Origin of the sequence: Binatus sp. (SeqCode), from assembly GCF_049584895.1 — a bacterium.
Lineage (GTDB): Bacteria > Desulfobacterota > Binatia > Binatales > Binataceae > Binatus.
Genome location: NZ_JBAUYR010000040.1, coordinates 1 through 56127, shown reverse-complemented (window position 1 = coordinate 56127; position 56127 = coordinate 1). Strand labels below are relative to the sequence as shown.

The 56127-nt window shown below is 59.7% G+C and carries 61 protein-coding genes, 1 tRNA gene and 2 pseudogenes (1 of these 64 only partly in view); 28 read left to right on the top strand and 36 right to left on the bottom strand.

What is annotated here, in order from left to right; translation table 11 throughout:
• The 12 genes from WB650_RS07965 to WB650_RS07910 all read right to left on the bottom strand — a co-directional run.
• Nucleotides 1-1593, bottom strand: the 5' portion of a protein-coding gene (locus WB650_RS07965) for a DUF4153 domain-containing protein (protein ID WP_423960074.1). The gene continues 213 nt to the left of window position 1, outside the view; the window shows 1593 of its 1806 coding nt (coding positions 1-1593); it begins with the start codon at nt 1591-1593; its stop codon lies beyond the left edge, outside the window.
• 19 nt (nt 1594-1612) lie between these two features.
• Nucleotides 1613-2392, bottom strand: a complete 780-nt coding sequence (locus tag WB650_RS07960) for an SDR family NAD(P)-dependent oxidoreductase (RefSeq protein ID WP_422307138.1) — start codon at nt 2390-2392, stop codon at nt 1613-1615.
• A 17-nt stretch (nt 2393-2409) separates the two neighbouring features.
• Nucleotides 2410-3396 (bottom strand): Rieske 2Fe-2S domain-containing protein, encoded by a 987-nt coding sequence (locus tag WB650_RS07955; protein ID WP_422307140.1) that lies wholly within the window; start codon nt 3394-3396, stop codon nt 2410-2412.
• 14 nt (nt 3397-3410) lie between these two features.
• Entirely contained in the window at nt 3411-4274 is an 864-nt protein-coding gene (locus WB650_RS07950) for a hypothetical protein (protein ID WP_423960071.1), read from the bottom strand.
• A gap of 40 nt (nt 4275-4314) precedes the next feature.
• On the bottom strand, nt 4315-4902 hold the full coding sequence (locus WB650_RS07945) for a TPM domain-containing protein (RefSeq protein WP_422301000.1): 588 nt from the start codon (nt 4900-4902) through the stop codon (nt 4315-4317).
• A gap of 9 nt (nt 4903-4911) precedes the next feature.
• A complete protein-coding gene (locus tag WB650_RS07940) occupies nt 4912-5679 on the bottom strand; it encodes a TPM domain-containing protein (protein ID WP_422301001.1) in 768 nt (255 codons plus the stop codon).
• Between the two features lie 175 nt (nt 5680-5854).
• Nucleotides 5855-6493 carry a TPM domain-containing protein gene (locus tag WB650_RS07935; RefSeq protein ID WP_422301002.1) on the bottom strand — a complete coding sequence of 213 codons (639 nt, stop codon included), beginning with the start codon at nt 6491-6493 and terminating at the stop codon, nt 5855-5857.
• The gene (locus WB650_RS07930) at nt 6493-7047 is read right to left on the bottom strand and encodes a LemA family protein (protein ID WP_422301014.1); all 555 of its coding nucleotides are present in this window, start codon (nt 7045-7047) and stop codon (nt 6493-6495) included. The genes WB650_RS07935 and WB650_RS07930 overlap by 1 nt, the downstream gene beginning before the upstream one ends.
• Nucleotides 7048-7114: 67 nt before the next feature.
• Nucleotides 7115-7642: a cyclic nucleotide-binding/CBS domain-containing protein gene (locus WB650_RS07925; protein ID WP_422301003.1), complete on the bottom strand. Its 528-nt coding sequence runs from the start codon at nt 7640-7642 to the stop codon at nt 7115-7117.
• A 103-nt stretch (nt 7643-7745) separates the two neighbouring features.
• Nucleotides 7746-8351, bottom strand: a complete 606-nt coding sequence (locus WB650_RS07920) for a 2-hydroxychromene-2-carboxylate isomerase (RefSeq protein WP_422301004.1) — start codon at nt 8349-8351, stop codon at nt 7746-7748.
• Nucleotides 8352-8355: 4 nt separating this feature from the next.
• Nucleotides 8356-9099, bottom strand: coding sequence for an SDR family NAD(P)-dependent oxidoreductase (locus WB650_RS07915; protein ID WP_422301005.1), 744 nt, complete (start codon nt 9097-9099; stop codon nt 8356-8358).
• Nucleotides 9100-9117: 18 nt separating this feature from the next.
• Entirely contained in the window at nt 9118-9720 is a 603-nt protein-coding gene (locus WB650_RS07910; RefSeq protein WP_422301006.1) for a TetR/AcrR family transcriptional regulator, read from the bottom strand.
• A 98-nt stretch (nt 9721-9818) separates the two neighbouring features.
• Between WB650_RS07910 and WB650_RS07905 the strand changes: the two genes are divergently transcribed.
• The 5 genes from WB650_RS07905 to WB650_RS07885 are packed head-to-tail and all read left to right on the top strand — an operon-like array spanning nt 9819 to nt 14000.
• Nucleotides 9819-10544 (top strand): SDR family NAD(P)-dependent oxidoreductase, encoded by a 726-nt coding sequence (locus tag WB650_RS07905; RefSeq protein WP_422301007.1) that lies wholly within the window; start codon nt 9819-9821, stop codon nt 10542-10544.
• Between the two features lie 24 nt (nt 10545-10568).
• Entirely contained in the window at nt 10569-11210 is a 642-nt protein-coding gene (locus WB650_RS07900; protein ID WP_422301008.1) for a glutathione S-transferase family protein, read from the top strand.
• A gap of 36 nt (nt 11211-11246) precedes the next feature.
• Complete coding sequence (locus WB650_RS07895; protein WP_422301009.1) at nt 11247-12458, top strand: CaiB/BaiF CoA transferase family protein; 1212 nt, start codon at nt 11247-11249, stop codon at nt 12456-12458.
• Nucleotides 12451-13158 carry an SDR family NAD(P)-dependent oxidoreductase gene (locus WB650_RS07890; RefSeq protein WP_422301010.1) on the top strand — a complete coding sequence of 236 codons (708 nt, stop codon included), beginning with the start codon at nt 12451-12453 and terminating at the stop codon, nt 13156-13158. The genes WB650_RS07895 and WB650_RS07890 overlap by 8 nt, the downstream gene beginning before the upstream one ends.
• A gap of 29 nt (nt 13159-13187) precedes the next feature.
• Nucleotides 13188-14000, top strand: a complete 813-nt coding sequence (locus WB650_RS07885) for a glutathione S-transferase family protein (RefSeq protein ID WP_422301011.1) — start codon at nt 13188-13190, stop codon at nt 13998-14000.
• Here the strand turns inward: WB650_RS07885 and WB650_RS07880 are convergent.
• The 5 genes and pseudogenes from WB650_RS07880 to WB650_RS07860 all read right to left on the bottom strand — a co-directional run bounded on the left by WB650_RS07880 (nt 13915) and on the right by WB650_RS07860 (nt 17542).
• Nucleotides 13915-14220 (bottom strand): annotated as a pseudogene (locus tag WB650_RS07880) (sulfotransferase). The gene WB650_RS07885 and the pseudogene WB650_RS07880 sit on opposite strands and share 86 nt — an antisense overlap.
• A 54-nt stretch (nt 14221-14274) precedes the next feature.
• A tRNA-Ala gene (locus tag WB650_RS07875) sits at nt 14275-14351 on the bottom strand.
• 128 nt (nt 14352-14479) lie between these two features.
• Nucleotides 14480-16177, bottom strand: a complete 1698-nt coding sequence (recN, locus tag WB650_RS07870) for a DNA repair protein RecN (protein ID WP_422301012.1) — start codon at nt 16175-16177, stop codon at nt 14480-14482.
• 15 nt (nt 16178-16192) lie between these two features.
• Complete coding sequence (locus WB650_RS07865) at nt 16193-17059, bottom strand: NAD(+)/NADH kinase (protein ID WP_423960067.1); 867 nt, start codon at nt 17057-17059, stop codon at nt 16193-16195.
• Nucleotides 17060-17113: 54 nt separating this feature from the next.
• Nucleotides 17114-17542, bottom strand: coding sequence for a hypothetical protein (locus WB650_RS07860; RefSeq protein ID WP_422300772.1), 429 nt, complete (start codon nt 17540-17542; stop codon nt 17114-17116).
• 125 nt (nt 17543-17667) lie between these two features.
• Here WB650_RS07860 and WB650_RS07855 point away from each other — a divergent pair, with 125 nt between their 5' ends.
• Nucleotides 17668-18543, top strand: a complete 876-nt coding sequence (locus WB650_RS07855; protein ID WP_423960065.1) for a deoxyribonuclease IV — start codon at nt 17668-17670, stop codon at nt 18541-18543.
• Between the two features lie 11 nt (nt 18544-18554).
• Complete coding sequence (gene trpS / locus WB650_RS07850; RefSeq protein ID WP_423960064.1) at nt 18555-19553, top strand: tryptophan--tRNA ligase; 999 nt, start codon at nt 18555-18557, stop codon at nt 19551-19553.
• A 240-nt stretch (nt 19554-19793) separates the two neighbouring features.
• On the opposite strand, the gene proS is transcribed toward trpS, so the two are convergent.
• Complete coding sequence (gene proS, locus WB650_RS07845) at nt 19794-21266, bottom strand: proline--tRNA ligase (RefSeq protein ID WP_422307543.1); 1473 nt, start codon at nt 21264-21266, stop codon at nt 19794-19796.
• A 102-nt stretch (nt 21267-21368) separates the two neighbouring features.
• Between proS and WB650_RS07840 the strand changes: the two genes are divergently transcribed.
• The 8 genes from WB650_RS07840 to WB650_RS07805 all read left to right on the top strand — a co-directional run bounded on the left by WB650_RS07840 (nt 21369) and on the right by WB650_RS07805 (nt 28123).
• Nucleotides 21369-22088 carry an SIMPL domain-containing protein gene (locus WB650_RS07840; protein ID WP_422307545.1) on the top strand — a complete coding sequence of 240 codons (720 nt, stop codon included), beginning with the start codon at nt 21369-21371 and terminating at the stop codon, nt 22086-22088.
• 17 nt (nt 22089-22105) lie between these two features.
• A complete protein-coding gene (locus WB650_RS07835) occupies nt 22106-22633 on the top strand; it encodes a redoxin domain-containing protein (RefSeq protein WP_422307547.1) in 528 nt (175 codons plus the stop codon).
• Between the two features lie 8 nt (nt 22634-22641).
• A complete protein-coding gene (locus WB650_RS07830) occupies nt 22642-23367 on the top strand; it encodes a VIT1/CCC1 transporter family protein (protein WP_422307549.1) in 726 nt (241 codons plus the stop codon).
• 10 nt (nt 23368-23377) lie between these two features.
• On the top strand, nt 23378-23629 hold the full coding sequence (locus WB650_RS07825; protein ID WP_423960060.1) for a hypothetical protein: 252 nt from the start codon (nt 23378-23380) through the stop codon (nt 23627-23629).
• 3 nt (nt 23630-23632) lie between these two features.
• Nucleotides 23633-24562: an ABC transporter permease gene (locus WB650_RS07820; RefSeq protein WP_422307553.1), complete on the top strand. Its 930-nt coding sequence runs from the start codon at nt 23633-23635 to the stop codon at nt 24560-24562.
• Nucleotides 24559-25371, top strand: a complete 813-nt coding sequence (locus WB650_RS07815; protein WP_422307555.1) for an ABC transporter permease — start codon at nt 24559-24561, stop codon at nt 25369-25371. Before WB650_RS07820 ends, WB650_RS07815 begins: the two co-directional genes overlap by 4 nt.
• Nucleotides 25368-26963 carry an ABC transporter substrate-binding protein gene (locus WB650_RS07810; RefSeq protein WP_422307556.1) on the top strand — a complete coding sequence of 532 codons (1596 nt, stop codon included), beginning with the start codon at nt 25368-25370 and terminating at the stop codon, nt 26961-26963. The genes WB650_RS07815 and WB650_RS07810 overlap by 4 nt, the downstream gene beginning before the upstream one ends.
• Before the next feature lie 62 nt (nt 26964-27025).
• Complete coding sequence (locus WB650_RS07805; protein ID WP_422307558.1) at nt 27026-28123, top strand: hypothetical protein; 1098 nt, start codon at nt 27026-27028, stop codon at nt 28121-28123.
• 129 nt (nt 28124-28252) lie between these two features.
• On the opposite strand, the pseudogene WB650_RS07800 reads toward WB650_RS07805, so the two are convergent.
• From WB650_RS07800 to WB650_RS07740, 13 genes and pseudogenes are all read right to left on the bottom strand, one after another.
• Nucleotides 28253-28399, bottom strand: a pseudogene (locus WB650_RS07800) (Rdx family protein); the annotation flags it as partial.
• Between the two features lie 80 nt (nt 28400-28479).
• Nucleotides 28480-29043, bottom strand: coding sequence for a pyruvoyl-dependent arginine decarboxylase (locus WB650_RS07795; protein ID WP_422307560.1), 564 nt, complete (start codon nt 29041-29043; stop codon nt 28480-28482).
• 71 nt (nt 29044-29114) lie between these two features.
• On the bottom strand, nt 29115-30788 hold the full coding sequence (locus WB650_RS07790) for an acyl-CoA mutase large subunit family protein (protein ID WP_422307562.1): 1674 nt from the start codon (nt 30786-30788) through the stop codon (nt 29115-29117).
• A gap of 4 nt (nt 30789-30792) precedes the next feature.
• On the bottom strand, nt 30793-31296 hold the full coding sequence (locus WB650_RS07785; RefSeq protein WP_422307564.1) for a biotin/lipoyl-containing protein: 504 nt from the start codon (nt 31294-31296) through the stop codon (nt 30793-30795).
• 14 nt (nt 31297-31310) lie between these two features.
• The gene (gene accC / locus WB650_RS07780) at nt 31311-32825 is read right to left on the bottom strand and encodes an acetyl-CoA carboxylase biotin carboxylase subunit (RefSeq protein ID WP_422307566.1); all 1515 of its coding nucleotides are present in this window, start codon (nt 32823-32825) and stop codon (nt 31311-31313) included.
• Between the two features lie 92 nt (nt 32826-32917).
• On the bottom strand, nt 32918-34468 hold the full coding sequence (locus tag WB650_RS07775) for an acyl-CoA carboxylase subunit beta (RefSeq protein WP_422307568.1): 1551 nt from the start codon (nt 34466-34468) through the stop codon (nt 32918-32920).
• 105 nt (nt 34469-34573) lie between these two features.
• The gene (locus tag WB650_RS07770; protein ID WP_422307570.1) at nt 34574-35056 is read right to left on the bottom strand and encodes a DUF192 domain-containing protein; all 483 of its coding nucleotides are present in this window, start codon (nt 35054-35056) and stop codon (nt 34574-34576) included.
• Between the two features lie 40 nt (nt 35057-35096).
• Nucleotides 35097-36425, bottom strand: coding sequence for an MFS transporter (locus WB650_RS07765; protein ID WP_422307572.1), 1329 nt, complete (start codon nt 36423-36425; stop codon nt 35097-35099).
• Between the two features lie 6 nt (nt 36426-36431).
• Entirely contained in the window at nt 36432-37628 is a 1197-nt protein-coding gene (locus WB650_RS07760) for a cytochrome P450 (protein WP_422307574.1), read from the bottom strand.
• A gap of 14 nt (nt 37629-37642) precedes the next feature.
• The gene (locus WB650_RS07755; RefSeq protein ID WP_423960056.1) at nt 37643-38848 is read right to left on the bottom strand and encodes a cytochrome P450; all 1206 of its coding nucleotides are present in this window, start codon (nt 38846-38848) and stop codon (nt 37643-37645) included.
• A gap of 174 nt (nt 38849-39022) precedes the next feature.
• The gene (locus tag WB650_RS07750; RefSeq protein WP_422307578.1) at nt 39023-40243 is read right to left on the bottom strand and encodes a cytochrome P450; all 1221 of its coding nucleotides are present in this window, start codon (nt 40241-40243) and stop codon (nt 39023-39025) included.
• Nucleotides 40236-40877, bottom strand: a complete 642-nt coding sequence (locus tag WB650_RS07745; RefSeq protein ID WP_423960054.1) for a TetR/AcrR family transcriptional regulator — start codon at nt 40875-40877, stop codon at nt 40236-40238. Before WB650_RS07745 ends, WB650_RS07750 begins: the two co-directional genes overlap by 8 nt.
• Nucleotides 40878-40999: 122 nt before the next feature.
• A complete protein-coding gene (locus WB650_RS07740; protein ID WP_422307582.1) occupies nt 41000-41800 on the bottom strand; it encodes an enoyl-CoA hydratase in 801 nt (266 codons plus the stop codon).
• Between the two features lie 25 nt (nt 41801-41825).
• On the opposite strand from WB650_RS07740, the gene WB650_RS07735 reads away from it, so the two are divergent.
• Nucleotides 41826-42263, top strand: coding sequence for a GNAT family N-acetyltransferase (locus tag WB650_RS07735; protein ID WP_422307584.1), 438 nt, complete (start codon nt 41826-41828; stop codon nt 42261-42263).
• A gap of 226 nt (nt 42264-42489) precedes the next feature.
• Here WB650_RS07735 and WB650_RS07730 read toward each other — a convergent pair whose 3' ends face one another.
• The gene (locus WB650_RS07730; protein WP_422301023.1) at nt 42490-43350 is read right to left on the bottom strand and encodes an LLM class F420-dependent oxidoreductase; all 861 of its coding nucleotides are present in this window, start codon (nt 43348-43350) and stop codon (nt 42490-42492) included.
• A 236-nt stretch (nt 43351-43586) separates the two neighbouring features.
• On the opposite strand from WB650_RS07730, the gene WB650_RS07725 reads away from it, so the two are divergent.
• The 4 genes from WB650_RS07725 to WB650_RS07710 all read left to right on the top strand — a co-directional run bounded on the left by WB650_RS07725 (nt 43587) and on the right by WB650_RS07710 (nt 46390).
• Complete coding sequence (locus WB650_RS07725) at nt 43587-44462, top strand: TIGR03620 family F420-dependent LLM class oxidoreductase (RefSeq protein WP_422301024.1); 876 nt, start codon at nt 43587-43589, stop codon at nt 44460-44462.
• Between the two features lie 10 nt (nt 44463-44472).
• Nucleotides 44473-44865 carry a hypothetical protein gene (locus WB650_RS07720; RefSeq protein ID WP_422301025.1) on the top strand — a complete coding sequence of 131 codons (393 nt, stop codon included), beginning with the start codon at nt 44473-44475 and terminating at the stop codon, nt 44863-44865.
• Complete coding sequence (locus WB650_RS07715; protein WP_423960051.1) at nt 44865-45884, top strand: alpha/beta fold hydrolase; 1020 nt, start codon at nt 44865-44867, stop codon at nt 45882-45884. Before WB650_RS07720 ends, WB650_RS07715 begins: the two co-directional genes overlap by 1 nt.
• Before the next feature lie 98 nt (nt 45885-45982).
• A complete protein-coding gene (locus WB650_RS07710; RefSeq protein ID WP_423960049.1) occupies nt 45983-46390 on the top strand; it encodes an ester cyclase in 408 nt (135 codons plus the stop codon).
• 64 nt (nt 46391-46454) lie between these two features.
• On the opposite strand, the gene WB650_RS07705 is transcribed toward WB650_RS07710, so the two are convergent.
• Nucleotides 46455-48089 (bottom strand): carboxylesterase/lipase family protein, encoded by a 1635-nt coding sequence (locus tag WB650_RS07705; RefSeq protein WP_423960048.1) that lies wholly within the window; start codon nt 48087-48089, stop codon nt 46455-46457.
• A 1242-nt stretch (nt 48090-49331) separates the two neighbouring features.
• Between WB650_RS07705 and WB650_RS07700 the strand changes: the two genes are divergently transcribed.
• The gene (locus WB650_RS07700) at nt 49332-49616 is read left to right on the top strand and encodes a hypothetical protein (RefSeq protein WP_422302057.1); all 285 of its coding nucleotides are present in this window, start codon (nt 49332-49334) and stop codon (nt 49614-49616) included.
• 239 nt (nt 49617-49855) lie between these two features.
• Entirely contained in the window at nt 49856-50095 is a 240-nt protein-coding gene (locus WB650_RS07695; protein ID WP_423960046.1) for a hypothetical protein, read from the top strand.
• Here the strand turns inward: WB650_RS07695 and WB650_RS07690 are convergent, their stop codons facing one another.
• Nucleotides 50096-50395, bottom strand: a complete 300-nt coding sequence (locus WB650_RS07690) for a GIY-YIG nuclease family protein (RefSeq protein WP_423960044.1) — start codon at nt 50393-50395, stop codon at nt 50096-50098.
• A 449-nt stretch (nt 50396-50844) separates the two neighbouring features.
• Between WB650_RS07690 and WB650_RS07685 the strand changes: the two genes are divergently transcribed.
• Genes WB650_RS07685 through WB650_RS07675 form a run of 3 tightly spaced genes read left to right on the top strand, consistent with a single transcriptional unit; the run spans nt 50845 to nt 51890 of the window.
• Nucleotides 50845-51438: a Panacea domain-containing protein gene (locus WB650_RS07685; protein ID WP_423960042.1), complete on the top strand. Its 594-nt coding sequence runs from the start codon at nt 50845-50847 to the stop codon at nt 51436-51438.
• 6 nt (nt 51439-51444) lie between these two features.
• A complete protein-coding gene (locus tag WB650_RS07680) occupies nt 51445-51738 on the top strand; it encodes a hypothetical protein (protein WP_423960040.1) in 294 nt (97 codons plus the stop codon).
• Nucleotides 51735-51890 (top strand): hypothetical protein, encoded by a 156-nt coding sequence (locus WB650_RS07675; RefSeq protein ID WP_423960039.1) that lies wholly within the window; start codon nt 51735-51737, stop codon nt 51888-51890. The genes WB650_RS07680 and WB650_RS07675 overlap by 4 nt, the downstream gene beginning before the upstream one ends.
• A 34-nt stretch (nt 51891-51924) precedes the next feature.
• Here WB650_RS07675 and WB650_RS07670 read toward each other — a convergent pair whose 3' ends face one another.
• Entirely contained in the window at nt 51925-52863 is a 939-nt protein-coding gene (locus WB650_RS07670; protein WP_423960037.1) for an IS1595 family transposase, read from the bottom strand.
• A gap of 151 nt (nt 52864-53014) precedes the next feature.
• Here WB650_RS07670 and WB650_RS07665 point away from each other — a divergent pair, with 151 nt between their 5' ends.
• Entirely contained in the window at nt 53015-53662 is a 648-nt protein-coding gene (locus WB650_RS07665) for a glutathione S-transferase family protein (RefSeq protein ID WP_422302059.1), read from the top strand.
• Nucleotides 53663-53724: 62 nt separating this feature from the next.
• Here the strand turns inward: WB650_RS07665 and WB650_RS07660 are convergent, their stop codons facing one another.
• A complete protein-coding gene (locus WB650_RS07660; RefSeq protein ID WP_422302061.1) occupies nt 53725-53958 on the bottom strand; it encodes a CBU_0592 family membrane protein in 234 nt (77 codons plus the stop codon).
• A 50-nt stretch (nt 53959-54008) separates the two neighbouring features.
• On the opposite strand from WB650_RS07660, the gene WB650_RS07655 reads away from it, so the two are divergent.
• Nucleotides 54009-54770, top strand: coding sequence for an alpha/beta fold hydrolase (locus tag WB650_RS07655; RefSeq protein WP_422302063.1), 762 nt, complete (start codon nt 54009-54011; stop codon nt 54768-54770).
• 130 nt (nt 54771-54900) lie between these two features.
• A partial coding sequence (locus tag WB650_RS07650; RefSeq protein ID WP_423960035.1) for a glycogen/starch/alpha-glucan phosphorylase occupies nt 54901-56127 on the top strand: 1227 nt, incomplete at its 3' end.

Genomic DNA, 56127 nt, shown 5'->3' with positions numbered 1-56127 from the left:
TACGGTCAGCACTGGATCACTGAACATTACCCCTATTTCTCCTACCTGCGCACCGCCATACCCCGGAGGCGAGTCTGGAACGCCGACATTGACCTGTCCCGATCTGTTCACCCATATGGGACCAACCAGAAGGTCATAGCCTACATCCAGATTCAATGCGATTGAGGCATGAGACTCGACGCCTGTAACCGGTAGGGAAGCGACGGCCTGATCTTCGGACAGCTGCCATGCTCCATTCATTCCCAGGACGCTCCGCAGTCGCTCATCTTTAGGATTAGCCAGAAAAGGATCGTCGTTCGCGCCCGCGAAGACGAACTCGATCCGATTGAGTGCGTCAAGACTCTCAAGTGTACCCAGGATCGAGCGCAGTTGATCGTTGGACGCCACCAGCCGCGCGAATTTCTCGACTCGCGGTGGCTCGAGCTTCAGACGTCCATCGACAAGGACTCCCCGGCTCTCCAGGAGACGGTGGAACTCACCAAGTTGGCTTCGGATTGAAACTGACGCGGCGCCCCATGGCCCGAACGAAGATGCCAGCAGCGCGACCGCCACGCTGGCCGGTATCGCGCGCAAGTCCATATTGCCCCCCGCCACGCCCATGTAGATGGCCATTGCCAACAGCCAGATGGCGAACAGGCACAGGAAGTATCGTTCAGGTGTCACTCCGTACTCGGCGATTCGTTGCCACACCGCCAGCGTCAGCAACAGCATGGGGATGACCATCAGCCAGAACCATGAGCGCATGAACCATCGCACCGGCCGAAATCCAACTTCGCGCCACGGATAGGCGATCATGTAGGTAACAGTGCCGATGATGCCAAAGGCCAGTACTAAGTGTCCCACTTCACCCTTGGGCATATTGGCGGTGACAGCTATCTTGGCCGCATAGATATGGATCATCACGGCGTAGACAAGGACTAAGGGCGCAAGCGCGAAGTTAAGTACATAGGAGACCGCCTTTTCCATCAGGTCAGGCTTGGCGCCAGCTACGAATGCTTCGTCCGCATCTGTAGGTATCATAGCCAGCGCGAACAACGGTCCTAACAGAGACGCGCCAGTCGTCCATATATGCTCGTAAGTAGTATCGGCGATGGGAATATCGAACAAATATCTAAAGCTCTCGAGCAATAGCGATAGGCCACCGCAAACAATGACCAGCGCCACCACTCCCATCACCGCGGCGATACCGAGCTGGAGACCGAACTGCCAGAACGCTTCAAGCGTCGCGCCGCGGCGCAGGTGCGCGGCGACAATAGTCGCCAATATCAGGCCGCCTACAACTACAACGTCCTGCGTGTAGACTTCGCCGTGAGAAAACTGGAGGGATGCGGCCACGGCCGCAGCCGCGAGGCCGGCGATCACACCGGCGATAGCGCTGAGGCGGTGGGTGTCCGACCAAAGCGCCGCGATCAATGCCGCCAAGGCCGCGGCTACCGACGCAAAGATTACTTCGCCCTCGAACCGATCGGACATCGCAATGAAGCCCGCGATTTGAAGATTGAGCAGGACGGTCAGAGCGACGCACATGGCCACCGGAACCGGAAACCGTCCGATCGAACGAAGCTGCTTAGGAACCCGAGACAGGAATTTCAAGCGCCCTGTTCGTCTCGCTTCAACGTGCGGCGAGGCCGCCGTCGACGATCAGTTCGGTGCCGGTGATGTAGGACGCGTCGTCGGACAACAGAAAGACGATTGCGTTGGCGATTTCCCATGGCGTGCCTTGCCGGCGCATCGGGATTCGAGGCGCGACGGTGCTCTCGCGATCGCCGACCAGCCGTCGGACCATCGAGGAATCGATCAGGCCCGGAAGGATCGTATTGACGCGGATGTTGTCGCGCGCGTGGGAGACGGCGGCCGAGCGCGACAGGCCGAGGAGCGCGGCCTTGGTCGCCTCGTAGGAAATCTGCGAGTTCGAGCGCATCGCGGCCAGCGACGAGACGTTGACGATCGCGCCGCCGCCGGCTTTCGCGATCTCGGGCACCGCGTAGCGCATCATCAGGAAGTGGCTGCGGAGGTTGACCGCGAACATCTTGTCGAAGTGTTCGGTGGAGGTCTTCAGCAGGTTGCCGCCGATTGCGATACCGACATTGTTCACGAGCAGATGAAGCGACGAGAACGCGCGGATGGTCGCTTCGACGGCGCCACGGCATTGATCCTCGACGCTAACGTCGGCGGCGACGGCATCGGCGCGACCGCCTTCGTCGCGAATCGCGGCGGCAGTCTGCTGTGCGAGCTCGAGCGAACGGTCGGCGACCATCACCGACGCGCCCTCGCGCGCGCACATGATTGCGGTGGCGCGGCCGTTGCCGATTGAAAGTTTATCGCCGGCTTTCGCCGGTCCGTCCGCGCCGCCTCCGACGATTAACGCTACCTTCCCCGTCAGACGAGCCATGATTTTGCCTCCGGTTGTCATTCCGCGGCCGTCCGCGCGGTTGGAAAGCGCCGCACGTATTGCAGGAAACGCGCGAGGGCGCGGTCGGCGTCGATTAGAAGACCGTCGTGAAAGCGGATGGTCTTCATGATCGGCTCGTCTTCCTGGATGAGGCGGCGGAAGAACGCCTCGCCGATCTGAAGCCGCTGCTCGCGTTCGGCGTCGTTGCCCTCGGAGCGCGGCGTCGCGGTGACCGACCATCCGTGAGTGCGGCCGTCGGGCGTCGGCGTCCCGGTCGCCATGGAGAGAATCGCCATGCCATTGAGGCGTCCCGCCAGCGCGATCGTGTTGGTACCGGTCACGCGGATGCGCTGATCGAAGATGCCGAGGTTGGGATCCTCGAAGCGCACGTCGTACTGGATGCGGTAGTCGCCAACGTCGATCGCATCTGGGTCGCATTCGATTTTGAGTCCGTGCAAAACCCGCAGATGCTGAAAGTCCATCGAGTTGGTGAAGGGCACCCATGGCTCGACTGGGAGATCGAAGGCCTCGGCCGTGCGGATGTCGAGATCCGGCTCGGCGTAATCGACAAATTCGGGTACGTCGAACAGCGGATCAGTTCCGTTAAACGCCCAGATCAATCCCCACTTTTCAGCGGTCGGATATTTGAACATCTTCGCGGCCTTGGGAATTTTCTCGGACGCTGGAATTTTGGTGCATCCGCCGTCGGGGCCGTACTGCCAGTGATGGAACGCGCATTGGATATCGTTGCCGATGACCTTGCCCATGCTGAGGTCGGCGCCGAGATGACGGCAGTACGCGTTCATCACGACCGCCTCGCCGTTCTCGCCGCGATACGCGATTGCGCGTCCGTCGAGGAAGTCGCGGCCGATCAACTCGCCTGAGCCGACTTCGTCGGAGCGTGCAATCGCATACCACGACTGATGGAATCCTGCTGGCTTCTTAGCGCGAGTCTTCGATGCGCGGCCGCCGTGCGCACGCGGGATTGCAGTCGTCGATGCCATCGTGTGGCCCTCCCCTAATCAGGCGGCGGATTTGTGTCGAATTTTGGAAGCTGGACGAAGAACAGCAGGCAATCGTCCACGACTTCGAGTTCGCGGCCGGTGTCGGCGGGATCGACGCGGAACGCGGAGTGAGTGTCGAGCACCTCGCCTGAGGTGACGTCGCGAATCGCGCCGCTCTCGACGAACAGCAACTCGGGTGCGCGATGCCGATCGACCTTGTGCCGCGAGCCGCGCGTCGCACGAATCTCGCCGATGTTCAGAGCGCGCTCGCCAAAGGTCGCCATGTGTTTCAGCTCGAAGCCGGGATCGCGCGTCGCAAGCCATCCGAAGCCGTTGGGATATATGATGACCGGCTCTTCGTAGCGCGGCGGTGGATACTCGACGGAGTGCCCGTTGACGTGCTCCCAAATCGCCTCGTAGCCATCCTTGCGAACGACGCGGCCGTCGGTGGTCGAGCGCGTGAAGACGCCGCCGTCGAATTTCCCGAGGTCGGATAATTTTTCGTAGCCGCGGTTCAACTGCTGATAACTCATGAACCCGTAGCCGGCCGACCCGCCCATCTGGAGCAGCAGCACGATTGATTTGCTGGTGTCGGACTGCGGGCCGTAGAAAGTTCCCTCGGGGAAATAGCCGACGGTGCCGGCCTTGAGATCCTTTCTGGGCGCATAGTTCATCGCGCCTTCGAGGCAGAGACGGACCTGATCGAAGTTGTGTCGATGGCGCGGCGTGAAATAGTCACCCGCGGTTCGCACGATACTCAGTTCGAAATTGTCGGGAGTGCCGGACGTGCCTTGCAGCAGGCGTTTGAAGTCGATTCCGCCCGAGCGATGCCCCGAAACCTCGCCCCACTCGACGTCGGCAGCGTGTACCGTTTGCATAGCAGTCGGGTTAGCGCGGGCGCGTGCGCCGCGTCAAGGATTACGACGAGCTTGCGGCGGGGTGGTGAGTCTTGAGGATAGCGCCGCAGGCGGCGATAGCGTCGAGGACGCCGTCGGCGACGCGTCCGGATTTCACGGTGGTGAGAAATCGGTCAACGATTTTGTTCCATGTTCCGTCAGGCGCGAGGGCGTGAGTCTCGTGGTCGGCGACAATCTCGACATAGCGCTCGCCGAGTGAGACGAACAGCAGGATTCGGTGGTGCTGCTCGTGGTTTGCGAGCACATGAGCGTTGAACTCGCGATGCGCGAGTTGCCATGCGCGTTCGTGCTCGACGCGCTTGGGCACGATCGAGAGGCGGGCCGGGAGCCATTCGAAGACCAGCGTCAGCACAATCAGGGTCCACAGTTCGATCGCGATCACGGTGCGGCTCGCGAGGTCGGGCCGAATCAAGCTGACGACCCCGCCCAGCAGAATCGCGGCGATCGCAGCCGATGCAACAGGATAGAGTGCATAGCGATCGCTGACGCGCGTCACGACGACGCAAAGGTCGGCAGAGGTGTCGCGCTTGACCGCGGCCATCGCGGCATCGATGCGCTGTTGCTCTTCGGGTGTGAATGGACTTTTCATTTTTTTGGGTCACCAACTGCCGGAAGCGCCGCCGCCCCCGAAGGAGCCACCGCCTCCTGAGAAGCCGCCGCCGCCGGAGGAAGAGCCTCCTCTAGAAGAAAAGTCTCCGCTGGACCCGCCACCTGAATTCCAGTCATGGCGGACGCCCCGGTGAATACGTCCCGTTAGGCCTGCCCACAAAAAAAATAACGCCCAAAATAAAAAATAGCATAGAACGAAAATAGGGCTTTTATCTTTGTCCCCAACGGAAACCGTGGATGTCGCCGGTTCGCGCATCTCAGGAGGGTTACCGCCGAGCGCCTTAAGTATCGACGTGGCACCGGCCAGAACGCCGGCGCTGTAATCTCCGCGCTTGAAGCTTGGCAGTATGTAGTTTTGGATTATCGCGCTGCAGGTGGCGTCGGTGAGCGTACCTTCGAGGCCGTAACCGACCTCGATGCGAACCTTGTGCTCCTTGGGTGCGACGATTAGCAGCGCGCCGGTGTTCTTACCTTTTTGCCCGATGCCCCAATAGCGACCGAGCTGATAGCCGTAGTCCTCGATGGTGTAACCCTGCAGCGAAGCGAGCGTGACGACCACGACTTGCTCGCCGGTTGCGCTCTCGTGCGCGGCAAGCATGTCGGTGAGGTCGTTCTTAGTCGCATCGCTCAGGACGCCCGCGTCATCGACGACGCGGCCGGTGAGAGGCGGAAATTTCGGTTCCGCGGCGAGGGCGGGGGACGCGAGAATCGCCAGAAGGAGAATGAGGCTCAGCTGTTGCGCTCGTGTCGGATTCACCAGCTTCCTGAAGCGCCGCCGCCGCCGAACGATCCGCCTCCTCCCGAGAAACCGCCGCCGCCACCACCACCTCCTCCTCCACCGAACCCGCCCCCTGAATCCCAGTGATCGCTGCTGCCCCACTGAAAGTTATTATTTGATCCAGCCACTGCGCTCATAAGAAGTACAGTGCCGATCAAAGGGATGAGGAAAAACAACAACAGAGCCGCCGATGCCTTGCGGTCTGGAGGGTGGAAAAGACTTGCAAAACCTGCAGGCGCGGTCGCCGGTTCGCCAACCATGTAGGTGCGCCTTCGTCAGGAGGGTTACCGCCAAGCGCGCGCACCATCTCCGTGGCGCCGGCCAGGATCCCGAAGTTGAAATCTCCGCGCTTGAAACTCGGCAGGATGTAGTTGTCGATTATCGCGCGGCTTTTCGCGTCGGTCAGTTGTCCTTCGAGGCCGTAGCCGACCTCGATGCGAACTTTGTGCTCGTTGGGCGCCACGATAAGCAGCGCGCCGTTATTCTTTCCTTTCTGTCCTATGCCCCAGTAGCGGCCTAGCTCGTAGCCGTATTCCTCGATGGGATATCTCTGCAATGAAGCGAGCGTCACGACGACGACTTGATCGCCGGTTGCGCGCTCGCGCTCGGCCAGCATGTCCGTGAGTTGTCTTTTGGTCGAAGCCCTCAGGATGCCCGCGTCATCGACGACTCGTCCTGTGAGCGCTGGAAATTGCGGCCCGGAGGCGAGCGCAGGTGACGCGAGGATCAGCAGCAGAAGGAGCAACGCACGCGCTGCCTTCGTGGCACTGTCCGCCCATGCGCGAACGCGCATTAGAATTTGACCTGGGGTACCTGTTGGGCTTGCTCGGTTATCGTGAAAGTCTCGCGCACCTTCATATCAGGGTACAGGATCGATGCTATCCAGCGCTGTGGGATCGTCCTAAGCGCAGTGTTGTATTCCTGCACGGCGAGAATGTAGTCGCGTCGTGCGACGGTGATCCGATTCTCGGTGCCCTCCAGCTGCGATTGAAGCGCGAGGAAATTCTGATTCGACTTAAGGTCGGGATAGGCCTCTGCCACCGCTAGCAGGCGTCCGAGCGCGCCAGTAACGGCGGCCTGGTTCTGTTCGAACTGGTGAAAGGCCTGCGGGTTCGACAGGATGTCCGCGGGAAGCTGCATCTGGGTCGCATGCGCGCGTGCCTCGGTCACCTGGGTCAGCACCTGCTGCTCCTGGTGCGCATAGCCCTTGACGGTTTCGACCAGGTTCGGAATCAGGTCGGCGCGGCGCTGATACTGATTCAGCACTTCGCTCCAGGCGGCTTTGACCTGCTCGTCGAGGGTAGGGATCTTGTTGACGCCGCATCCGGATAGCCCATCGAGCACCAGCCCAAGAGTTAGGAGGAGAGCTAGCGCGCGAAAGTGCTTTAACGGCTGCAAGGTGGAGGACGATTGGTCAGGCGCCTTCGCGGCTCTTGAAGCGGTGCTGATGCGGTTCGGGCGGCATAGTCAGTAACTCGCGAGAATAAATCTCACCGAGGTACTCGATCAGGTTGCGCATCGAGACTACTGCGGTCGGATAGCCCTCATCATCAACCAGCGGAATGTGACGGAAGCCCTCGAGCACCATCTTGCTGAGCGCGAACGCGACATTGGCGTCGGCCGGGAGCGTGAAGGGATCGGGAGTCATCGATGTGGACACCGAGGTGTGAATGAGATCGAGCGGCTGGCCCGCGACCTTCATCAGGATGTCGCGCTCGGTGAAGATGCCCTCGAGGCGGTCGTTCTCCATCACCAGGACGCACGCGCGCCGCTCCTGCTGCATCAGGTGAATCGCGTCGGCGAGGGGGCTCGAGGCGGACACCATCAGCGGCGGCTGCGAGACCACCTCGCTCAGCGCAGTGTTGGCCAGCGCAGACTCGAGAACCTGTGGTCCGGGATGTTCGTCGTCGAATAACTCGCGGTCATCGTCGTCGCCAGGCATTGTCAGCCTCCGATGCCAATTCGGCAAAGACTCAGCCTAGGCGGTTCCACAGCTTAGGGCAAAGGGAACGCGCGGCGCACTTCCCTGATATTTTCGGAGCCGGCTAGCCAGACGCGACGATCATTTCCTCGACGTCTCGAAGGCGATCCTTGCCGAAAAAGATCTCGTTGCCGACGTAAAAGGTCGGTGAGCCGAAGCTGCCGCGCTCAACCGATCGATTCGTGTTCTCGATCAGCTGGTCCTTGACCGGCTTGGTTTCGATCAGTTCGAGGATTTTCGAGGTTGGTAGCCCAGCTTCGTCGAGAGCGCCGCGAAACACGTTGGGGTCGTCCATCTTTTTGGGGTCAGCCCACATGTTCCGGTACATCTCGTCCACATAGCGCTCGAATACACCAAGCATCCGTACGGCGATCGCTCCTCGCATCACCATAAGAGTGTTTACGGGAAAGAAAGGATTGCTCTGAAAACGCGTAATCCCGTGACGCTTGATGAAGCGCGTCATCTCGAGGCGCTCGTACTCGGGCTTATTCTTGATGCCGGCCAGGCTTTGCGCCGGCGAGCGATTGTTGGTCATCTTGAAAACGCCGCCGAGCAACACCGGCACATACTCGAACTTCGCTCCCGTGCGCTTTTCAACTTCGGGAATCACGAGATGGCTCAGGTAGGCGTTGGGACTGCCGAAGTCGAAATGAAATTCTACTTTGACCATAGCGTCACCATTTTTCCCCGAACGGACGAATTTCAAGCTCAAAGGTCCACGCATCGCGCGGCTGCTGGTAGAGCTGCCAATAAGTCTCAGCCACGGCGGCCGGCCTCATGAGGCGCGCGGGATCAAGGTTCTTCATCGCCTCGTCGCCCTCGCGCTCCCTGATTCGGTCGCGGACCCATGCGGTATCGACGCCGGCGTCGATGATGAGATGCGAGACGTGGATATTCTTCGGACCGAGCTCACGCGCGATGCTCTGAGCAACTGCGCGCAAGCCGAATTTCGCAGCCGCAAACGCCGCGTATCCAACCCCGCCGCGCAAGCTGGCGGTAGCGCCCGTAAAAAAAAGCGATCCGCGCCCGCGCGGGATCATCAAGCGCGCCGCCTCTCTGCCCGCGATGAATCCCGAGTAGCAGGCCATCTCCCAGACCTTGCGGAATACGCGGTCGGTGGTCTCGAGTAATGGAAAGTTGACGTTCGCGCCAATATTGAAGATGCAGACCTCGAGCGGCGCGTGCTTGTCGGCGTCATTCAGAAAAGCGGTGAGGTCGTCTTCCTTGCGAGCGTCGAGCGATCGCGCCGAGATTCTGCCGCCGTTTGCTTCGACCTCGGCGACCAACGGCGCGAGCTTGTCGCCCTGGCGTCGGCCCGCGAAAACGGTGAAGCCTTCCGCGGCGAATTTTTTTGCGATTGCGCCGCCGATGTAGTCGCCGGCTCCGATCACTGCCGCAGTCGCATTTCTGTGTTCCAACGGAATACCTCCTCGCGTCTAGGAACGGCGGCCGGCTCGGCGTGGCTTGGCACGCTTGATCACTCGCTTCGCCGTGCTTTTCAATATCAAATCTGAAAGTTGCTCGTCGTTGACTGCACGCGCGAGAATCAGCGCGCCGGCCATGGAAGCGAACGTGGCGATCGCGTCCTCGTAACGGCTGTCGTTGCCGTCGTCAGGCATCAGCCGCGACAGAAATTCGAGGTCGGCCTTTATCTCTTTGGTGAAAGCTTGACGAACGCGACGCGGTTGCCTGGCTATGTCGGTGCCGAGGGCCGCGACCACGCAGCCAGTACCGGGCGCGTCGCGATGTGCGCGCGACAGGTAGCCATCCACGATTGCGGGAAGCGCTCGCATCCCGGGGTTGCGTTCGAGCGCGCGTTGCCAGACACGTTTGCCGCGCGCCAGCGCGAACCGGATCGCCTCTGCCGCGATAACTTTCTTGGATCCGAACTGGCTGTAGAGTCCGCCGTGAGTCAGGCCCGCGTCTTCGGTAATCGCGTCAACCCCGGTCGCGCCGATGCCGTGCTCGCGGAACAGACGCGCGGCGGATGACAGGATTCGTTCGCGATTCTGCGCAGCCTTTTCTTTAGAAACCCGCATCCACCTCTCCGACGTTTACGATTGCTGCTTGACACATATGATTACGAGCGTCATTAATATGCCAAACATGGCGGTCGTCATCAATAGGCAGGGTGAGCATGACTGACACGGCTAAATCGGACAAGGTGTGCGTCGTGGTCGGCGTCGGCGAAGGTCTCGGCGCGGCGCTGGCGGTGCGCTTCGCGGCCGGCTACAAAGTTGCGCTGATCGCCAGGAGTCCCGAGGTCATTGGAAAAACCGCCGGCGAGATCAAATCGGCTGGCGGCATCGCGCTTCCAATCCAGAGCGACGCGACGATCGAGGCCGAAATTGCGGACGCGTACAATCGGATCAATCGCGAACTCGGTCCGGTCGAAATTCTCATTTACAACGGCGGTCGGCGCCCGATGGGCCGTCTGATGGATACTACTCCCAAGGTGTTCGAGGAAACCTGGCGGCTGCATACCTTCGGCGCATTTCTGTGGGCGCGGCAAGTAGTGCCTGAAATGCTCTCGCGCGGCGGTGGCGCGATTCTGATCACAGGCGCGACTGCGGGCGTCAGGCCGTGGCCGACCTCGGCAGGTTTCGCGCCCGCCAAGTTTGCGGTGCGCGGACTCGCCGAAGTGATGTCGCGCGACCTTCATCCGCAGGGCATCCACGTCGCATACGTGAACGTGGACGGCGGCATCGATATGCCTTTGCTCAGGAAGTTTCGCCCGGAGACAAAGGACGAAGATCTGCTCAAACCGTCGGCGATCGCAGATGCATTCTGGTACCTGGCGCATCAGGATCGGAGCGCGTGGAGTCACGAGCTCGATATCAGGCCCTTCAAGGAAAAATTCTAGGCAAGAGGAGCCGCGACCACTGCTATGACCCATGATCTAACTCTTTGGGGCGTAGGAACCAGCCGCACCATGCGGCCTCATTGGATGCTGCTCGAACTAGGTCTGGAGTATGAGTTCCACGCGATAGGTTCGCGCACGGGTGAGACCAGGACGAATGAATTCCTGCGGATCAATCCGCGGCATAAGATTCCCGTCCTTCGTCATGGATCTTTTGTACTGACCGAGAGTGCAGCGATTATTCAGTACCTTAGCGAGACCTTTACGAGACCCGAAACGATAGATGTCCCGCGCGATGCCGAGAGCCGGGCTGCCCTCAACGAGTGGTGCTATTTTATCGCGACGGAACTCGACGCGGGCTCGCTCTATGTTATGCGACGTCACGTAGGACTCGAGCACATCTATGGAGCGGCGCCACAGGCGGTTGAAGCTGCCAGGAACTACTTTACAGAGAATGCGGAAGCGATGGCACCGAGGATCGCAAAGTCGGGAAAATATCTTATGGGCGATCAATTCAGTGTCGCCGACATCCTTCTGATGACCTGCCTGGATTGGGCGGTGACGGACCGAATACCTTTATCCGATACTTTGCATGAATATCGTTCCCGTGTTGCTATACGGCCGGCGTATCAGAAGGCTCTCGAAAGAAATTTTCCGCCGAGAGGGTAGATGAAATGGGACCGATAGGACACCAGGAGTAAAGCGATGGCCGGTGCGCTTGACGGAATCCGAATACTTGATCTGACGACGATGGTTGCCGGCCCGGTCGCGACCATGATGCTGGCTGACCAGGGCGCGGACGTTATCAAGGTTGAGTCGCCGCGCGGTGATCTTATGCGTCACTTCAGCCGTGGCCGCAATGGGATGAATGCACCCTTTCTAAGCTGCAACCGTAACAAGCGCTCGTTGGCGCTCGATCTCAAGTCGGACGATGGTCTCCAGGTACTCAAGCGGTTGATAGCTACCGCGCAGGTGTTCGTTCATAACTTCCGTCCAGGAATCGCTGAGCGTATGGGTATCGGTGAAGAGGCAGTCAGAGCTGTTCGACGCGACATAGTGTACGTATCGATCACTGGCTATGGGATTAAGGGGCCCTACGCTAATCAGCGTGCTTATGATCCGGTGATCCAGGCTATGTCCGGCCTTGCGGATATTCAGCGTGACAGGGACACCGGGCGCCCGAGGATGGTGCGCACTATCATCGCGGACTACACCACTGCTTTGACAGCAGCGCAGGCCATAACCGCGGCTCTCTTCACGCGCGAGCGATCCGGTGAAGGTCAGCATGTGCGGCTATCCATGCTCGATGCAATGATCTCCTATCTGTGGCCGGAGGCGATGCCCAGCTTGACCTTTGTAGGTGCCGAGACCGACCCCTCTGACGGCGAAGTGGGTCCTGATCTCGTATTCGCGACGCAGGACCGTTACATAACAGCGGCCGCGCTATCGGACGACGAGTGGGCCGGCATTTGCCGAGCGCTCAAACGAGAGGACCTTATCGACGATTCCCGCTTCAAAACCGCGCGCGATCGATCGATAAACGCGGTCGAGCGGCGCACCATAACCTCAACCGAGTTGGAGAAATGGCGCGCTGACGAAATCCTGCCGCGACTGCTCGCCAACGATGTTCCATGCGCGCCGGTCCGCAGCCGTTTCGAATTGCTGCAAGACGAACAAGTCCGCGAGAACGATATCCTCCAGGAGTTTGAGAACAAGGAATTCGGGAAAGTGCGAATGCCGCGGATGGCGGCGCAGTTCGATCGCACTCCTGCTACAGTCCGTACCCTCGCACCCTTGCTGGGCGCTGACAACGCGACCATCCTCGCGGAGCTTGGCTACGACGCAAACGATATCGCGCGCTTTGAAGGCAGTAGAGTCCTGCACAATCAATCGAAGAAGGAATCTGCCGGTGGATAAAAAGAATCCAGTTGCAGTCGTGACCGGAGTAGGTCCTGGAACTGGCGCAGCGATCGCGCGCCGCTTCGCGCGCGGCGGATACTCGGTTGCGATGCTTGCGCGAAATCGCGATCGCCTCGCCTCCCTCGAGCGCGAGATTCCGAACTCGTATGCGTATCAGTGTGATGTTACAGACGAAACGCAACTCGACAAAACCCTTGACGCGATCCGCGCCAAGCTCGGGACGCCGAAGGTGTTGGTCCACAATGCGGTTGGCGGCGCGTTCGGGAACTTCCTGGAAATCGACCCGAAAGTGCTTAATCAGAACTTCCAGGTGAACACGATGGCGCTGCTGTATCTCGCGAGGCGCCTGGCACCCGCGATGGTCGCGGCTGGAGAAGGCGCTATCATCGCCAGCGGCAATACCTCTGCTCTTCGCGGCAAGGCCAGTTTTGCAGGGTTCGCGCCGACCAAGGCCGCGCAACGGATTCTCGCGGAGTCGATAGCTCGCGAGCTTGGACCCAAGGGTGTGCACGTTGCCTACGTCCTGATCGACGCGGTTATCGACCTGGAGTGGACGCGTAAGCGCTTTCCCGACGCTTCCGATGAGTTCTTTATCAAACCCGCTGCCATAGCCGACGAAGTTTGGCACGTCACGCATCAGGATCGCAGCGCATGGTCCTTCAATGTCGAGATAAGGCCGTTTCGCGAGACCTGGTAAGCGATAGGTCTTACCGAATAGGACTACTCATGAGTGATCTGCGAATATTTTCTTACCTGCCTAACCCACGCATTTGGAAAGCCACTATTGCGGCGCGTCTTTGCGGCGTCGACGTCGAGGTAAGAGGAAGCTCGCCTAAGGAATTACAATCATGGCTTTGGGACTTTGACGCGCACCCGCTATCGGGCAGCGATTTGACGACATCTGCTGATACTCAGACTGGCAAAGTCGGTTTCACTGGAACTCTGCATAAGACTGCCGCCTTCATGGAGGCGCATCCATTTGGCACAGTCCCAGCCGCTTTTAGCCCCGACGGAAAGACCGGCATTTTCGAATCTAACAGTATCATGCGAGCTGTGGCCCGCCTCGGCGAAAAGCGGTTCCCGCTCTATGGCCGCGATGCCTATGAAGCCTCGCGCATCGACAGTTTCCTCGATGCGAGTCTGGTGTTCGCGCGCGACTCGCAGATCTATCTACTTTCCTTAATCAGCGGGACAGTTACGACTGAGATTCACTCGAGAATGCGCGATGGATTCAAGGTCTACCTGGGTGGAATCAATCAGTCTTTGTTACCCAACCGCGATTTCCTGGTAGGCAACAGTATTACCATTGCGGACATCTGCTTCGTAGCCGAACTAGCACTGTTCTCTAATGAAAAGGCCCGACCAGGCGAACTAATAAAGAAGGGTTTGGAACCTATTCTGCATGATGGCATCGATGCAGAATGTCCGCTGGCCTTTGCTCATTTTGCAAGGCTTACGAAGCACGCGGCGTTCGCTGCTGACTTAGAGCCATATCTGAAGAAAATTGAGTCTTCGCGAGCAGCCCATACTGACCGCTAGCAATCCAGCTTTTGCGCATCGATTCGTTCATCATCCGAATCATTGATTGAGTCGTAGCAGTGTCGTTGAGCCTCGGAAACGGTTCATCAGGGATAGGCACGTCGAGGAAGCGACACAGCGGCGCCTATCCTTCACGCACCTCGAACTCGAGCAGACGCGCCGGATCGACAGAATCGCGGACGTCTTGATTGTGCCGCTTGAACACTTCGTTCAATGCCATGAGTACGACTCCCCTCCGGAAGCGTTCGAGTCACACTACCATGTCGAAATTAATTGGTGGAGCTGACGCGGATCGAACGCGCGACCTCCTGAATGCCATTCAGGCGCTCTCCCAAACTGAGCTACAGCCCCACCGTTGGCGAGATTTTTCAGCTAATCGGATACAGGACTTGGAGTCAACCGACCGGTTCAATCAAACCCGTAAAGTGCGGCGACTATTTCCCGTTTAGCGCCGTTCGAGAATCGGCGTCAAGCGCGCGTCAGTCGCGGGAGCGATCGAGCAGTTCGCGCGCGGCGCGGCGGAATTTCTCCGACACTTCGCCGCCGAGCATGCGCGCGATCTCCTCGGTCCGATCGCCGGGTTCCAGAACCGCGACCCGGCTGCGAGTCGAGCCGCGCCGCTCTTCCTTCTCGACGGTGAGATGACGGTCAGCGAACGCCGCGATTTGCGCGAGATGCGTGACGCATAGAATCTGATGAAAACGCGAGAGCTGCTTCAGTTTGCGGCCAACCACCTGGGCGACCGCGCCACCGATTCCAGCGTCCACCTCGTCGAAGATCATCGTCGCGACGCCGCGGCGTTGCGCCTCGAGGCGTTTGAGCGCCAGCATCACGCGCGAGAGTTCGCCGCCCGAGGCGATTCTGAGCAGCGGCATCGCGGGTTGGCCGACGTTCGGCGACAGGTGAAACTCGACGGTATCGATACCGAACGGGCCGAGTGCAGCGCCGGCGTGCACGAAGCCGGCATCCTCCGAGCCGAGCTCACCGAGGCGCGGCTCGAATCCAGGCGAGCGCATTCCGAGCGATTTCAATTCAGCTTCCATCTTGCGGCCAAGTTCGGCGGCAGCACGCTTGCGAATCGAGGACAGTTTGTGTGCGTGCTCGACGAGTTCGTCGAGCGCCGCTACCATCGCGGCCTCGACCTGCGCCTTCGACTCGCCAATTCCCTCGAGCTCGCCAATCTCTGCTCGCGAACGCTGCAACGTCTCGAGAGCGGTGTCGATTGAGCCGCCATATTTGCGTTTGAGCCGGGTAAGTTCCTGGAGGCGGTTATCGATTTCCTCGAGCCGCGCGGGGTCCGCCTCGATTTTGGACGCATACGCGCCGAGCGCGCGCGCTGCCTCCTCGAGGTTTGCGCGCGCCGACTTGATCATCTCGAGTGCATCGCCCAGTTTCGGATCGAGCGCTGCCGCGTCGAGCAGGCGCACTTCGGCGCGCGAAACCGTCTCGGTCGCCGAGCCGTCGGCGCCGTAGAGCGCCTGCTCGGCCTCGAGCGCGGCGTCCGCGAGCTTGCTTGCGTTGGAAAGTACCGTTCGCTCGCGTGAAAGCGCTTCATCTTCGCCCGGGACGAGGCCGGCGCGCTCGAGTTCCGTCGCGCGAAATCTTGCGAGCTCCAACAAATCCGCACGCTCGCGCTCGCGCCGGTTCAGTTCCTGAAGGCGTACGCGAATTTCTTCGGCGCGCGAGTAGCGTTCGCGATACGACGCGAGTTCGTCGTCGAGGTTTGCATAGCGATCGAGAATCTCGCGATGGCTTTCGGCGCGGAGCAGCGAATGCTGTTCGTGCTGTCCGTAAACCTGGACCAACGACGCGCCGATCTTGCCGAGGCTCTGCACCGTGGCGAGTTCGCCGTCGATCGTCACGCGCGAGCGTCCACCGCCCTCGGCTATAACTCTGCGCACCAACAACTCCCTGCTCCCGCCGTCGTGTTTGCCAGCGGCCAGTTCAGGCATCGCGGTCTCGCCCTCGAGCTCGAACAGACCTTCGACCACTGCTTCCTTCTCGCCGGCGCGAATCATATCGGGTGACGCGCGCGAGCCGAGCAGCAATCCGAGCGCGTTGAGGATGATGGTTTTGCCGGCGCCGGTCTCGCCGGAAAGCACGTTGAGGCCGGCGCCGAACTCGAGATGGGCTTCCTCGATGATCGCGAAGTTGCGTATGTTCAGTTCGAGCAGCATCCGGGAAGCGCGCGGCTATCCCCAGTGGAGCTTGTCGCGCCAGATTTCAAAATACGGATGAGCGGACCGGATCAGTGAAACGAAGTGGCTTCCTCGGTGAATTCTGATCACGTCGTCCGGCCCCAGTTGCGACGACTCCTGGCCATCGACGGTGAAAGTCGTGTCGTGATCGGGCGCCTTGACGTGAATCTCGATTTCGTAAGTGTCGGGCAGCACCACCGGCCGGTTGCTGAGGGTATGCGGACAAATTGGCGCGAGCACGATCGCACCCAGAGTCGGATACACGATCGGCCCGCCCGCGGAGAGTGCGTACGCGGTCGATCCAGTGGGCGTCGCGATGATCAAACCGTCGGCGCGATACGAACAGAAGGCGGTATGGTTGGCGACCACGTCGAGTTCAAGCATCCTGCCGAGCGGACCTTTGCCGACGACCACGTCGTTGAAGGCCTGGAACGATTGCGGGATTTCCTCGGACGCGCGATCGACGATCGCCTCGAGCATGATGCGTTGGTCGACCTCGTAGTCGCCCGCGAGCACACGCCCCAATGCGGCGCGCGCCTCCGTGATAGTCACTTCGGTCAGGAAGCCGAGGCCGCCAAGATTCACGCCGAGGATTGGAGTGCCCTCCGACGCGACCATCCGCGCGACGCCGAGCAGCGTGCCGTCGCCGCCGAGCACAACTATCAGGTCGGCACGATCGGCCAAGTGATGTCGTTCGACGCCCTCGGCGCCGATTTTCTTTGCAGTCTCCGAATCGGCGATCGGGATCTTGTGCTTGGCGCGAAGAAAACGGGTGAGGGTTCGCGCGATTTTGATCGCTTCTGGACGCTCGCGCTTGACGACCAGGCCGACCGTCTTTATTGACCGCTTCGCCGACGCCATCAGATGCTCATCATGCGCTGAAATCCGGGGTGACGCGAAAGTCCTGCGCACATCTCAGTTTCCCTGGGGGATTCTCGGAATCTTATATGCGGTGCCCGGGGCGGTCGGATTTTCCCTGCCGTACACAATCGCGACTGAATCGATGTAGTAGCCGGTGGCCGTTTCGGTGGTCTGCGCCTTGCTCGTGAGTACGACGATCGCATCGGCACCGGTTTCGCAGGCCTTGCGCTGCACGGCCGGCAGCACGTCGGCCTCATCCGCATAGCGGTTTCCCAATGCCTCGACGATTGCGACTTTGCGAAAATCTCTCAGCGGTTCGTGCCGCAACACCGGCATGTCACAATCAGGCGGCTTGGCCGCGCGACCGGAAGGCTCGACTTCCGAAAGCGTCACCTGCGGCGGCAGCGATACGACGTGAGCGCATCCCGCGGCGGCAATTGCCAGTATGATGATTGCTATTCGCACGAGTAATGAAGTATCCACCGATGAGCGCCGCGGGCAAGAGCGATTGCACCAATTCCCGCCGCTCGCTTTGGACGTCCTTTCATATAAAATCGCGATGCGCTCGCGTTCCTCAGACGCCGGCACGAAAAGGCAGCATCTCAACGGTGGCAAAAATCGGCAAACCAGGTCGTCCATTGCTCGGCGCGCATATGTCGGTCGCCGGCGAAGTCGGTGAGTCGCTGAACCGCGGCAAGCAGGTCGGCTGCGAATGTATCCAGATTTTCACCAAGTCGTCGCGGCAGTGGGCCTCGAAGCCGTACACCAATGATGAAATCGAAAAGTTTAAGCGCAATCGGATCGACACCGGCATCACCACCGTGATCGCGCACGATTCCTACCTGGTGAATCTTGGCGCGCCGGATGAAGCGATGCGGCTCAAGTCCGTCAACGGAGTCATCGACGAACTGAATCGATGCGAGGCGCTCGGCGTGAACGTTCTGGTCGCGCATCCCGGCGCTCACGTCGGATCGGGAATTGAAACCGGTATCAAGACGATTGCGAAGTCGATCGACGAGGCGCACAGCGCGTGCAAAGGCTTCAAAGTGAAGCTGGCGCTCGAAATCACGGCCGGGCAGGGCAGTAATCTAGGGCACACGTTTGAACAGATGGCGCAGATTTTCGACGCCGTCGTCGAGAATGAGCGGCTGCGGCTCTGCTTTGACACTGAGCACGCATTTGCCGCCGGCTACGACATTCGCACTCCGGAAGGATATGAAAATACATTCGGCGAGCTGGATAAATTCGTCGGTCTCAACAGACTTGCCGCGTTTCATCTGAACGATTCGATTAAAGATTTCAATTCGCGCGTCGATCGACATCAGCATATCGGGAAAGGATTTATAGGACTCGACGCGTTTCGCCGGCTGCTCAACGATCCGCGATTCTTTGGATTGCCGATGTGCCTGGAGACGCCCAAAGGACCCGATATGAAAGAGGATATCGAGAACCTCACTACATTACGCAGTTTGTTCGCCAACTGACTATTTGACAGATGATTAAACGAATACTCACTGGAGACCGTCCAACCTCGCCATTGCATCTCGGCCATTACGTAGGATCCCTGCAAAACAGGGTACGCTTGCAAGAAGAATACGATACCTACTTACTGATAGCTGATGTTCAGGCGCTGACTGATAATTTCGAGCATCCCGAGAAACTCGAAGCCAATATATTCGAGGTTGCGCTCGATTACCTGGCGGTGGGTATCGATCCGGAGAAAGTGAAATTCGTCGTGCAGTCGATGGTCCCCGAGCTGACCGAGCTGACGATTTATTTCATGAACCTGGTCACGACCGCGACGCTCGAGCGCAATCCCACGCTCAAGGAAGAAATCAAGCAGAAGAATTTCAGCAAGGGTTTGCCGGTTGGATTTTATACGTATCCAATTTCGCAAGCCTCGGACATCACGATCTTCAAAGCGCATCTGGTGCCGGTCGGCGAAGACCAGCTGCCGATGATCGAGCAGGCGCGCGAGATCGTCCGACGCTTCAACCGCATGTACGACAAGGTCCTGATCGAGCCGAAAGCGCTCGTCGGCGAAGTGGCGCGGCTACCCGGGACCGACGGCGGCGCGAAAATGGGCAAGTCTCTAGGCAATTGCGTCTACCTTGGCGACCCGCCGGACGTCGTGCGCCAGCGCGTGATGTCGATGTATACCGACCCCACGCGGCTGCATCCCACCGATCCCGGCCACGTCGAAGGCAATCCGGTGTTCACCTATCACGACGTATTTAATCCGGATAAGGCGGACGTCGAGGATCTTAAAGAGCGGTACCGCAAGGGGACGGTCGGCGACGTCGAGGTCAAAGAGAAACTGTTCAAGGCGCTGAACGCTTTCCTGGAACCGATTCGCGAGCGGCGCGAGCAGTTCGCGTCGAAGCCGGAGCATGTGCGCGAGATCATCGTCGAGGGTACGCGCAAAGGGCGCGCCGTCGCGCAGGAAACGATGGCCGAAGTACGCAGTGCGATGAAGATCAGTTACAAGTTTTAGATCACTTTATTGAATGTGAAACCCGCGGTGGGTTTCACGCTTCCTTCGGCAGGGGTGACCCCTGCACCCGCTGATAATCGCGAAATGGCGAGGACGCCATTTCGCTCTCAGGTTCTTTTCCCTGTGTCATTCAGCTCTTGAGTCATTCAGAGCGAAGCGAAGAATCCCGGATCCTTCTTTGCCTCTCCCGCCGACGCGCGTCCGTGCGCGGCGGGTGAGCGACCGAATTTCGAAATCTCGCTAGTACGACTTTGCGAAGTATGCGCGCTCGGTTGCCGGCTCGCCGCATACCAGGCATTTGCCTGCGACGCCGTCGTTCGTGAGCGGGATTGCGCGGCAGGTTGCCTTGGTCTCTTCGCGAATCTTCGTTTCGCAGACGGGATTACCGCACCAATAGATGTCGGCGAATCCGCCGCCGCCTTCACCTTCCATGTGTTTGCGAAACGCCACGTAGTCGTCGAACTTTCGCGTGTTCGCGACCATCGCAGCCTTGGCCTGCGCGTAGAGATTTTTCTGAATCTCGTCGAGTAGTGCGGTAACTGTTTGCGCGAGCGTGGCGAGCGACGTCTTGCCCTTCGACTCCGGCCCCGACTTGTCGCGCCGCGCCAGTACTGCTTCGCCGGACGCGACGTCGCGCGGTCCAATCTCGATTCTCACCGGCACGCCGCGCATTTCCCAGTCGTTGAACTTGAATCCCGGGGTCATTCCTTCGCGCTCATCAATTCGCGCGCGAATTCCCGCCTTTGTCAGCGCATCCAACGCAGTACGTGCCGCGACGAGCACCGTCGCACCCTCCTCGGGTTTGCGAAAGATCGGGACGATGACTGCCTGCGTCGATGCGACCGTCGGCGGCAACCGCAGTCCCTGGTCGTCGCCATGCACCATCACGATCGCCCCGATCAGCCGGGTGGTCATGCCCCAACTGGTCTGCCACACGAACTGCATCTGATTTTGATCGTCGAGGTAGCGGATCTCGAACGGCTTCGCAAATTTCTGCCCGAGGAAATGCGAGGTGCCGCATTGCAGTGCGCGTCCGTCGCCCATCAAGCCCTCGATGGTGTAGGTCTCGACGGCGCCCGGGAACCGCTCGGCCGCGCTCTTGCGTCCGACGATAAGCGGAATCGCGAGAAAGTCCTCGACGAACTGCCGATAGACTTCGAGCATCCCGAGCGTTTCGCTCTGTGCTTCCTCAGCCGTCGCGTGCGCCGTGTGCCCCTCCTGCCAGAGGAACTCGGTGGTGCGCAGAAATATGCGCGTGCGCATTTCCCATCGCACCACGTTGCACCATTGATTCAGCATCATCGGCAAATCGCGATGCGATCTGATCCACTGCGCGAACATGTGGTTGATGATCGTCTCGGAGGTCGGCCGCACGACCAGCGGCTCTTCGAGCTCCTTACCGCCTCCGTGCGTGACGACCGCAAGCTCGGGCGCGAACCCCTCGACGTGTTGCGCCTCCTTTTGCAGGAAGCTTTGCGGGATGAACAGCGGGAAGTATGCGTTGCGCGCGCCAGTTTTCTTGATGCGGCGGTCGAGCTCGTCGCGCAGCGCCTCCCAAATCGCAAATCCATCGGGACGAAACACGATGCATCCGCGCACCGGCGAGTAGTCCGCCAACTCCGCGCGCAGGCAGATGTCGTTGTACCACGCCGCGAAATCCTCGCTGCGCGGAGTTACCTTCTTGTCGTTCTGCTTTGGTGGTTCTTTCGCCATTCGTCTTGAGTCACTACTTTGATTATCGTCAATTGATACAGTCTCCGGACAAAACCGGCTGGAATCAACTTAGTCTGGAGCGTGCCCGAGGTGAAAGTCACCATGAAGCTGAGACCCCGAATAGCTGCCGTCGGACTTGCGGTAGCGACTCTCGTCGCGATGTCCGGTCCGGCGTCGGCGCAAAGCGGCGAGAATATTTTCGCTAAGCGGACGATTGAAGTTGACGGCACCGGCGAGGCGCGCACGTCTCCTGATACTGCGGATCTGGATCTCGCGATCGATACTCACGCACGGACGGCCGAGGAAGCCGCGAGTAATAACGCCGCGCTGGCCACGAAGGTGATCGACGCGCTCAAGGCCAAGCTCGGCGACAAGGGCGAGATTACCACCGGCGGCTATTCGCTGGACCCCGAATACGATCAGCGCCCGAACGCGAAGCCGACGATCATCGGCTACAACGCACAAAACACCGTGACGGTGCATACCGGCGCGCTGGACCTGGTTGGCGCGCTGATCGATAGCTCGATTGCGGCGGGCGCGAATCGCGTCAACTCGCTCAGCTTCAGCGTCAAGGACGGCACCAAGGCGCGCACTGAAGCGATCGCGATTGCGACTCGCGACGCCCATGCGCAGGCCGACGCGCTCGCGTCTGCCCTGAATGTGAAGCTCGGCAAAGTCCTGAAGGCGACGACGGTGTCGCAAGAGCGGCCGATTCCAATTCGTATGGGACGGGCAATGGCGGCGGCCAATGTCGCGACGCCGGTCGAACCCGGCCAGGTCACCGTGCCGGCGACGGTTTCTCTCACCTTCGAGATTGAGTAGGTTCTGCACTTATTGCGATGCTGAAGCCTGGCGATCCCGCTCCGCCGTTCGATCTTGAATGCGCTCTTGATGGGCGTACCGCACGCTGCAGTCTCGCGAAGATTTCCACCGAGCTGGTTCTGATCTTTTTCTATCCGCGCGATTTTTCGTTCATCTGTCCGACCGAAGTCACCGGCTTCAATAGGGCGTTGAAGGAATTCTCTGCCGAGGACACCGCTATCGTCGGCGTCAGCATCGACAACGTGGACAGCCACCTTCGATGGGCGCGCGAGCTCGGCGGAATCGGCTACCCTCTGCTCGCCGACCCCGACGGCAGTCTCGCGCGGGCGTACGGCGTCTTCGACGACAATGAAAAAGTCGCGTTGCGTGCGACCTTCATCCTCGACCGCAAACGCAAGGTTGTGTTCGCCGCGTCATGCCCGTTGAACGTTGGACGTAGCGTCGTCGAGACGCTTCGAATCGTGCGCGCGCTCCGCACCGGCCAACTCTGCCCCGCCGATTGGAAGGCGGGCGTCGAGTTCGGCCCAACTGATCGCGACTTCTAAGGGCGAGCTTGGCCACAGTCGATCCCGCGGAAAAAAGGCGGCTCTTCGAGCGGCTTTCGAGCATCCGCGAAATTGTCTTCGGCGTGCAGGACGGCGTGCTGACCACCGCCGGCGTGCTATGCGGGCTCAGCGGCGCCGTCTCACAGCATTCGCAGGTCGCACTCGCCGCGCTCGCCTCGACTGCGGCCGGCGCGCTTTCGATGGGTGCGGGAGCCTATCTGGGCGCGCGTGCGGAAGCCGAGGTGTTGCGCGCCGAGCTCGATCTCGTACGCGCCGACGCCGCCGAAAAGCCGTACACCGTCCAGGAAGGTTTGCTCGACGAGCTGTGCAAGGAGGGCCTCAGTCGCGAGACCGCCTTCCGCGTGGTCAGGTTGCTGAGCACCGCTCCCAGAGCTCTCGAATCGACCGCCGAGGCAAAAATGTTCGGGCTCGGCGGCCCGCTGCTCGGCAGGCCTGCCCTGGATGGAGTCGTGATGGGCATCGCGTTCCTGGTCGGCGCGGTCGTTCCGCTCTTGCCGTACATGTTGATAACAATCCCGTGCTACGACCTTGGCGGCGCGCTCGTCGCCACCGCGCTCACCCTGTTCGGTGTGGGATATTTCGAAGGATGGCTCGCGCATCGCAACGATCGCTGGCGTTCGGGCGTGCGCTTTCTTGCAATCGCGATGAGCGCTGCCGCCGCCGGCTACCTGATCGGACTCGCGATCTCGCCACTCGGTGCAACCGCAGGCTAACCTTGTTTGCGTGAAAATTCCCGCGTACTCATCGCTGGCCTCATTTCTGGCGCACTATCACGCCCTCAAAACGGCGCCGTCCCGCAGTCCCGATGACGAAAAGCTGTTCGCTGAAATGTCGGCGGCGATCTCGACGCTCGCGCCCGAAGCTCGTGCCGCTCTCGATTCAACCGAAGACACTGGCAGCGCTCGACGCCATCGCGATCGCGCCGAACTCCAGCTCCGCCGCGAGCTTGCCGCGCGCGGGATCATCGCGGGCTGAACGATGCTCGCTTACCTGGTACGACGAATAGTGTTCGGAGCCGCAGTCCTGATTGGGACTTCGATCATCACGTTCGCGATCGCCTTCGTTGTTCCAGCCGACCCCGCGATCGCGATGGCCGGGGCGAAGGCCGACCCGCAAACTCTTGCAACCATCCGGACCGAGCTGGGTCTCGATCAGCCGGTTTACGTCCAGTACGCGCGCTACCTCAATCGCGCGATTCACGGCGACCTCGGCCGCTCATACATTCGGCGCGAGAACGTGACCACGCTTATAGCTGATCGTTTCCCCGCGACCGCCTTGCTCGCCGGTGCCGCCATGGCGCTCTCTTTGATCCTCGGAATCGCGATGGGCGCGATTGCCGCCGCGTATCGCGGCCGCGCCGCCGACAATATCCTACTCGTGATATCGCTCGCGCTCGTGTCGATCCCGGTGTTCTGGCTGGGCACGATGCTGCTGATCGGCGTCGCCGCCACGATCCGCTCGTTTCCACTCGGCGGCTATAGTGGCGCAACCAGCTTGATCCTGCCGACCCTGACGCTTGCGCTCGGCTCGGCCGGCTACTATTCGCGCGTCCTGCACACCAGCCTCTGCGACGCGTTCGATCAGGATTACGTGCGCACTGCACGCGGCAAGGGTCTCTCGCGCGCCCGCGTGATTCTCAAGCATGCGATGGCAAACGCACTGCTGCCCCTGGTCACTCTCGCCGGTCTGGATCTCGCGGGCCTGCTTTCGGGCGTCGTGCTGACCGAGACGGTTTTCAACTGGCCTGGAATCGGGCGCCTCGCGGCCGACGCGATTTTCAATCTCGATATCCCGGTGATCATGGGCACCGTGCTGTTCTCGGCGTTCCTGATCGTCGTCGTCAACCTGCTCGTCGATCTGCTTTACGCATGGCTCGATCCGCGCATTCGGCTGGCGGAGACCGGATGAATATCCGCCGTTACCTGACGCTCGAAACCGTAGGCGCTGCGATGGTCATCATGCTCGTGATCGTCGCCGTCTTTGCACCGATGCTCGCGCCGCACGATCCCACGATCGTCGTCGCGCCGACCTTTGGCGATCCCGGCGCGCCTTCGCTCAAATTTCCGATGGGTACCGACGAGCTTGGCCGGGACGTCCTCTCGCGAATAATCTTCGGCGCGCGAATTTCGTTGACCGTCGGCGTCGCCGCGATGGCCGTCACGATGACTATCGGCATCGCCATCGGCCTGTGCTCGGGATTCTTCGGCGGAGCTGTGGATTTTATTCTGATGCGTTTCACCGACTTGATGCTGTCGCTGCCGCCACTGCTGCTCGCGATGGCTCTGGTGGCGGTGCTGGGGCCGAGTCTGCGCACGATCTTCATCGTCATCGGGCTGGTTTCGTGGACGTCGATCGCGCGCGTGGTGCGCGCCGAAACACTTACGATGTCCCGGCGCGATTTCGTTGTCGGTGCCGAAGCTCTTGGCGCGCCGTCGCGCCGATTGATCGCGCTACATATCCTGCCGAACGTCTTGCCGATTATTATCGTGATGGCGGCCCTGCGAACCTCCGACACTTTGTTGCTCGACGCTGCGCTCAGCTTCCTCGGCCTCGGCGTGCCGCCGCCAACGCCGAGTTGGGGCCGCATGATCGAAGAGGCGACGATCTATTTCCGCACCGCGCCGTGGCTTGCGACGTTCCCCGGTCTCGCGATCTTCTGGGCGGTGCTCAGCTTCAATCTTTTCGGCTACGGATTTTTGCGCCGGCGCTCGCAATGACGCGTCGAATAATCATTCCGGCGGTCATCGCGATCGCATTGGCTGCGGGATGCGACGGCGGCCCACCTCCGCTCAACTTGCCACCGCACGCGATGGTGTTGCGCCTGGCAGACGCCGACGACGTCCCGACACTCGACCCGGCCGCCGGCTACGACACCGTTTCATGGACTTTCGAGCAAGCGATTTTCGACACGCTGGTTCGCTACGGCGACGGTAACATCGAGCTCGAACCCGATATCGCAACCACTTGGCAGAGTTCGACCGACGCGACGACTTTCACTTTTCATCTACGCGCCGATGCCCGCTTTTCCGACGGACGCACCGTCACCAGCGGCGACTTCCGCTATGGAATCGAGCGCGTGCTGAATCCCGCGACGCGTTCGCGCGGCATGGAGTACTACCGCGGCATCGCAGGCGCGGCAGACTTCGCCGCGCATCGGAGTGCGCACGTCAGCGGTATCGAGACGCCGGACAATACGACGATCATTTTCCATTTGAGTGCGCCCGACCCAATCTTCGGCCACAAACTCGCAATGCCGTTTGCGTCGGCCATTCCGCGCGATGTCGCGGAGAAGTGGGGCGACGATTTCTCGCGCCACGTCGTCGGCAGTGGCGCGTTCATGCTGCGCGATTGGATTGGCGGGCAGCGAATTGTGCTCGTGAGAAATCCGTATTACTTCGCCAAACCGTTGCCGCATCTCGACGCGATCGTCGAGTCAGTTGGCGTGAATCAGGAACTGCAATGGCTGCGCTTCGACGCCGGCCAAATCGACGCGGTGGTCGATATTCCGCCGGCCGAGTTCCCCTACGTCATGAAAACTCCGGCGCTGCGAAATCTAACGCTGGCGAAGACGACGGTCACGACCCGCTACCTCGGCATGAACTGTCAGATGTGGCCGTTCACCGACGTTCGCGTGCGCCGCGCTCTGAGTTATGCGATCGATCGCCACAAGCTGATCGCAATTTTGAACGGCCGCGGCGTGGTCGCTCACGGCGTCATGCCACCGAACCTGCCCGGCTACGACGCCGATCTCGAGGGTTACGACTACGACCCAGCGAAAGCGCGTGCGCTGCTCGAGGAAGCGCATCTCGCGCACGGCTTCGAGATTGAAATCTGGATGCGCGCCGACCAGACCCTGCTGATGCTTGCGCAATCTATCCAGCAGGATCTTGCGCCGCTCGGCATCCGCGCGAAGTTGAAACCTGTGGCATGGGGTCCGTTCCTCGAAGCGATTCGGCAGCCGAAAACCGTGCAAACCTTCATGCAAGGATGGGAAGCTGATTTTCCCGACCCCGAAAATTTTCTCGGCGCGTTGCTCTCGCGCGCGCAGTGGGGCGCCAACAACGACAGTTTCTATTCCAATCCCGAGGTCGAACGGCTTCTCAGTGAAGCCGAGCCAATCGCCGACATGAAAAAGCGCTACGCGCTCTACGACGAGGCCGAGAAAATCGTCGTCGCCGACGCGCCGTGGGTTTTTCTGTATTATCCGGTGACCTACATAATCCGCCAGCCATGGGTGCACGACTACGTAATCAACCCGATGCGCCCGACCCGCTTCGAGCACGTCTGGCTCTCCGCGCATCCGGAATAGGAAGAGCGACAAGTGCGCGCGATTTCGACTATGATCCGAAAATCAGGATGAGGAGCTAAACCATGATTACACAGGGCGACGATTATCCGATTCATCAGACGCCAGAGCCGGTTCAGCAGGTATTCACCAGCGACCGCAACTTTTACGATCGATTTTTTTTCAACGGATACTTCCGCGAGGGCGAGCCGTACTTCGCCGCCGCGATGGGAATTTATCCAAACGTCGGAATCATCGACTGCGCGTTCAGCGTCGTCGCCGGCGGCGTGCAGCATTGCGTGCGCGCGTCGCGAGTGCTCGGCGCCGAGCGAATGGACACGCGAGTTGGCCCGATCTCAATCGAGATCGTACGCCCGATGCGCTCGATGCGCCTTCGCGTCGATCATGAAACCGTAAAGGCCGACCTGATGTTCGAGGCTCGCGCCGATGCGATCGAGGAGCCTCGCTTTTCGCGCCGCAACGGTCCGCGGCTCATCATGGATCTGACGCGCTTCACGCAGCACGGCGGTTACAGCGGAAGCCTGACTGTCGCTGGCAAAAAGTACGAAGCTCAACCATCGCGAGTATGGGGTTCGCGCGATCGTTCCTGGGGTGTGCGCGGAATCGGCCCGCAGGATCCGGCGGGAGTGCCGTCACCGACGCCCGTGATGGGGCAGTTCTACTGGCTCTGGTCGCCGACGAATTTCGAGGACGTCTGCACGCATTGCGACTGCAATGAAAATGCCGACGGCTCGCGATGGCACCAGTTCGGCGCGGTCACGCAAGCTGAGCTCGGCGCACCGCTGGATCTCGCAACTGGGGTCGATTTCAACATCAACTACGCCCCCGGAACGCGCCACGCGAAGACTGCCGAGATAATTTTGCGCAGCCCGCGTGCCGGCGAAAGCCGCATCGAGCTGAAGCCGCTCTACAACTTCTACATGCAAGGCATCGGCTACTTTCATCCGAAGTGGGGCCATGGAATGTACGTCGGCCCCGACGTCTCAACCTACGAGTCATTCAAAACCGCCGACGTCAACGAGCGCGACCTGATGCATCAGCACATCCAGGCCGTCTGTCAGGCAAAAATGGGCTCGCGCGAGGGCATAGGGATTCTCGAGATGGCGATCCTCGGGCCGCACGAGCGTAGCGGCTTCAAGGAATTTCTCGACATGCACAAGTAGCGGACTGGCCGCGGCGTCGTTAGTTCCTGAGCTTGCCGAGCATGCGCCCGACGAATCCTTCGGCTTTTTCTCTTCGACGGGCGCGGGCTCGCGGCCTTCCTTCAGCGCCGCGAAAATTTCTTCGACTTCACCGTCAACCGGGAATCGGCCAGTACTGGATTTCGAAAAGACCAGCCGTCCGTTCACGATCACGTCGAATTGGCCCGATTTACCGGCGGTGATTTCCGCCTTCTCGCCAAATTTGGAATCCAATGAGGCGGCCAGACTGGCCGCACGCGGTTTGTAGCCTCAAGCAGAGCAGTAGAGAATTTCTGTCGCCATAATTAGAGCCTACCGCCTATCGAGCGCCGAACAAACTACCTGCCGTTGGGAATATCGACGAACACCGCCGCCGCGACCACCGACGACCACAAGCCGTCGCGATCGCCAATCGCCGATTGCGTCACGTTCCGCGTCGTTACGATCTTGTCCGACATGCGCCACAGATCCTTGCGCTCGTCGTAACTGAGGTTCGGATCGAAATCGACGCCGAGAATTGTCGCGAGCATCATCGCCGCTAAATCCTCGGCGTAATCGCCCGCCTTCTGATCGGTCTCGCCCGTGCTGTGATGCTCCGACAGGTATCCGTACTGCGCAGGATTGCTCGGCAGCGCGACGCCCACCGACGACGCGATCAGCCGATGTGGTTCGTTGGTCGCGTTGTCACTCATGACGGCGAAAACAATTTGCCCCGGTGTCAGGTACTTCAGGCCTTCCTGCTGGCTGAGCAATTTGCAGTTCGGCGGAAAAATCGATTTGACGCGCACGAGGTTGAACTCGGCAATTCCGGCGGAGCGCAACGCGAGTTCGAAAGAAGTCAGCTTCTCGCGATGCCGTCCCACGCCTTTGGTCAGAAATGTCCCCTTCGGGATCGGCCCCATTTATTTTCTCCCCGATCGATCTCGCATTTTCACGGTCCGCTTTTCTTTTATACGAATCCGGCCGCCGAACGCTACACGGTGTTCACCGGCGAGTATTCGCCGAAGACTTTGCGCATCGCGTCCGAAATTTCCCCCAGCGTGCACCATCCTCGCACCGCATCGACAATCGGCGGCATCAGATTATTTCCGTCGCGCGCGGCGGACTCGACTCGCGCGAGCGCCTTCTTCGCCGCCTCTGCGTTTCGTTCCGCGCGCACGCGCGCAACGCCCGCCTTCTGTTTCTCTTCGAGCTCCGGTTTGACCCGCAGAATTTCTCCCGGCGGTTCGCCGCCCCCCGTAAACTGATTGACCCCTACGATAATTCGCTGCTTCGTTTCAATCTCGCGTTGATAAATGAATGCGGCGTTCTGAATTTCACGCTGCATGTAGCCGCGCTCGATTGCCGCGACCGCGCCGCCGAAGTCGTCGATCTTCGACAGGTACTCGGCCGCCTTTTTTTCCAGCTCGGTCGTCAGCCGCTCGACGTAGTATGAGCCGCCGAGCGGATCGATCGTGTCAGCCACGTCCGACTCGTGCGCGATCAGCTGCTGCGTGCGCAGCGCGAGCAGCACCGACGATTCGGTCGGCAGCGCGAGCGCCTCGTCCTTGGAGTTCGTATGGAGTGATTGTGCTCCGCCGAGCACTGCGGCCAGCGCCTGCATCGTCACGCGCACGACGTTGTTGTCCACCTGCTGCGCGGTGAGCGTCGAGCCCGCGGTCTGCGCATGAAACCGCATCATCATCGAGCGTTCGTCTTTCGCCCCGAAGCGCTCCTTCATTATCTTCGCCCACAGCCGCCGCGCCGCCCGGAACTTCGCGACTTCCTCAAAGAAATTATTGTGTACGTTGAAGAAGAACGACAAGCGGCTCGCGAACGCGTCTATCTGCAGACCCGCCTTCAGCGCTGCGTCAACGTACGCGATTCCGTCGGCAATCGTGAACGCGAGTTCCTGCGCCGCGGTCGAGCCGGCCTCGCGGATGTGGTAGCCGGAAATCGAAATCGTGTTCCAGTTCGGAACTTCCTTCGTCGCAAAACTGAAAATGTCCGTAATGATCCGCATCGAGCCGCGCGGCGGATAAATGTACGTGCCGCGCGCAACGTATTCCTTCAGGACGTCGTTCTGGATTGTGCCGTTGACCTTGCTCCAACTGACCCCGCGGCGCTCCGCCACGACCAGGTACAACGCCAGCAGGATCGACGCGGTCGCGTTGATCGTCATCGAGGTTGAAATTTTGTCGAGCGGAAGTTCGGCGAGCAGCACGTCCATGTCAGCCAGCGAGCAAATCGGCACGCCGACGCGTCCGACTTCGCCCTCCGCCAGCGGATGATCCGAGTCGCGGCCCATCTGCGTCGGCAGGTCGAACGCCACCGACAGTCCCGTCTGCCCCTGCTCGAACAGGTAACGATAGCGACGGTTCGATTCCTCCGCGCTGCCGAAGCCCGCGTACTGGCGCATCGTCCACAGCCGCCCGCGATACATCGTCGGCTGCACGCCGCGCGTAAACGGATACTCGCCGGGAAAGCCGAGGTCGTTCACGAAATCGAAGCCGTTCAAATCCTCGGGATCATATTCGCGCTTTACGTCGATTCCCGAGCTGGTGACGAAGTTCGCCTTGCGCTCGGGCCCGCGCTTCAGCGAAGGATTGAGCTTGCGCTCTTCCCAATTCTTGCGCGCATCCGCGATTTTGCGATCGTCTTCCGGCATCGTCCTACTCGATAACGATCATAAGTTGGCCCTTTTCGACCGCCTGCCCCGCGACCACCTTCACTTCCACGACCTTGCCGGCCTTGGGCGATTTGACTTCATTTTCCATCTTCATCGCTTCGACCACGATAATTCCCTGGTCCACTTTGACGTCGTCGCCCGCCGCGACCAGCACGTTCACGACTCGGCCCGGCATCGCGGATTTTATTTCCACGCGCCCGCTGACTTCGCGCCGCTTGCCGGCCGCGCGCGCTGTTCGTCGAGCGGCGTCGGCGACTGTCAGCCGCGTCGATCGGGTTCGTGACGCGACCACGGTCTCCTCGCCGTCGCGCGCTACGTCAAAATCGAACGAGCGATTATCGACGATCACCGAGAAAGAAACCGGCCCGACCTTGCGCAAATCGGCTTCGAAACTGTCCTTGCCGAACCGAATCGAAAACGAGTCCGCGGCGAGCTCTTCAATCTCGATTTCGTGTTCGGTGCCGTCAAGAATCGCGACGTATCGCATCTGTAAGTGTCCGGCTATCTCCGCAGCATGTCGAGCCGGCCGAGCATCCGCCACGCGGACGCATTCGGCGCGGCTACCGGCTGCACGCCGGCGCCATTGCTGTGGTTGGTGTTCTTCTGCGCCGCGATTGCCGCGAGGAAAATCGCCGCCAGCTCGGCGCCGCGAGGGGCCGCGCCGTTTTGATTCGGATGATATTCTTCTTTGATAAAATTCGTGTCGAAGTCGCCCTTCATGAACCTCGGATGCGTCATGATCCAGCGATGGAAATCGAGGTTGGTGCGCAGCTCACCCGTAATCACGAATTCGCCGAGCGCGCGCCGCATGCGGTCGATCGCCTGATCGCGATCCGCGCCCCACACCGCCAGCTTCGAAATCATCGGGTCATAAAAGACCGGCACTTCGGCGCCTGCGTAGACGCCCGCATCATTGCGCACGCCCGGACCGTCGGGAAACCTCAGCGTCTCGATCTTTCCCGGCGCAGGTACGAAGCCGGCCGCAGGATCTTCCGCATAGACTCGGCACTCGATCGCCCATCCGCGCTGCGCGAGATCTTTCTGCTTGAACGGAAGCTTCGCGCCCGCTGCTATTTCGATCTGAGTGCGCACGAGGTCGATACCGGTCACCAGCTCGGTCACCGGATGCTCGACCTGGATGCGCGTGTTCATTTCGAGGAAATAGAAATTTCGATCCGCGTCGACCAGGAACTCGATCGTGCCCGCGCTGACGTAGTTCACCGCCTTCGCCGCGCGCACCGCGACCTCGCCCATCTCGGCCCGCATCTTCGGCGTGATAAACGGCGACGGCGATTCCTCGACGACCTTCTGATTGCGCCGCTGAATCGAGCATTCGCGCTCGAATAGGTGAACCGTGTTGCCTTGCGAATCGGCCAGCACCTGCACTTCGATATGGCGCGGCTGCTTGAGAAATTTCTCGACGTAAAAGCGTCCGTCACCGAATGACGACTTGGCCTCGCTCGCGACCGTGCGCACCACCGACGCGAGGTCTTTGCCGTTCTCGACGAAGCGCAAGCCCTTGCCGCCGCCGCCCGCAGCCGCTTTCACCATGATCGGATACCCGATCTTTTTCGCGATCGCCGCGACTTCCGCTTCGGTCTCGAGCGTTCCGGGCGAGCCTGGCACGACGGGCACACCGGCCTTCGACATCAGTTTGCGCGCTTCGACCTTGTCGCCCATGTGCTCGATCGCGTCGGGCGGCGGACCGATCCACGTGAGGCCAGCCTTCTGCACCGCACGCGCAAACGCAGCGCGCTCGGAAAAAAATCCGTAACCGGGATGAACTGCGTCCGCCTTGAGACGTTTCGCGGCTTCAAGAATCTTCGCGGTATTGAGATAGCTCTCCGCCGCCGGCGCGGGACCGACCGGGTACGCATGATCGGCTTCGCGAACGTGAAGCGCCGCGCGATCGGCGTCCGAGTAGACCGCAATCGATTCGATTCCCAACTCGCGGCATGCGCGGATGATCCGCACTGCAATCTCGCCGCGGTTGGCGATTAGAATCCGCTTGAACATCAATCTTCCCTTTTCACCGGCTTCTCAAATTTTATACTGAATCCAGCCCACGCGAGCTAACTGCTCGTAGCGTCCGGTCGCAGCGCTCTTTTTCAAAGTGGAATGTTGCCGTGTTTGCGCGGCGGATTCTTTTCGCGCTTGTTCGCGAGCGCCTTCAGCGCGCCGATCAGCTTGGGACGTGTATCTCGCGGCATGATCACTTCATCTATATAGCCAAGCTCGGCCGCCTTGAACGGATTCGCGAAAGTCTTGCGGTACTCGTTGGCCAATCGGGTGCGCTCGGCGACTGCGTCTTTGGCGTTGGCGAGCTCGTTGCGAAAGACAATGTTGATCGCCTGCTCGGGTCCCATCACCGCGATCTCGGCGCTCGGATACGCGAAATTGAAATCTCCTCGAATGTTTTTCGACGACATGACGTCGTAGGCGCCGCCGTAAGCCTTGCGTGTGATCACCGTCACCTTCGGCACGGTCGCCTCACAGAACGCGTAGAGCAGTTTCGCGCCATGCCGAATAATTCCGGCGAACTCCTGTTGCGTGCCGGGCAGGAATCCGGGCACGTCGACGAACGTGACGAGCGGAATGTTGAAGGCGTCGCAGAAGCGCACGAATCTCGCCCCCTTGACCGACGCGTCGATATCGAGCGCTCCCGCCAGGAACGACGGCTGATTGGCCACGATACCAACCGAGTAGCCACCCATCCGCGCAAAGCCAATCAGCATGTTCTGCGCGTAGTCTTTCTGCACTTCCAGCAAATGACCGTCATCGACCACTCGCCGGATAATCTCGCCCATGTCGTAGGGCTTGTTGGGACTTTCGGGCACGATCGAATCGAGCGCAGCGTCGATGCGCGCGGGATCGTCACTGCTCGCGATGAACGGCGGATCGTCGACGTTGTTCGATGGGATATACGAGATCAGTTCGCGGATCATTGTGAGCGCGCCCGCGTCGTCGTCGGCCTCGAGATGGCATACACCGGACTTCTGGCTATGCGCATCGGCGCCGCCCAGTTCCTGCATCGTGACTTCCTCGTGCGTGGCCGCGCGGATCACGTCGGGGCCAGTCAGGAACATGTACGAGGTGTCTCGTACCATCACGATGAAGTCGGTAATCGCCGGCGAATAAACCGCGCCGCCCGCGCACGGTCCCATGATTGCGGAGATTTGTGGAATAACTCCCGACGACATCACGTTGCGCAGAAAAATATCCGCGTAGCCCGCCAGCGACACGACCCCTTCCTGGATTCGCGCGCCGCTGCCGTCGTTGAGCCCGATCACAGGGCATCCGGTCTTCGTCGCGAGGTCCATCACCTTGCAGACTTTCTCAGCGAAGGCACCCGACAGGCTGCCGCCAAAGACCGTGAAATCGTGGCTGAAGATGCACACCTGGCGTCCGTCGATCGTTCCGTAGCCGGTCACTACGCCGTCACCCGGGATTTTTTTCTCGGCCATGTCGAAGTCGGTGATTCGATGCGTCTTGAACTTGTCGAGTTCGACGAACGATCCGCGGTCGAGCAGAAACTCGACCCGCTCGCGCGCCGTCATCCGTCCCTGCGCGCGCTGTTTCTTGACCCGATCCGCGCCGCCGGCCGCCTCGGCCTCGCGGGTGAGTTGTTGAAGTCGTTCGAGATTTTCTTTAAGGCCCATTTGTCACAACCACGAAAAGTCTGGATAGACGGCAAACAAAAAGGCGCCCGTCACGCGCCACGGCAAGATAGATACCGCATGTCGGCGGCGGGTTAAAGCGCGCGACTACTCCGATGTGTGGGGTGAAAATCCGGAGAAGTCTATTTTGTCGCCGGGCTTGATTCCGTTTTTTGCGCAAAAGCCGCCGTTCACTTCCAGTACGTACTCAGCGTTGCCTTCGACGCCGTCCAGTTTGTCGGAGTATGGTTCTGCGTTCGCGACGATTCCGATCACCCGTCCCGAGGCGTCCGCGAAAATCATGTCGAGCGGGATCGGTGTGTTGTGCATCCAGAAATTCCGCGGTGCTGCGTCCGGAAAGACAAAGATCATTCCCGCGTTATCATCGAGATGCTTGCGAAACATCAGGCCAAGCTCGCGCTGCGGCCCGGTGCTCGCCACTTCGACCGCGACGGTGGCGCGCGGCTTGCCGTCAGCTCCGACGATCGAGACGCACGGACCGCGAGCGCATCCGAGTAACGCAAACAGGACGACGACGAACGCGAACGGACCTATCCGGAACCGCGAGCGGCGATGCAACTCTTTTCCCATGCGTCGCCGCAAATCTAGCGCGTCGATGACTCGCGGGAAATCAGAGCGCTTTTGCTTCGGGCGAGATCTCTTCGAGCTCGCGTCCCGAGGTCTCCGGAAAGAACCACAGGATCGCCGGCGCGATCATCCAGAAAACGGTCAGATAGCAGACCGCTCTCGAGAGCGACCCGGTAAGATTGTAGAGCACGCCCTCCAAGAACAAGCCGAGTGCGCCGCCGGTGGTTCCAGCGATCGCAAGAGCGCTTCCAGCGGTCGATCGATATGAGGTCGGAAACAGCTCCGCACTGTACGCGCTTAGGATCATGCTTCCGGCGAAATCGAAAAATGTACCCAGTATCCATGCCGGCACAATCGACCATCCCGACGCCGTGTACATCCAGATGGTAAACAACGGCGCCAGGAACAGGAATGCGGTGCCCATCACCCGCCTTCCGAAGCGATCGCTCATACGGCCGGCGACGATTGAGCCGACGATCCCGAGCGCACCACCGAAGAAAAATAGCATCGAGACGTTGCCGGGGGACCAATGGTGCGCGTTCTGCAGGAACTTCGGGAACAGAAAGCCTGAAGCGTTGCCGCCCATGTTACTCAGGAACGAGATCGAGAGCATCATTACAAGGCGCCGCGGGTACGCCGTGTACAGTCGCGCAACCGGTTCCCAAATTTTCACCGGCTTCAGTCCTTCGAGCTTCTCCTTCTCGAAGCGCGCGCTTTCAGGCAGCACCCGGCGCAGTGGTATAACGACCACCAATGGTATCAGCGCTATCGCGTACATTCCGCGCCAGCCATAGGGGATCGTATTGACGAAGGCGAACACGATAGCGGCGAGGCCATAGCCGCTCGACGACACCGCAGACAGAAGGCCAATCGCCCAACCGCGATAGGCCGCATCGACTTCCTCTGCCACGATCACCATCGCGATCGCAGCTTCGGCGCCGGCAAATGCCCGCGCAATGATCTCGAATGCGACGAAAGTCCGTTCATTTGGCGCAATCGCAATAAGGCCGGTGAAAATCGTGTAGCCGACGACCGTGTACAGCAGCAGGCGGCGGCGTCCGAACACGTCGGCAAAGGGGGTCATTAGTAGAGACAGGAGGTAGCCGAGCCGGATCACCGAGAGCATCGGGCCAACGTGCGACTCCGCTATCTTTAACCCCGCCTGGATCTGCTTGAGCGCGAGGCTCAGCAGCGCGCGATCATATTGGTCGAAAAATCCCGCCGTCGACGCGATCCAGAACACGCGGCGCTGCCGCTTGGTGAACGGCGGCGTCCTGCCCAGGAAGCCAAGATGGATACTCTTGCGGTCCGCGTCCTCGGCCGTGGCGTCGGAGTCGGGTTTCAAATCCAGGGTTTCGGCAGGGTCGGTCATAAAGGTTTAATCGATTGCTACCGGCAGCGATTCGAGGCCGCGCAGAAAATACGATCCCTTGTAGGTCGGTTTCATTGCGGGATCTTTAAGTCTGAGCCGCGGGAAGCGCTCGAGCATCGCCTCGAACGCGATTCGTGCCTCCATCCGTGCCAGCGGCGCGCCGATGCAGAAATGGATCCCTTCGCCAAACGCCACGTGTTCATTGGGATCGCGCGTGATGTCGAATCTTTCAGGATTTTTAAATTGTGAGGGGTCGCGATTCGCTGCGGCTACGATCATCATCGCGATTGCGCCCGCGGGAATCTCGGCTCCCCCTAGCTGCACGGGCTCTTTGGTGAACCGCACCGTCGATTGCACCGGGCCGTCGTAGCGCAGCATTTCCTCGATCGCGCGCGGCAGCATAGAATGATCGCGCTTCAGCGCATCGAATTGATCCGGATGGCGTCCGAGCGCGAGCATGCCATTGCCGATCAGATTAGTCGTCGTCTCATTGCCCGCAACTAGCAGCAGCGTCACGAAGCTCAGCAGATCCGCCGCCGACATCACGTCGCCTTCGTCGTGCGCAGCGACCAGCGCGCTCACCAGGTCGGGTCCCGGATTGGTGCGTCGCTTTTCAATCTCGGCTGTGAAGTAGTCGCCCAGTTCATCGATCGCGCGAATGGATTCAGGCGGTTGCGGAGCGCCGGGAACATTATTGTCGCCGCCAATGATCGTGTCCGACCAATGTTTGAACTTCGTATTCAGCTCCGGCGGCACGCCGAGCATCTCCGCGATCACCGTGACCGGCAGCACGTTGGCGAGGTCCGCCATGACATCGAAAGAGCCTTTCGCTTCGACCTTGTCGAGCAGATCTTTTGCTATTTCGCGGATGCGCGGCTCGAATTCACGGATTCGCCGCGGCGTGAAATCGCGCGACACCAGCCGGCGCAGGCGTGAGTGCTGCGGCGGATCGGAACCCAGCATGTTGCGCGAGCCTGCAAAGCGCCCTTGATATGCCTGAGGCGGTGGCGGCGGCCCGACGCTCGAAAAATGCTCATGGTCGCGAAGTGCGGCGGTGACGTCGGCATAGCGCGCCACCAGCGCGAACGTCATCGGCCCCATATTGAGGATAGGCGGCGAACCCGCCAGCAGCGGAGCATAGTGCGCGTATGGATTGGCCCGAAATTCGGGATCCCAAATGTTGAAATAAACTTCCGCTGCCATGACGGATTGCCCCCTCAGTCAGTCGCCATTGTGAGGGACGTCAATCCGCGAAGGAAGTATGAACCTTTGTAGGTCACCGGCGCCGCGGGATCCTGCAGACGCAAGCGCGGGAAGCGCTCGAGCATCGCGCCAATCGCGATCGCACCTTCCATCCGCGCCAGGGGCGCGCCGATACAGAAGTGGATGCCCTCGCCCAGCGCGACGTGGTCGCGAGGCGTGCGCGTGATGTCGAAGCGATCGGGATCTTCGAACTGCGCCGGGTCGCGATTCGCCGCCGCCAGGATTATGAAGCATCCCTGGTGGGCAGGCAGCTCCATACCGCCGAGATTTATATCTTCCCTGGTGAAGCGAATCGTCGATTGCACCGGTCCGTCGAAGCGCAGGATTTCTTCGATCGCCCGGGGCATCAGCTCTGGCGTCTGGCGAAGCAGATTCATCTGCGCGGGATTGCGCCCGAGCGCGAGCATCCCGTTGCCGATCAGATTGGTCGTGGTCTCGTTGCCCGCCAGTAGCAGGAGCAGCACGAATGCGAGCAATTCGTCGGCGTTCATCGCCTCGGCGTCGTCGTGCGCGGCGACCAGCGCGCTTATCAGGTCAGTGCCGGGACTCTTGCGGCGTCGCTCGATCTCGTCGGCGAAATCACCGCGCAGCGCATTTTTCGCGGTATGAAATTCTTCGGGCAGCGGAGTTCCCGGCAAAGTGTTGTCGGCCGAGACCACTGTGTCGGACCAATGCTTGAACTGTTGGTAATGATCCGGCGGCACGCCGAGCATTTCGGCGATGACCATCACCGGCAGCGCGTTGGCAATCCCGTGCATCACCTCGAGCTCGCCCTTGCCTTCCGCAGCGTCGATAAGATTTTTCGCAATCTCGCGGATTCGCGGCTCGAGGTCGCGGATTCGGCGCGGCGTAAAATCTCGCGAGACGAGACGGCGAAGCCGGGTGTGCAGCGGTGGATCGGAAAACAGCATCGTGCGCGCGCCCGCAAACGGTCCCTCATCATTAGTCTCGTTGGGATCGCGCGGGCGCACGCTCGAGAAATGCGCATGATCACGGAGCGCAGTCGTCACGTCGGCAAAGCGCGTGACCATCGCAGTCGGCCCGAACAGATCGAGAATCCGCGGCGGACCCGCGAGCAACGGCTTGTAATGCGGATACGGATTGGCGCGAAACGCGGGATCCCACGGGTTGAAGTAGATGTTCTCGGCGGCCTGGTTCATTTTTCAGACTTCCTTTTCGTCAGATTTCAGTTGCCCACGCCGCATCGGCCGCACTGCACCCATTCGCCGACGCGTACTGAGGAGCAATCGCAATGCCATCGCGCGGACCTATACGATCAGCGTGTTTTCATCGCGCAGGGATGCATCAATGCGGCTGCACGCAGTCCCGCGCCGTCACTTCAGCGCCATATCGAGACGGCTCAGCCCGCGCAGGAAATAGGATCCTTTGTAGGTCACCGGGGCGTCGGGATTTTTCAGCCGGAGATGCGGGAACCGCTCGAGCGCAGCGCCAATCGCGATCGATCCTTCCATCCGCGCCAACGGCGCGCCGATGCAAAAATGGATTCCTTCGCCGAACGCCAGATGCTCGTTTGGTTCGCGCGCGATGTCGAACTTCTCGGGATCCTTGAATTGCGCCGGGTCGCGATTCGCCGCCGCGATAATCACGAACGCGCCCATCCCGGCCGTGATCGGCGTTCCGCCAATCACCGTATCTTTCGTCGCTGTGCGGAAGGTGGACTGCACCGGCCCGTCGAATCGCAGCATCTCCTCGATCGCACCGCGCATCAGCTCAGGCTTCGAGCGGATCGCCGCCATCGATTCGGCATTGCGTCCCAGCGCGAGCATCCCGTTGCCGATCAGATTCGTCGTCGTCTCGTTGCCGGCGAGCAGCAGCAGCACGACAAATTGCAGCAGCTCATCGGCGCTCAGCGCTTCGGCCTCATCGTGCGCGGCCACGAGCGCGCTTACCAGGTCAGGCCCGGGATTCTTGCGTCGGCGGACGATCTCGTCGGAAAAGTATGACTTCAGTTCGGTGAAAGCGTTCTTGATCTCATCCGGTATCGGCATCCCGGGGAGAGTGTTGTCCGCTTCGATTATTTTGTCGGACCAATCCTTGAACTGCTGATATTTCTCGTGAGGTACGCCGAGCAAATCGCTGATCACCATGACGGGCAACGGATTGGCGAGATCAGCCATCACCTCGAACTCGCCTTTGCGCTCCGCTGTATCGATCAGATTCTTCGCAATCTCGCGGATACGCGGTTCCAGCTCACGAATTCGTCGTGGCGTGAAATCGCGCGAGACCAGCCGGCGCAGCCGCGTTTGCGTCGGCGGATCGGAGCCGAGCATCGTCGGCGCATCGCCGAATGCCTTGGTCTGCTCATCGAATCCCATCCCGGCCGGCTGCACGCTCGAGAACGTCGCATGGTCCATCAACATCGCGCGCACGTCGGCATAGCGCGCCACCAGCGCGAATTTGTAGCCCATGTCGAGAAATCGCGGCGGCCCCGCGAGCAGCGGGCGATAATGCGGATACGGATTGGCGCGGAAGTTCTCGTCCCACGGATTGAAGTAGAAATCCTGCGACGTAGCAGTCGCGACGTTCTCACTCATTGCGCTCACCTGCCGTTGGTTGATCCAGATCGCGTACCATCGCGGCGCACACCCGCTTGGTCGTTTCCAACGCGCGCACAAATTCGGGGGGATCGATTTCGCCATCAAGCAAAACCCGTTCGAGCGCCAATGACTCGAGTTGCCCGAACACAACTCCGATCAAATCCTGAAGTTCGATTTCGCGATCAGCCGGCCAGTCGAGGATCGCTCTAAGTCCCAATTCAAAGCCATGCCCGAAACGCTCGCTGGCTGCGCGCACCGCGTCGTTGAGCGCGGGATCGGTGCGGCTCGCGACCACCAGTTCCAGCCATGCATAGAACGTCGGTCCCTTGAACATCGGCCACATCGCGTCGATCAGCACAGCCACACGATGCTCGCGATTTCCGGGCAGCGGCTCCGCGATCGCTGCGCTCATTTCACTGAGCCTCAGCTCGAACACGTGCTCGAGCGCGCTAACCACGAGCTCGTCCTTCTTTGGAAAATGATGCAACTGCGCGCCGCGCGACACGCCCGCCCGACTGGCTATCTCGGTCGTGGTGGTTCCTGCGTATCCACGTTCGAAAAGACACGCGACGGTCGCATCAAGCAGTCGTCGCCGAGTCTCTGCACTTCGCTCTTCTTGTAGGGCGGACATATATTTATCTCGTCTGAGATCAGTTCGCCCCAATCGGTAACATGCAAACTTGATTGTTGCAAGCAGGCATGCCTGTTTGCGCAATTGAAAAGCCTATTTTTAACAGAAATCAGGCATTTAAATCATCTGCCCTTGAAATCCGGACGACGCTTTTCCAGGAATGCGCGCACGCCCTCGCGATAATCCTCGCTGTCAAAGCATCGCGCGACCATCGTGGAGACCGCCTTCGCGTCGCGATCCTCGCGATCCTTCAGGCTTTCCCGAATCGCCAGCTTGGCGGCGGCCATCGTCAGCGGCGCGTTGGTCGCCATCTTGAGCACGTAGTCGCGCACGTTTTCTTCGAGTTTTTCAGCATCCACAAGGCGGTTGATCAGACCCATGTGCAGGGCCTCTTCCGCGTCAAACAGCCGCGCCGACAGCAGGATATCGCGCGCGTTGGCGGGACCAACAGTATGCGCGAGCATGTTGACGCCCTCGAGCGGATACGCCAGTCCCAACCGCGCAGCAGGAACGCCGAAGCGCGTACCGCGCGCCGCAATCCTGATATCGCACGCGAGCGCGACCTGAACGCCGCCGCCGATGCATACGCCGGCGATCATTGCGATGACAGGCTTGCGGCATTCGACCAGCGCCGCGATCGCGCTGTTGGGCGCGTCGCGATATGCGCGCGCCTGCGCCGCATCGGCCCGCATCGCGGGAAACTCCGAGATGTCGGCGCCGGCGATAAACGCCTGCGGTGTGCCGCCGCGCATGACAATCACGCGAATCGCGTCGTCACTCGCGAGTTCGGCGACACCTTCCGCAATCCGCTGCCAGGTCCTAAGATTGAGCGCGTTGCGGACTTGCGGCCGGTTGAGCACCAGCCATCCAATCGGCGCCTCGTGAGTTACTATCAACGGATCGACTGATGTTTCATCCTTCACGGCTGGCAAACCTCTGGCGAGACTTATGACGATAATCGAGCGAGCATCCAGCGAGGATTTTGAGCACATTTGTACGCTGGACGAAACTGTCCATCAGGGTGCGCCGCGACGCAGATTTATCGGCGAGGCCTGCGCGCACGGCTGCGTCTCGGTCGCGCGAGTCGACGACGTTATCCGCGGCTTCGTCATCTCGGACGAGAGTTTCTTCGACCAATCTTTCGTGCGGCTGCTGCTGGTGCATCCCGACTTCCGCCGCCGCGGAGTCGCGAGCGCCCTGATGCGCGCGGCCGAGCTCGATTGCCAAACCGGCAAGCTGTTCACGTCGACCAACCAGTCAAACATCCCGATGCAACAACTGTGCGCCCGACTGGGATTCGTCAAAAGCGGCTACATCGAAAATCTCGACGAGGGCGACCCCGAATTGATCTATGTGAAGATGCTTGCGCCGGTGCCAGCAACCTAACCCCTAACCCCTTCCCGAGCGGGAAGGGGAACCGAAAGCGTTTCGCCGGATAGCGTCCGTCCTATCCCCCTCACCCCCTTTCCGATGCGGAAAGGGGGAACAGAGGCGGAGGCGTCTTCGCTTTAAGATTGGGTGCAGAGCCTGTCCTGAGCGAAGCCGAAGGAGGTCACCCCTGCCCAGGGAAGCGTGAAACCCACGGCGGGTTTCACATTCAATCAAGTTCCTTCTATATCTTCGCTATCACCTCGTCGCGCAGCTTTTCGAGTCCGCGCGTGAGGCCTTCTGCGTCGAACGCGGGCGGCGCGATTACTACTCGCGACACTCCGATCGCCTCGAGCGCCTTCAGCTCCTCGACGCGTGGGCGCCCCATGCATGACAACTCGATCGTCTTGGGGTCGCGTCCTGCTTTCTCGGCCTCCGACGTCATCATCGCGAACAGTTCCTTGAGCTTGGGAATTTCCGCCAGCGCCGGGAAGAAGCCGTCGCCGTAGCGGCCCGCGCGTTTCGCCGCGGCGGGTGAATGCCCACCGACGTGAATCGGGACGCCGCCTTTTTGCACCGGCTTTGGGTAGCACTTTACCGGACCGAAGTTGAAATGCTTGCCGTGAAACGATGCCGCGTCATCGTTCCACAACACCCGCAGGGATTTGATCGCCTCGTCGGTGCGAGCACCGCGCGTATGGAAGTCGAGCCCGAGCGAGGTGAACTCTTCCTCGAGCCATCCGCTGCCGATTCCGAGGATCGCGCGTCCATTCGAGAGTTGGTCGAGCGTGGCCGCCTCTTTGGCGACGTACAGCGGATGGCGCTGCGGAAGAATCAGCACTCCGGTCGCGAGCTTGATTTTTTTCGTCACCGCAGCCGCGAACGCAAGCGGCAGCAGCGGATCGGGAATCGAGACGTCTTCGCCGCCTGGAATTTTTCCACTGGACGAATACGGATACGGCGACTTGTAGTCCTGCGGGATCACGACGTGCTCGACCGTCCACAACGACTCGACGCCACATCGCTCTGCGGTGGTCGCCAGATGCATCAGTAGCGCTGGATTAGTGAACGGCCCCGAATTAACGAACATCAACCCAAGTTTCATTTTCTATTACCTCGTTGCGCGATGAGCAGGATCTACTACCTTCTCAAAAAAACTTCTAACAGGGACCCTTCGACTTCGCTCAGGGTAAACTCCGCCCGCATCTTAGTCTTTGTACCGGGTGCAGGGGTCACCCCTGCCGAAGGAAGCGTGAAACCCACCGCGGGTTTCACATTCAATAAAGTTCTTCCCGTGTCCCGCGCTTGTTCAAATTCCGCCAGCGAGTTACTTGTTGAGTCATGGATATTGGAAAAGTTGGAATATGGTTCTTCCTCGACGCCATGACGGCGCCGCAAAGCGCCGAGTTCGCCAAGCAAGTCGAGAAGAATGGCTACAAAGTGCTCTGGATTCCCGAGGCCGTCGGCCGGGAGCCGTTCGCGCACGCCGCGTATCTGCTGAGTCACACAGATAGGCTGTCGATCGCGACCGGCATCGCGAACATCTGGGCGCGCGACGCGATCACTATGGCGGCGGCGTCGAAGACTGTCGCCGAACTTTCCGGCAACCGCTTTCTGCTCGGCATCGGCGTCAGTCACAAACCTCTCGTGAGTAACCTGCGCGGGCACAACTACGACAAGCCCTACAGCTTCATGAAGGAGTATCTGCCGAAGATGAAGGGCGCGCTCTATCTCGCGCCGGCGCCGAAAGAGCCGGTGCCGGTGGTGCTTGCAGCGTTGCATCCCAAGATGCTCGCGCTTTCGGCGTCCGAGGCCAACGGCACGCACACCTACTTTGTTCCGCCCGAGCATACGGCGAAAGCGCGCGCGCAAATCGGACCGAATGCGATGCTCTGTGCGGCGCAGGCCGTCATCCTCGAGACTGACGCCACCAAGGCCCGCAAAGCGGCGCGCGAATATATGAAGACCTATGTTCCCCGCCTGCCGAATTACACCAATAATTTGAAGGCGCTCGGATGGGCCGATAGCGAATTCGAAAACGGATGCTCCGATCGGCTGGTCGACGCGATTGTGGCGTGGGGCAACGAGGAGAAGATCCGCGATCGCATCGACGCGCATCTGAAGGCCGGCGCCTCTCACGTATGCATCCTGCCGCTGCGCGCTGACGGCGCACCGCAGCCCGACATGCGAACGGTGCAGGCGTTCGCTCAGGGCTGAGTCATAACTGATGCGCCGATTTTTTTCCGCGTTGCCTTTTCTGATTCTCGCGATTGCGATCGCCGGATGCGCCTCGCACGACGAGCAACAGGCCCAGCAGGCTGAAGCCGCCGCCGTCAAGGCTCAGCATGCCGCAGAGCAAGCGGAAAAATCTGCGGCAGATGCGCAAGCCGCTGCGGACAAGGCGACTGAGGCGGCGAATCGCGCGACCAAGGCCGTCCAGGAGGCGACCGTTGAAATCAATCGCGTTGCCGACCATCTCGATCAGATGCAACGCGATCGCGAGGCCGCGCACGGTCGCCGCCTCTCGCACGTGACCAAGGCGTCCAGAAAGGCCGCAGCCAACAAGGCTGCCGTAGCGTCTGGATCACCGTCGGCCGCGCCGTCATCGTCGGCGAAATAATGACCGAGCCAGTCAAATCGCAACCCGCCCGTATCCGAACCGAGGCCGACATCCGCGCCGAGAATCCAGCGCGGCAACTCCGCCGCCATTCATGGATCAACATTGCGGGGCCGATCGCCGCGGTCTTTCTCGGAATTTTCGGCGCTGCGATGTACCTGCGGCCGGTCGACGTTCTTCGATGGATTCAAATCTCGCGCCTCGGATGGTCGGGCGTGACCCAGAACGATCTCGCGCTCAAGGACGGCCTCATCACCTATCTGATGACCGGCGGCTATTCGGGGATGGACCCGGTCGTGATGATTCATGGGCTCGGTCCGAACGCCGCGCTGGTCTGGCGCGGAATCATGCCGCCGGTGGCCGACGCGCATTACAAAGTCGTCGCGCCCAACCTGCCCGGCTTTGCGTCGTCGGATCACAAGCAGGTTCAATATTCGATCGCGTATCAGGCCGAGGCTGTCGCCCAGATGATCGACGAGTTGAAGCTCGATCACGTGAACCTTATAGGCAACGATCTCGGCGCCGACGTCGCGCTCTACTACGCCGTCGAGCATCCCGACAAAGTCGAGCGGCTCGTCCTCGTGTCAGGTGGCCTGGTCGGCGCGCGCGGCGCTGAAAAACTTCGCAAGGGGATGCTCCCAACGACGCCCGACGCGGTCCGCGCGCAGGTCGAGGCGAGCTTCTTCGAATTGCCGCCGATGCCGGACATCATTTATCAGCGCATGATGGAGCAGTTGAACCAGGACCTTCCCGCCGAGACCGACATGATAAATTCGGTCCCCCGCGACGAGGCGCACATCCGCTCGAAGATAGGCCAGGTCTTCAACACGCTCACGATAATAATGTGGGGCGCGAAAAATCCGTACTTCTCGAGCGCCGAAGGCGAGGCGCTGCACGCCGCGATGCCCGGTTCGGCCACCGTAGTTTTCAAAACCTCCGGCCTCTATCCGCAATTAGAGCACGCCGACGACTTCGCCGAGTCCCTGATCTTCGTAATCAAGCAAGAAGAAGGCGGCCGCTAACACTCCTATCCCTCGCCCGTTATTTCACGGGAGAGGTTAGGTGAGGGTTCTGGGCCTCAAGCTAGATCTTTTGCACTTAGCTCTTACGGAGGCATCACATGACTCCCGAAGAAAACAAAGCCATCTTCGTCCGCTTCATGAAAGAGCTAGGCAAGGGCAACCTCGCCATCGTCGACGAAGTATGCTCCCCCGACTTCGCCTTCCACTCACCCAACTTTCCCAACTGGCCGCGTGGCCTCGAAGGCGCAAGGATGCTGGCCGGTGCGGGCGGTAGGCTGTTCGCCGACTCTGAATCCAGGCTCGACGACATTTTCGCCGTCGATGACAAACTGGTAATTCGAATGACCATCCGCGGTACTTACATCGGCGAACCCATACCCGGCTTCCCTAAGAAGGGCGAACAATTCTCAATGGGCGGCGTCGCCATCTACCGCTTCGTTGACGGCAAGATAGTAGACGATTGGGGCATCCAGGTAAGCTGCCCTACAGACACTCCGTGGGGTTGAGTATCTCTCTAGTGAAAAACGGGCGCGCAGCGCTCGTAGGGTCACGCGCGCCCGTCCGATGCTTTCAGAACGCGTCCCAGAATTCGCACAAGTGCTCGGCGGCGAAAGTCGATTCGACCATCGGCGTCGGTGGAATCAACGACTGGAACTCGTCGGTGGATGTGCTGTAGGGAGACCATACCGGCTCAGTCGGCGAGTTCGGGTTCAGGTTCTTCGCGAACTGGGTCCAGTAAGTGACCATCGCAGCGGAAAGCTGCTGCTGGGCAGGCGTAAATGGAGCGGGTACTCCGCCCAGCACGAAGAGGTATTGAAGCTCGGCGGAGTGATAGGCGCCCAGCGGGAAGGTTAACCCGGGAACACTGGATTGCGCCGGAGGCGCGTTTTCGTCGTTGAATTCGTAAGTATAGGTCGTGACGAACTGCGACAATAACTGGTCCGCATTGCGCGCCGGACACGCGAAGATTCCGTCAGTACCTGAGGCACCCAATGCCTCCGGACCATCCACGTCATTGGCAGGACTATCGGGATACAAGGAATCCACGATAGGTGCGAGTGTTGGTCCCCACAAGGCTAATTCCGCGGCATCGTACTCGGCCAAGGTCGCGAGCGCACTCCCCAAGTCGTACTCATCAGCTACGAAGATCCTGTACTCATCATGATTGGTGCCCGAAATCACCGGCACTTGATTGAATTCGCCGCTCGCGAATGCCTGGCCCGGCGTCTGCGTTAACAGGGTCCCGTCCACGAACGGATACAACACTCCCGGCTCTACTCCAACGAACGTCGTGGCCGGCACTGCGCGCAGACACAGAGCCGTTTCGCTGGCGCATCCGACACTTGTCGCGATTGAGTTGCCAGCTGGAACGAGGGGGGTGCCTGTCGTTTCCGCGATCGGTAGCGTGACGATGTCGTCAAAGTAGTCCTGGAATTCTACATATGATCCGCTCTCCGCGATGGCGCCGCGAAACAGGTGTGCTGCGGTAGGAGACGCAAGCTGGGAATAGACACTCTGCCCGCCCGCGGATTCGCCGAATATCGTTACCTGATTCGGATCGCCGCCAAAACCCGCAATGTTCCTGCGAACCCAGTTTAGTGCGAATTGCTGATCCATGAATCCGTAGTTGCCGGCCTCATGGCCTTCGGAGTCGAGCGCGGACTGCGCATAAAATCCCAACAGGCCGAGGCGGTAGTTGATAGTGACGACAATCACCCCTTTCTTCACCAGCTCTGATGGATCATAGTCACTGCCAGCGCCACCCGTCAGTCCTCCGCCATGAATCCAAAACATCACAGGTAGTCCGCGCGGGAACCCCCCGCCTGGTCCCCGGTCTTCCGCTCGAACTCTTCTTCCGCCTCCAAATCCGAACTGGGGCGTATAAACATTCAGGAACAGGCAGTTCTCGCTGCCGCCTCCACCTTGCGTGCACTGGCTGCCGAAAGTCGTCGCCTTGAGGAAAAATCCAGGGAAAAACCCATAACGCTCCGGCGGTAACCAGCGCAGAGCTCCCACCGGCGGCGCTGCGTAGGGGATGCCGAGGAATTCGTTTACGCCATTCGTCGTTGTGCCGATCACGAATCCGCTTTGAGTGAAGGCAAAAGGTTTATCGTCTGCCGACGCGCTTAATACCGAGCCGAGCGTGACTACGCAGATAGCCGCCAGCGCAAGTAAAAGTTTGGAAGCAAACCCGCTGCTTTTCATTGCTGATTCCTCCATCAGCTCTTTTGGAGCGTGGCGACGCATGCCGACAACGCCCGATTTCAAATTGAACGAAAGATTCGGACCCCCTGAGACCGCGTGCCTATACCGAGAGAGTTGCCCCCACAAACGTGGAACTTTGGATTAGCCTTTGCTGAGTTCAAATCGTGAAGTTCTAATACCCTCGAAGTCTTCCCGCGGCAAGGTCCTTTTTTACACGGCTTTTTCAGTCGCAGCGGCTGGCGCTGTCCTTTTTTTGGCGGTCTTGCTATCCATTCTCGTCTTCCCTTGTTGACACATGGATAGCGTAGCGTTCGCCGAGAGTCGAGGTGGAGGTTGGGGGCGTGAAACTCCATTGCGGTTCTCGTTGTGGGCATTTGTCGGTCGCTCGATGGTCTGCTAACTCAATGTCCGTGAAGGCCCACCTAGCTGGTGCAGTAATGCTGCTCGTACTGACTATGTCGGTAGCTGGTTGTGGCAGCAGCAATAATCCGGCACCGTGCGAGTCGTCGGCTGCGGGAATCAAAACAACCTGCGGGGGTCACTACGGTGTTGGTCATGGCGGCGGAACTTCGTTGCCGGATAGTCCGTACGGGCTACGACAATGAAGCCCCGCCACGCCGCCGCTTGGGGGGCGCTCGTCGGGTTGCTGATACCGATAGGGATTTACTTGACCTCGTACATTTTCCCGTCGATAACGGGCGGGATTTGGTTCTTTTGGTTGTGGCCGGGCGCAGTGCTCATAGCAGGAGTCGCAGTAGCCGGACCGGCTGGTACCCCTCTTGCCTTTCAAGTATTGGTGCTTGTCATCTCGCTTGGAACAAATGTCGTCCTATATGCGATGTTGGGGTGGTTCGCAGCTAGGGTTTTCCGCCGTTCCGCTTGATCCGCATCTAGGACGCTTGCTCAAGGCACTTAGGACACTCAGTTGCATTTAGGACAGTGCCGAAAGAGTTCAAGGTGGTTGCGATTCGAGGCTGGCCGAATCACTTTCACCCCTTGCGCGCCGTATAGGCTCCGCGCCCGACGACACTCCCGCGCAGCACGATATCTATGGGCCGCCGCCCGAAGGGCCGACGAGCCGCTATTACTCTGCGTTTCACGGTCGCTCCCAAGCGACACATGGATTCAATCGTCACCGCCAGTCGAGCGCGGCCAACAAAATGTGCGCTCGCTATGGTCGCTGGCGTAAGTGATAGGCTATCGTCGACGGCGGATTGATTGAAGCCGTCGCGAATCAGAAACGTGCTGCGTAAACTCATCGTTAGCGTTTACTCCTTGGGGCCGGTCTCAATCACCGCCCTCATGGTTGTAGCGAGCGTCGCATATTCCCCGTGGTCATCAACCAACGACGTTCCTTGGCTCGAAGTTACCTATCATTTTTGTTTGGGCACCGCGCTGTTGTGGCATATCTCGCTGATTGCCAGCGAAGAGAACAAACCTGTAATGCTCTTGTACGCGATCATCCATCTGCCAGCGATGGCCATAATCGGTTTTGTTTGCGGCGCTTCACTGACGGATTGGCCCTGAGGCGAAAACCGGGTTTTCAAAACTAAGGGACTACCGGCACTTCACGCAGCTAGGGTTTTCCGCCGTTCCGCGATCCGTATCTAGGACGCTTGCTCACAGCACGTAGGACACTCAGTTGCTTTAGGACAGTGCCAGAAAAGTTCAAATTAGGGCACTAATATACTTGACTCACCCATCGTCCGCGCGCATTATTTTACCGACGTGACAGGCTTGGCCCCTAACTTGCCTTTTAGGTGCCTATGAAACTACGGGTCCAACATGAGAACGGATTGATCGAGATACTAACGCTCGATGGGCATTGGGAAATTGTCGAGGGGACGACTCTTGACCGAATCCGTAGCGATCGCGGAATCGAACATTTTTTCACGAAAGATGGGTTTTACGACGGTTGGGGCTCCGGACTCGGTGAAGAATCCGGAGCCCGCGCAGATGAGATCGTTTCCGCGATGGAACAAAAGCGCGAATTCGATCGCGACTAGTTAGGGTCTGACCGAATTACATCGTGGCAAGCGCCCGTAAGTCCGGATGAATTCATCAATCAGTTCCCGCTCTCGCGTCAGATAGCTCGACGTATACTCGATGCGGTACACCTTCGCGTTCTGCTTGATGCAGCTCGTGGTGCCCTCGCCCAAGTGTTCCTTCAGCCGACGCTTCATGTCGTTCGTCGAGCCGATGTAAACTACATCGTTGCTGCTGTTACCGAACTCGTATACGCCGGCTTGGTTCTGATCCATATCGACCAGTTGATCGGTGAACGACCACCATTGTGTGAAAGCCATTTGATGAGCCTCTATTGTTCGGTTTTCCATCGAAAACCGGCTACGAACATCTGAGGCTTGCAAACGGGTTTGAGCGGGGGTAGTGTCGGTACCGCTGGTCCTGCTCTGGCGGGGACTGTCGTTCGCAAGCCAAAATTTTACGGTTTCCCGCCTGCGGCCTTGGGTGCTCGAAACATCCAAGGCCGTTTTTTCAACTGTGATCTAGCAGAATGAAAACCATCCGCCTGCACCTCCGCAACGAATTGTGCATATTTTACCAGATTTTGGAGTTCCGGCAATCCGGGCAACTAATTTCGCAGATCAGTTAGGCTAATCCAACATCGGGCGATCAAAAGGCGATCTCCGCTTGCTTGACAAAGCAAGTCTGGTAATATGGTCGCAGATACGATAAACGATGCGCGCGGTATGGGAGGTATGCGGCATCCAACAACGGGGGTTGGGTTGGAACCGTGGAGACTGTTCGCTCAGATCAGGTGACGTATGAATTTCCGGATATGCATCCGGATGAACGCCTGCGCGAACTTATCCTCTACATCGCAGAAAAGTGCGCGGACGATCCAGCATTTAACGCCACCAAACTAAACAAAATTCTCTTTTATTCCGATTTCGTTTCGTATTCCAAAACAGGTACACCGATCACCGGGGCAGCCTACAAAGCCTTGGAACATGGACCCGCGCCTAAACGTCTGGTGCCGGTTCGCAATAGCATGATCGACGCGGGCGAATTAGACATCAAAAAGATTCCAAAGTTCGCATACTCGCGCCATCAATATGTTGCGCTTCGACGATCAAATTTAGATAAATTCTTCCGCCCTAGCGACATCGCATTGGTAGATGAGCTGATTCAGATGTTTTGGGGTAAGAGCGCGCAAGTGGTAAGTGAATTTTCTCATCATCGTCTCTGGAAAATTGCGCGCGGCGCAAATAACAACGAAGGCCTTATCCCTTACGAAGCGATGTTTATCTCTGACGATCCGCCTACCGAAGCGGATGCGACGCGCGCTAAGGAACTGGCCGCGATACATGGCTGGCAGGTTGATTAACCGAAAGTGCGAACATTGGTCGCAGACGATGCCTTCACGGCGCAGTTGTCTGTGCTCGGTAATTTGCCATTTGTCGATGAAGTAATCAGGGGTGTTACTAACGGAATAGCGACATTTGCCGAAGCGTTTGATCTTGTGCCAGGATTCACCACATTACGGATCGCAAAGACAGATACTTTTGATACCATCGCGAGGCTGCTTCCACCGTTGCGAATTTATTTTTGCATTCTGGATCAGAATCGCGTTAGGTTGATGTGGATCGAAAGGATCGATGATGATCCGGGATTGTTAGACGAGTGAAGAAGACAGAGCCGTCGCCCGCTGTTCAATCACCATTCGAGCGATTCCAGCGATTGATTAAGGGCTTGGTCGCTGTGCCGAAAAAGGAAGTAGAAATTGAAGAGGCACGTTGGCGCGCTGATCGATTGAAGAAGAAGAAACCCGCAACCTGACTCGCCCGCGCTTTCCCCGTTCCTGTCGCCTCTTTCAGGCGACCACCTCTTCTGTCTTTCCAGTCAACTTTTCATAAGTGACGCGCTTGCCAGTGATGCCCTGCATCGCGCTGACAAACCGCCCGCCATCATTCTGCTTACGCTCGTTGAATCGGAACGCTTGCTCATCCAGATAGCGAAAAAGATGGAATGGCTCGACGCTGATATACGTTCCCTTCAATCCGCGCTTCAACAGACTCCAAAAGTTTTCGATGCCGTTGGTATGGACGTTGCCGTTGACGTAGGTTTCGGCGTGATCGATCACCTGATGAATGTACTCGCGATCCAATCCGTTGTAGGCGACCCAAGCATCGCTGAAAACATACGAACCGCCCTCGATGTACTCGCGCACCACGCCTTGAAGCGTCTCGCGCTGGGTATTGGCGACGTGCCGTAGTCGAATCTTCTTCGTTTTACGATCCAGCAGACCCATGACGATTGCTTTTCCGGCCCCGCCCGTGCCCGTGATTTTCGCCTTTTTGTTTTTGTGCATGTTGCGGGCGAGGCCGCCGATAAAAGATTCGTCTACTTCAAACTCCCCTGACACTTTCTCGAATGAGCCGGTCTGCATCGCGAGCCGGATTCGATGGTCCATGAACCACGCCGTCTTTTGCGTGACTTTCAGCGCGCGATGAATTTCGTATGAGCTAACGCCGTTCTTGCAGTTGGCGACCATCCAGACCGCTGCAAACCACTTGTCCAGACCGATAGGCGAGTCCTCGAATACTGTCCCTACCTTGGCGCTGAATTGCTGCTTGGCGTGCTTGGCCTTGCACTTCCACACGCGGCGCGACTCAAGGAAATAGACTTCCTTACTTCCGCATGTCGGGCATTTCACGCCGTCCGGCCAGCGAATATCGACCATGAATTTCAGGCATCGGTCTGGATCGGCGAAGTAGAGGATCGCTTCCTGTAAAGTCCTTGGTGCGTTCATGCTGTTAATCTAGCTGAACGTCATTGGTGAGTCAAGTATATTAGTGCCCAAATTAGGACACTACCCAGCGGCTGGAGCGGGTTGCGAAGAACTCCCTCGTCTGCGATAAGCGAGCTTGATCGAAATCTCTGCAAGCGAGGAATCGACAACGATGAAGCTCTACAACGTGGATCTCTCCAATTTCGCCACCAAATCCCGCCTCGTCATTTATGAAAAAGGACTCAACATCGAGATGGTGCCGATTCCGGGCGGCGCGCTCAGCTCCCCCGAATATGCGAAGATCAATCCGCTCGGCAAAACCCCTGCGCTCGATGCCGACGGCCTGCTCATCCCCGAGTCCGAAGTCATCAACGAGTACCTCGAGGACAAGTACCCCAACCCTCCGCTGCTTCCGAAGAGCCCCGAAGGCCGCGCCCAGGTGCGCATCTTCACCCGCTTCCACGACCTCTACCTTGAGCCTCCACTGCGTGCGCTGTTCGGCCAGATGAATCCGAAGACGCGTGACGCAAAAGTCGTCGAAGAAAAAGTGGCCGAGCTTACCAAGCGCCTCGGCCAGCTCGACAAAATGCTCGCCGACGGCGGCTACGCGACCGGCTCGGAATTCACTCTCGCCGATTGCGCGCTCGCGCCCACGATGTTCTTCGTCACTAACTTGGGGCCTGCCTTCGGCATCAACGCGCTCGACGGGCATCCGAAGATTGCGGCATGGTGGGCTCACGTCCAGACGCGCCCGTCGGTGAAGAAAGGCCTCGGGGAGCAGACCGCAGCGCTGGCCGCGATGCAGCGTGGGGGGAATTAGCAGCGAGGGTTTCAATCGAAAAAAAAGCGGGAGCATCCGCGGCGATGCTTCCGCTTTCGAAATTACCGGCGGCCTCGCAACATCGCGGCCACCGCGGCCGCGCACCAAATGGCTTCGAGCACGACGAATGGCGCGAATCCAATCAGGTAAGACGCGTAGCAGGAGACCGCGGCGCCAACCGCGTTCATCGCCTGGTATGCGCGCGAGTCGGAATGCAGCGTCCCGAACAAATTCATGAAGAACGCGATCAGCAGCAGCGCAACTCCGATCGATCCGATGATTTCCGATGCCGTCATATCCTCTCCCCCGCTCGCTGTGCCAAAATACCCGCAAGGATGAACTGACGATGTCTTATCTCGATCGCGACGGCGTTGGCATCTACTACGAACAACGCGGCGCTGGGCCCGCCGTGCTGCTGTCGCATGGATACAGCGCCAGCGCGCGCATGTGGCAAGGTCAGATGGACGCATTGTCTGACAGTTACCATGTGATCGCGTGGGACATGCGCGGCCACGACCGCTCCGACTCGCCCGACGATCCGTCGCTCTACTCGCACGAAGCTACCATTCACGATATGGCCGCAGTGCTCGACGCTTGCGGTGTCGGCCGCGCCATCATCGCAGGCTTGTCCCTCGGCGGCTTCATGTCGCTGGCATTTCATCTGGCGCATCCTTCCCGCACTGAGGCGTTGATGCTGTTCGATACCGGGCCGGGCTACAAGAAAGACGACGGCCGCGCTGGATGGAACAAGATCGCCGACAGCATGGCGGCGGCGTACGAGAAAAAGGGACTGGCCGCGGCTGGCGTCAGCGCCGAAGTCAGCATCGCGAAACATCGCAGCGCGCAGGGCCTGGCGCATGCGGCGCGCGGGATGCTGGCGCAGAAGGACGGCCGCGTGCTCGAGTCGCTGCCGGTAATCGCGGTGCCGACTCTGGTGCTGGTCGGTGAAACCGACGTGCAGTTCCGGCCGTCGGCAGATTACATGGCGGCGAAAATCCCGGGCGCGGAAAAAGTGATCCTCGAACGCGCCGGACACGCGGCAAATATCGATCAGCCCGCCGCGTTCAACGCCGCCGTGCGCGCTTTCCTCGATCGCGTGACTGACTAGCCCTTCTGGAGAACCGTCCTGCGAATCGGCAATATGTAGATGGTTCGTCGATGGCCCCGTGGTCACATTGGCGACAACTCTGCAGACCTGATTGATCATAGGATCCAAGTTTTCGCAGGACTGACGTTAGATGGCTGTCCCCCCACTTTCTGAAGTTAACCGCAACCTGTTCGACAAGCTTATCGATCATCACATTCGCTTTTCGCTGGCCAAGCTGCGGAGCGAGTTGACGAAGCATGATTGGTATCGCGCGACGGCGTTTGTCGTTCGCGACATGCTGGTCGAGAAAATGCTCACGACCCGCCTGCGTTTCGATCGCAATCGTTCGAAGAAGCTTTACTACCTGTCGCTCGAATTTCTCATCGGCCGCTCGCTCGAAAACAATCTCTTGAACCTCGGCATCATCGACACCTGCCGTGATTTCCTGGCCGAGAACGGAATCGACTTGCAAATCCTGTTCGATGAAGAGCCCGACGCCGCTCTCGGCAACGGCGGTTTGGGCCGGCTGGCCGCATGCTTTCTCGATTCGCTGGCGACGCTCGATCTTCCTGGCTACGCGTACGGAATCAATTACGAGTACGGACTCTTCCGCCAGGAAATTCGCGGCGGCTACCAGGTCGAGCGGCCCGACGCATGGCAGCGCGAAACCTCGCCGTGGCTGGTCGCGCGCCCCGAGCAGTCATGCAGGATTCCGGTTTACGGGCGTATCGAGCATCGCATCGACAAAAAGGGCGAATACAATCCAATCTGGGTCGATTGGCGCGTCCTGGTCGGCGTGCCGTCCGACCTGCCGATCGTGGGATTCGGCGGGCGCACGGTGAACTTCGTGCGCCTGTATTCGGCCGGCGCCTCGGACGAATTCGACATGCAGATCTTCAACGCCGGCGACTACATGAAAGCCGTCGAGCAGAAGATGCTTTCCGAAACCATCTCGAAAGTGTTGTACCCATCCGACGCGGTGGCGGCCGGCCGCGAACTAAGGCTGCTGCAGGAATACTTCTTCGTCGCCTGCGCGGTGCACGACATAGTACAGGGGTTTGTCGCTCGCGGTCAGGACTTCACTGATTTCTCATCGCAAGTAGCTATTCAGCTCAACGACACGCATCCGTCACTGACTATCGCGGAGTTGATGCGGGTTTTTATCGACGAGTACGATCTCGAATGGCGACAGGCGTGGGAAATTACGCGCGAGACCGTCGCATACACTAACCACACTCTGCTGCCCGAGGCGCTTGAGAAGTGGCCGGTCAGCCTGCTCGAGCGAGTAGTGCCGCGCCATCTACAAATCATCTACGAGATCAATCGCCGCTTTCTGGCCGACGCCGGTGCGGTCTGGCGCGACGATCCAGAACGCCTC

Bases quoted from the DNA above. Each gene is read 5' to 3' on its own strand.
- WB650_RS07815 (WP_422307555.1), top strand. From the start codon at position 24,559: ATGAATATCCGCCGTTACCTGACGCTCGAAACCGTAGGCGCTGCGATG.
- WB650_RS07655 (WP_422302063.1), top strand. From the start codon at position 54,009: ATGTCTTATCTCGATCGCGACGGCGTTGGCATCTACTACGAACAACGC.
- WB650_RS07950 (WP_423960071.1), bottom strand. From the start codon at position 4,274: ATGCAAACGGTACACGCTGCCGACGTCGAGTGGGGCGAGGTTTCGGGG.
- WB650_RS07705 (WP_423960048.1), bottom strand. From the start codon at position 48,089: ATGAAAAGCAGCGGGTTTGCTTCCAAACTTTTACTTGCGCTGGCGGCT.
- proS (WP_422307543.1), bottom strand. From the start codon at position 21,266: ATGGCGAAAGAACCACCAAAGCAGAACGACAAGAAGGTAACTCCGCGC.
- WB650_RS07760 (WP_422307574.1), bottom strand. From the start codon at position 37,628: ATGGCAGCGGAAGTTTATTTCAACATTTGGGATCCCGAATTTCGGGCC.
- WB650_RS07960 (WP_422307138.1), bottom strand. From the start codon at position 2,392: ATGGCTCGTCTGACGGGGAAGGTAGCGTTAATCGTCGGAGGCGGCGCG.
- WB650_RS07795 (WP_422307560.1), bottom strand. From the start codon at position 29,043: ATGGGGCCGATCCCGAAGGGGACATTTCTGACCAAAGGCGTGGGACGG.
- WB650_RS07765 (WP_422307572.1), bottom strand. From the start codon at position 36,425: ATGACCGACCCTGCCGAAACCCTGGATTTGAAACCCGACTCCGACGCC.
- WB650_RS07670 (WP_423960037.1), bottom strand. From the start codon at position 52,863: ATGAACGCACCAAGGACTTTACAGGAAGCGATCCTCTACTTCGCCGAT.
- WB650_RS07920 (WP_422301004.1), bottom strand. From the start codon at position 8,351: ATGGTCAAAGTAGAATTTCATTTCGACTTCGGCAGTCCCAACGCCTAC.
- WB650_RS07895 (WP_422301009.1), top strand. From the start codon at position 11,247: ATGGCCGGTGCGCTTGACGGAATCCGAATACTTGATCTGACGACGATG.
- WB650_RS07820 (WP_422307553.1), top strand. From the start codon at position 23,633: ATGCTCGCTTACCTGGTACGACGAATAGTGTTCGGAGCCGCAGTCCTG.
- WB650_RS07745 (WP_423960054.1), bottom strand. From the start codon at position 40,877: ATGTCCGCCCTACAAGAAGAGCGAAGTGCAGAGACTCGGCGACGACTG.
- trpS (WP_423960064.1), top strand. From the start codon at position 18,555: ATGATTAAACGAATACTCACTGGAGACCGTCCAACCTCGCCATTGCAT.
- WB650_RS07690 (WP_423960044.1), bottom strand. From the start codon at position 50,395: ATGGCTTTCACACAATGGTGGTCGTTCACCGATCAACTGGTCGATATG.
- WB650_RS07810 (WP_422307556.1), top strand. From the start codon at position 25,368: ATGACGCGTCGAATAATCATTCCGGCGGTCATCGCGATCGCATTGGCT.
- WB650_RS07695 (WP_423960046.1), top strand. From the start codon at position 49,856: ATGAAACTACGGGTCCAACATGAGAACGGATTGATCGAGATACTAACG.
- WB650_RS07665 (WP_422302059.1), top strand. From the start codon at position 53,015: ATGAAGCTCTACAACGTGGATCTCTCCAATTTCGCCACCAAATCCCGC.
- WB650_RS07835 (WP_422307547.1), top strand. From the start codon at position 22,106: ATGCTGAAGCCTGGCGATCCCGCTCCGCCGTTCGATCTTGAATGCGCT.
- WB650_RS07775 (WP_422307568.1), bottom strand. From the start codon at position 34,468: ATGGGCCTTAAAGAAAATCTCGAACGACTTCAACAACTCACCCGCGAG.
- WB650_RS07925 (WP_422301003.1), bottom strand. From the start codon at position 7,642: ATGCCTGGCGACGACGATGACCGCGAGTTATTCGACGACGAACATCCC.
- WB650_RS07755 (WP_423960056.1), bottom strand. From the start codon at position 38,848: ATGAACCAGGCCGCCGAGAACATCTACTTCAACCCGTGGGATCCCGCG.
- WB650_RS07805 (WP_422307558.1), top strand. From the start codon at position 27,026: ATGATTACACAGGGCGACGATTATCCGATTCATCAGACGCCAGAGCCG.
- WB650_RS07945 (WP_422301000.1), bottom strand. From the start codon at position 4,902: ATGAAAAGTCCATTCACACCCGAAGAGCAACAGCGCATCGATGCCGCG.
- recN (WP_422301012.1), bottom strand. From the start codon at position 16,177: ATGCTGCTCGAACTGAACATACGCAACTTCGCGATCATCGAGGAAGCC.
- accC (WP_422307566.1), bottom strand. From the start codon at position 32,825: ATGTTCAAGCGGATTCTAATCGCCAACCGCGGCGAGATTGCAGTGCGG.
- WB650_RS07660 (WP_422302061.1), bottom strand. From the start codon at position 53,958: ATGACGGCATCGGAAATCATCGGATCGATCGGAGTTGCGCTGCTGCTG.
- WB650_RS07730 (WP_422301023.1), bottom strand. From the start codon at position 43,350: ATGAAACTTGGGTTGATGTTCGTTAATTCGGGGCCGTTCACTAATCCA.
- WB650_RS07955 (WP_422307140.1), bottom strand. From the start codon at position 3,396: ATGGCATCGACGACTGCAATCCCGCGTGCGCACGGCGGCCGCGCATCG.
- WB650_RS07885 (WP_422301011.1), top strand. From the start codon at position 13,188: ATGAGTGATCTGCGAATATTTTCTTACCTGCCTAACCCACGCATTTGG.
- WB650_RS07900 (WP_422301008.1), top strand. From the start codon at position 10,569: ATGACCCATGATCTAACTCTTTGGGGCGTAGGAACCAGCCGCACCATG.
- WB650_RS07790 (WP_422307562.1), bottom strand. From the start codon at position 30,788: ATGCCGGAAGACGATCGCAAAATCGCGGATGCGCGCAAGAATTGGGAA.
- WB650_RS07935 (WP_422301002.1), bottom strand. From the start codon at position 6,493: ATGCGCGTTCGCGCATGGGCGGACAGTGCCACGAAGGCAGCGCGTGCG.
- WB650_RS07910 (WP_422301006.1), bottom strand. From the start codon at position 9,720: ATGCGGGTTTCTAAAGAAAAGGCTGCGCAGAATCGCGAACGAATCCTG.
- WB650_RS07840 (WP_422307545.1), top strand. From the start codon at position 21,369: ATGAAGCTGAGACCCCGAATAGCTGCCGTCGGACTTGCGGTAGCGACT.
- WB650_RS07710 (WP_423960049.1), top strand. From the start codon at position 45,983: ATGACTCCCGAAGAAAACAAAGCCATCTTCGTCCGCTTCATGAAAGAG.
- WB650_RS07715 (WP_423960051.1), top strand. From the start codon at position 44,865: ATGACCGAGCCAGTCAAATCGCAACCCGCCCGTATCCGAACCGAGGCC.
- WB650_RS07720 (WP_422301025.1), top strand. From the start codon at position 44,473: ATGCGCCGATTTTTTTCCGCGTTGCCTTTTCTGATTCTCGCGATTGCG.
- WB650_RS07725 (WP_422301024.1), top strand. From the start codon at position 43,587: ATGGATATTGGAAAAGTTGGAATATGGTTCTTCCTCGACGCCATGACG.
- WB650_RS07750 (WP_422307578.1), bottom strand. From the start codon at position 40,243: ATGAGTGAGAACGTCGCGACTGCTACGTCGCAGGATTTCTACTTCAAT.
- WB650_RS07735 (WP_422307584.1), top strand. From the start codon at position 41,826: ATGACGATAATCGAGCGAGCATCCAGCGAGGATTTTGAGCACATTTGT.
- WB650_RS07905 (WP_422301007.1), top strand. From the start codon at position 9,819: ATGACTGACACGGCTAAATCGGACAAGGTGTGCGTCGTGGTCGGCGTC.
- WB650_RS07770 (WP_422307570.1), bottom strand. From the start codon at position 35,056: ATGGGAAAAGAGTTGCATCGCCGCTCGCGGTTCCGGATAGGTCCGTTC.
- WB650_RS07865 (WP_423960067.1), bottom strand. From the start codon at position 17,059: ATGGCGTCGGCGAAGCGGTCAATAAAGACGGTCGGCCTGGTCGTCAAG.
- WB650_RS07785 (WP_422307564.1), bottom strand. From the start codon at position 31,296: ATGCGATACGTCGCGATTCTTGACGGCACCGAACACGAAATCGAGATT.